General features: G+C 61.4%; 39 protein-coding genes (2 of these 39 cut by a window edge). 6 read left to right on the top strand and 33 right to left on the bottom strand.

Annotation, left to right across the window (positions count from 1 at the left end; translation table 11 throughout):
- Both ACFFSY_RS09150 and ACFFSY_RS09155 read left to right on the top strand, forming a co-directional pair.
- On the top strand, positions 1–271 hold the 3' portion of the coding sequence (locus ACFFSY_RS09150) for a ribonuclease domain-containing protein (RefSeq protein ID WP_377493025.1). Its footprint begins 167 nt before the window's first position; the window shows 271 of its 438 coding nt (coding positions 168–438); its start codon lies beyond the left edge, outside the window; the stop codon is at positions 269–271.
- Between the two features lie 76 nt (positions 272–347).
- Positions 348–638: a barstar family protein gene (locus ACFFSY_RS09155; protein ID WP_377493027.1), complete on the top strand. Its 291-nt coding sequence runs from the start codon at positions 348–350 to the stop codon at positions 636–638.
- A gap of 122 nt (positions 639–760) precedes the next feature.
- Here ACFFSY_RS09155 and ACFFSY_RS09160 read toward each other — a convergent pair whose 3' ends face one another.
- Entirely contained in the window at positions 761–1627 is an 867-nt protein-coding gene (locus ACFFSY_RS09160; RefSeq protein ID WP_377493029.1) for a helix-turn-helix transcriptional regulator, read from the bottom strand.
- Positions 1628–1790: 163 nt separating this feature from the next.
- Positions 1791–3299 (bottom strand): sulfatase family protein, encoded by a 1509-nt coding sequence (locus ACFFSY_RS09165; protein ID WP_377493031.1) that lies wholly within the window; start codon positions 3297–3299, stop codon positions 1791–1793.
- Positions 3300–3541: 242 nt separating this feature from the next.
- Between ACFFSY_RS09165 and ACFFSY_RS09170 the strand changes: the two genes are divergently transcribed.
- Complete coding sequence (locus ACFFSY_RS09170) at positions 3542–3850, top strand: hypothetical protein (protein WP_377493033.1); 309 nt, start codon at positions 3542–3544, stop codon at positions 3848–3850.
- A gap of 208 nt (positions 3851–4058) precedes the next feature.
- Here the strand turns inward: ACFFSY_RS09170 and ACFFSY_RS09175 are convergent, their stop codons facing one another.
- The 13 genes from ACFFSY_RS09175 to ACFFSY_RS09235 form a co-directional block, all read right to left on the bottom strand.
- Positions 4059–4631, bottom strand: coding sequence for a CBO0543 family protein (locus tag ACFFSY_RS09175; protein WP_377493035.1), 573 nt, complete (start codon positions 4629–4631; stop codon positions 4059–4061).
- Positions 4632–4790: 159 nt separating this feature from the next.
- Entirely contained in the window at positions 4791–4952 is a 162-nt protein-coding gene (locus ACFFSY_RS09180; RefSeq protein ID WP_377493037.1) for a hypothetical protein, read from the bottom strand.
- A gap of 127 nt (positions 4953–5079) precedes the next feature.
- Positions 5080–6585 (bottom strand): MocR-like pyridoxine biosynthesis transcription factor PdxR, encoded by a 1506-nt coding sequence (gene pdxR, locus ACFFSY_RS09185; RefSeq protein ID WP_377493670.1) that lies wholly within the window; start codon positions 6583–6585, stop codon positions 5080–5082.
- A gap of 160 nt (positions 6586–6745) precedes the next feature.
- On the bottom strand, positions 6746–7960 hold the full coding sequence (gene trpB / locus ACFFSY_RS09190; protein WP_377493039.1) for a tryptophan synthase subunit beta: 1215 nt from the start codon (positions 7958–7960) through the stop codon (positions 6746–6748).
- A 14-nt stretch (positions 7961–7974) separates the two neighbouring features.
- Entirely contained in the window at positions 7975–9420 is a 1446-nt protein-coding gene (locus ACFFSY_RS09195; protein WP_377493041.1) for a UbiD family decarboxylase, read from the bottom strand.
- 6 nt (positions 9421–9426) lie between these two features.
- Positions 9427–9750: a chorismate mutase gene (locus ACFFSY_RS09200; RefSeq protein WP_377493043.1), complete on the bottom strand. Its 324-nt coding sequence runs from the start codon at positions 9748–9750 to the stop codon at positions 9427–9429.
- Positions 9747–10343, bottom strand: a complete 597-nt coding sequence (locus tag ACFFSY_RS09205; RefSeq protein WP_377493045.1) for an anthranilate synthase component II — start codon at positions 10341–10343, stop codon at positions 9747–9749. The genes ACFFSY_RS09200 and ACFFSY_RS09205 overlap by 4 nt, the downstream gene beginning before the upstream one ends.
- Positions 10324–11832 (bottom strand): anthranilate synthase component I family protein, encoded by a 1509-nt coding sequence (locus tag ACFFSY_RS09210; protein ID WP_377493047.1) that lies wholly within the window; start codon positions 11830–11832, stop codon positions 10324–10326. Before ACFFSY_RS09210 ends, ACFFSY_RS09205 begins: the two co-directional genes overlap by 20 nt.
- A gap of 32 nt (positions 11833–11864) precedes the next feature.
- Positions 11865–12209 (bottom strand): cupin domain-containing protein, encoded by a 345-nt coding sequence (locus ACFFSY_RS09215; protein ID WP_377493049.1) that lies wholly within the window; start codon positions 12207–12209, stop codon positions 11865–11867.
- Positions 12210–12247: 38 nt separating this feature from the next.
- The gene (locus tag ACFFSY_RS09220; protein WP_377493051.1) at positions 12248–12931 is read right to left on the bottom strand and encodes a flavodoxin family protein; all 684 of its coding nucleotides are present in this window, start codon (positions 12929–12931) and stop codon (positions 12248–12250) included.
- Positions 12932–12959: 28 nt separating this feature from the next.
- Entirely contained in the window at positions 12960–13271 is a 312-nt protein-coding gene (locus ACFFSY_RS09225) for an AzlD domain-containing protein (RefSeq protein ID WP_377493053.1), read from the bottom strand.
- Positions 13268–14041, bottom strand: coding sequence for an AzlC family ABC transporter permease (locus ACFFSY_RS09230; RefSeq protein WP_377493055.1), 774 nt, complete (start codon positions 14039–14041; stop codon positions 13268–13270). Before ACFFSY_RS09230 ends, ACFFSY_RS09225 begins: the two co-directional genes overlap by 4 nt.
- On the bottom strand, positions 13992–14825 hold the full coding sequence (locus ACFFSY_RS09235; protein ID WP_377493058.1) for a B3/B4 domain-containing protein: 834 nt from the start codon (positions 14823–14825) through the stop codon (positions 13992–13994). The genes ACFFSY_RS09230 and ACFFSY_RS09235 overlap by 50 nt, the downstream gene beginning before the upstream one ends.
- 310 nt (positions 14826–15135) lie before the next feature.
- Between ACFFSY_RS09235 and ACFFSY_RS09240 the strand changes: the two genes are divergently transcribed.
- Positions 15136–15957 (top strand): helix-turn-helix domain-containing protein, encoded by an 822-nt coding sequence (locus ACFFSY_RS09240; RefSeq protein ID WP_377493060.1) that lies wholly within the window; start codon positions 15136–15138, stop codon positions 15955–15957.
- 119 nt (positions 15958–16076) lie between these two features.
- On the opposite strand, the gene ACFFSY_RS09245 is transcribed toward ACFFSY_RS09240, so the two are convergent.
- The 5 genes from ACFFSY_RS09245 to ACFFSY_RS09265 form a co-directional block, all read right to left on the bottom strand.
- Positions 16077–17486 carry a HEAT repeat domain-containing protein gene (locus ACFFSY_RS09245; protein WP_377493062.1) on the bottom strand — a complete coding sequence of 470 codons (1410 nt, stop codon included), beginning with the start codon at positions 17484–17486 and terminating at the stop codon, positions 16077–16079.
- Positions 17487–17631: 145 nt separating this feature from the next.
- Positions 17632–18837 carry a Ger(x)C family spore germination protein gene (locus tag ACFFSY_RS09250; RefSeq protein WP_377493064.1) on the bottom strand — a complete coding sequence of 402 codons (1206 nt, stop codon included), beginning with the start codon at positions 18835–18837 and terminating at the stop codon, positions 17632–17634.
- Entirely contained in the window at positions 18834–20258 is a 1425-nt protein-coding gene (locus ACFFSY_RS09255) for a spore germination protein (RefSeq protein WP_377493066.1), read from the bottom strand. Before ACFFSY_RS09255 ends, ACFFSY_RS09250 begins: the two co-directional genes overlap by 4 nt.
- Entirely contained in the window at positions 20255–21349 is a 1095-nt protein-coding gene (locus ACFFSY_RS09260) for a GerAB/ArcD/ProY family transporter (protein WP_377493068.1), read from the bottom strand. The genes ACFFSY_RS09255 and ACFFSY_RS09260 overlap by 4 nt, the downstream gene beginning before the upstream one ends.
- Positions 21346–21594, bottom strand: a complete 249-nt coding sequence (locus tag ACFFSY_RS09265; protein ID WP_377493070.1) for a hypothetical protein — start codon at positions 21592–21594, stop codon at positions 21346–21348. Before ACFFSY_RS09265 ends, ACFFSY_RS09260 begins: the two co-directional genes overlap by 4 nt.
- Positions 21595–21772: 178 nt before the next feature.
- On the opposite strand from ACFFSY_RS09265, the gene ACFFSY_RS09270 reads away from it, so the two are divergent.
- On the top strand, positions 21773–23242 hold the full coding sequence (locus tag ACFFSY_RS09270; RefSeq protein WP_377493072.1) for a glycosyltransferase family 4 protein: 1470 nt from the start codon (positions 21773–21775) through the stop codon (positions 23240–23242).
- A 122-nt stretch (positions 23243–23364) separates the two neighbouring features.
- Here ACFFSY_RS09270 and ACFFSY_RS09275 read toward each other — a convergent pair whose 3' ends face one another.
- The 7 genes from ACFFSY_RS09275 to ACFFSY_RS09305 all read right to left on the bottom strand — a co-directional run bounded on the left by ACFFSY_RS09275 (position 23365) and on the right by ACFFSY_RS09305 (position 30285).
- Positions 23365–24159 (bottom strand): Nif3-like dinuclear metal center hexameric protein, encoded by a 795-nt coding sequence (locus ACFFSY_RS09275; RefSeq protein ID WP_377493074.1) that lies wholly within the window; start codon positions 24157–24159, stop codon positions 23365–23367.
- Between the two features lie 289 nt (positions 24160–24448).
- On the bottom strand, positions 24449–25912 hold the full coding sequence (locus tag ACFFSY_RS09280; RefSeq protein WP_377493076.1) for an S-layer homology domain-containing protein: 1464 nt from the start codon (positions 25910–25912) through the stop codon (positions 24449–24451).
- A 140-nt stretch (positions 25913–26052) separates the two neighbouring features.
- Complete coding sequence (locus tag ACFFSY_RS09285) at positions 26053–26763, bottom strand: response regulator transcription factor (protein ID WP_377493078.1); 711 nt, start codon at positions 26761–26763, stop codon at positions 26053–26055.
- 7 nt (positions 26764–26770) lie between these two features.
- The gene (locus ACFFSY_RS09290) at positions 26771–28249 is read right to left on the bottom strand and encodes a sensor histidine kinase (RefSeq protein ID WP_377493080.1); all 1479 of its coding nucleotides are present in this window, start codon (positions 28247–28249) and stop codon (positions 26771–26773) included.
- A 376-nt stretch (positions 28250–28625) separates the two neighbouring features.
- Positions 28626–29033, bottom strand: a complete 408-nt coding sequence (locus ACFFSY_RS09295) for a DoxX family protein (RefSeq protein WP_377493082.1) — start codon at positions 29031–29033, stop codon at positions 28626–28628.
- A 60-nt stretch (positions 29034–29093) separates the two neighbouring features.
- Positions 29094–29327: a DUF896 domain-containing protein gene (locus tag ACFFSY_RS09300; protein WP_377493084.1), complete on the bottom strand. Its 234-nt coding sequence runs from the start codon at positions 29325–29327 to the stop codon at positions 29094–29096.
- A gap of 19 nt (positions 29328–29346) precedes the next feature.
- Positions 29347–30285 carry a ring-cleaving dioxygenase gene (locus ACFFSY_RS09305; RefSeq protein WP_377493086.1) on the bottom strand — a complete coding sequence of 313 codons (939 nt, stop codon included), beginning with the start codon at positions 30283–30285 and terminating at the stop codon, positions 29347–29349.
- Between the two features lie 295 nt (positions 30286–30580).
- On the opposite strand from ACFFSY_RS09305, the gene ACFFSY_RS09310 reads away from it, so the two are divergent.
- On the top strand, positions 30581–34468 hold the full coding sequence (locus tag ACFFSY_RS09310; RefSeq protein WP_377493088.1) for a BREX system ATP-binding domain-containing protein: 3888 nt from the start codon (positions 30581–30583) through the stop codon (positions 34466–34468).
- Between the two features lie 274 nt (positions 34469–34742).
- Here ACFFSY_RS09310 and ACFFSY_RS09315 read toward each other — a convergent pair whose 3' ends face one another.
- From ACFFSY_RS09315 to ACFFSY_RS09340, 6 genes are all read right to left on the bottom strand, one after another.
- Complete coding sequence (locus ACFFSY_RS09315; protein ID WP_377493090.1) at positions 34743–40172, bottom strand: beta-ketoacyl synthase N-terminal-like domain-containing protein; 5430 nt, start codon at positions 40170–40172, stop codon at positions 34743–34745.
- 60 nt (positions 40173–40232) lie between these two features.
- A complete protein-coding gene (locus ACFFSY_RS09320; protein ID WP_377493092.1) occupies positions 40233–53525 on the bottom strand; it encodes an SDR family NAD(P)-dependent oxidoreductase in 13293 nt (4430 codons plus the stop codon).
- A gap of 23 nt (positions 53526–53548) precedes the next feature.
- Positions 53549–56008, bottom strand: coding sequence for an ACP S-malonyltransferase (gene fabD / locus ACFFSY_RS09325; RefSeq protein WP_377493094.1), 2460 nt, complete (start codon positions 56006–56008; stop codon positions 53549–53551).
- A gap of 57 nt (positions 56009–56065) precedes the next feature.
- Entirely contained in the window at positions 56066–56812 is a 747-nt protein-coding gene (locus tag ACFFSY_RS09330; RefSeq protein WP_377493096.1) for a 4'-phosphopantetheinyl transferase family protein, read from the bottom strand.
- Positions 56813–56988: 176 nt separating this feature from the next.
- A complete protein-coding gene (locus ACFFSY_RS09335) occupies positions 56989–57183 on the bottom strand; it encodes a hypothetical protein (protein WP_377493098.1) in 195 nt (64 codons plus the stop codon).
- 16 nt (positions 57184–57199) lie between these two features.
- Positions 57200–57671 carry the final stretch of a metallophosphoesterase gene (locus tag ACFFSY_RS09340; protein WP_377493100.1) on the bottom strand. The gene runs 629 nt beyond the window's last position, so only the last 472 of its 1101 coding nucleotides appear in the window; the start codon falls outside the window, past its right edge; it ends in the stop codon at positions 57200–57202.

The following is a 57671-nucleotide window of genomic DNA, read 5'->3' on the forward strand; positions in this document are numbered from 1 at the left end:
GCCGGCCAATTTCCTGACGAAAAGCCAAGCGACGGCGCGCGGATGGGTGTCGAGCCAATGCAACCTGGCGACCGTGGCACCGGGCTACAGCATCGGCGGTGACGTGTTCGGTAACCGCGAAGGCTTGCTCCCAGCCAAGTCCGGTCGCGTATACTATGAAGCAGACGCTTATTATGTCTCCGGCTGCCGGGGATCGAAGCGCGTCATCTGGTCGAACGACGGCTTGTATTACACGACAAGCGACCACTACGCAACGTTCACGAAGTGGTAAGACGACGAACGGGACTTGCGCCGGCGGCACAAGTCCCGTTTACTAGAAACATCCACCTATAGGAGTGAAGCGATCCATGACAACATCCGAACTGATACTGGACGGCAGGACGCTGACGACCGTCGGCGACTTCCACGATCTGTTCCAGGCCTGCCTGCACTTCCCCGGTTACTACGGCCGCAATCTCGACGCGCTGTACGACTGCCTGCACGATTACGCCGCGCCGCCTCTGACGATCCGCTGGCTGCATTATGACGAGAGCGTACGGCTGCTCGGCGACCGCGCGCATGGCATTGCGCAGACGCTTCGTGACGCGGCAAGCGAAATTAACGGCTTGGAGCTAATTATTGAAGTCCCCTCGGATTAACTACGATTATGATCTTGACCGCACAGAGACGCCGCGCCGACGTAATAAATCGCCCGGGGTTAACTGCACGAGGCTGCCGCGAGCAGCTCGGTATTGTCCGGAAGATCGCGGCTCGCTATCCGCTACCCACTCTCCGAATTACTCCTCTCCCCCTGCCGGTACGCTGTCGGCGCGATCCCGTGGAACTGTCCGAACGCGCGCGAGAAGCCATACAAGTCCGCGTAGCCGAGCGACAAGGCGATTTCCGTTACGGTTAACGTCCCATGCCGCACCAGCTCGGCCGCCTTCTCCATGCGCAGCTGGATCAAATACCGTTTGGGACTCACACCGTATCGCCGCTGGAAGGCGAGATAGAAGTGCGAGCGATGCACGCCCGCATGCCGTGCCACATCCGCTACCGTGATCGGCTCCATGTAATGATTCTTCATATAAGCCTCGCTGCGCTCCAGCCATCCAGGATCAGCCGCGACGACCAGCCCCGGCGCATCGGGCGGCGCAAGCAGCGAGAACAACCGATACAACGACAGCTGCAGCTCGACCGGCCGGTTCCCTTCCAGCATCCATGCGAACTGCCCGCTCAGCAGTTCAGCCAGCTCCCCGGTCGCCTTGCCGCGCAAATACGGGCTGGCTACGGAGATGCCGATGCGCGCCAGCAGCTCGGCCGCCTGCGGACCGTCGAAGGCGAGCCAATGCAGGCGAAGCGGCGAGTCCGTCGCATACTCGACCGCCCGGTAACTGTGCAGCCGATCCGGGAAGAGGCAGAACAGATCGCCGCGCCGAAGCGTCACGGGCTCTTCCCCCGCTTGCAATTCCACGCTCCCGTTCAGCACGACATGCAGCGAATAACATTCGATCATCCGCGGACCGACCGAATAATTCGCTTTGGCGATGTTATGGCCCGACCGGATGGGCCATACGCCGCCCCGCTTCTCGAAGGCGGAAGGCGCATAATAGCAAAATGCCGCGTACTCGTGCCCGTATTCTTTCATCCTTCTCCTTCCGCCTCCCTATTCGCGAACGAACAAGCGCCGCAAACGCCAAACGCGCTCATCCGCTGCCGTCGATCTTCTCGAATCTCACCTACAGCATACCTCGATTAGCGAAACGAATCGAATGTTTTCTGCAAGCGATCCGCCGCCTGGCTTAGCCTCCTCACGCGTGCCAAATTCTTGGCATCGGCATCGGCTCCTTGCCCAGCTCCGCCCACAGAAACTTCAACAGCAGCTCGGACTTGAGCGCCCCGTAATCCGGATTATCCCACAGATTTCGCGCTTCGCCGGGATCCAGCTCCAGGTCGAACAACTCCCCGTACGGATGATTATAATACACGGTTAATTTGTAGCGCCGCCCGACGTACGTCTTCTGATGAATCGTCGTCGGCTCGTGGCGGAACTCGCAGATGGCGTGGTCGCGCGCCTCCGCTTGCCGTCCGAGCCACACGCCGCTCTGATCGACGCCGGTCATCGACGCCGGAATCTCAAGTCCGCACAGGCTCAGGAAGGTCGGCGCCAGATCGACCAGCGACTGGATCGCCGTCTTCCGTTCGCCTGCCGGCACCTGTCCGGGATAACGCACGAGGAACGGCAGCTTGATCAAGTCTTCGTAATGGAAGCCGCCCTTGTACTGCAGCCCGTGCTGTCCGAAGAAATGGCCATGGTCGGTCGTGAAGACGACGATCGTATCGTCCGCAAGGCCAAGCGCGTCCAGCTTATCCAGAATATTGCCGATATACTTGTCCATCAGGCTGATCATGCCGTAATAGGTTGCCACCAGCTGCTTGCGTTCCCCCTCGGGCAGCAGATGGGACCGGTAGCCGTGGACGGCTTGCCCTGTCTCCTGCAAGCGGCTGAAATCCGGCTGTTCCTCCTGCGTCTGGCCAAAATGCGGCGGATTCGCGGCATGCTCGCCAGGCGTAATGGCCGGAATGGTCAGCTTCTCCGGATCGTACATCGCATCCCAAGGCGAAGGTGCGAGGTAATCCGGATGCGGATCGAAGAAGCTCGACCAGAGGAAGAACGGCTCGCCCTCTTCCTTGTATTGCTCGAGCAGCGCGTTCGTCCGTTCCGCGATCCACGCGTCGTAATGAATCTCCTCGGGAATCGGCCATGTGTGCGCGATCCGCGGGTCCATCGTTCCGGTCGGCGCCAGGAAATACTGCCGCCAATCGGCGAAGCCTTTCTCCTCCATCCAGATCGCATAATGCTGGCCGACATGCGCCTCGTTCGTATGATTGCGCGCGAGTTCCACATGATCGAAGCCATAGAACGGCCCATGGAACGAACGCCAGAAGTCCAAGTCCTGCAAGGTCGGATATGCCTCCAGCGACGGGTAACGATCCGTGCTGCGAAGCGGCTGGAAGTGCGCCTTGCCGATCAGCGCCGTACGGTACCCGGCCTCCGCGAATTCCTCGCCCACCGTCCGGCGATTCTCCAGCAGCTTCGTCCCCAGCGTCCATGCGCCGTGCTGGCTCGGGTATTGTCCGGTAATGATGGAAGCACGCGTAGGCGTGCAGGTTGGATTCGGGCAATAGGCGCGCGTGAACGCGGTGCCCTCCCTAGCCAGACGGTCCAAATTCGGCGTGTGTACCTCGGCGCCGAGCGCGCCGATCGTATCCCAGTGCTGCTGATCGCTCGTGATTAGTAAAATGTTCGGACGTTTCATTGCTGCTCAACCTCCCTTTGTTCAATAGAATCTGTATATGAGAAGCTTATCGCTTGGGATCTGTTCCTGAGAATAGCCGAATGTAGTTGGCAAAATGTTGGCTTGTTTCGAATGGCATGCCTGCGGGTGAATAGCGACTAAAGCATCGCGGCGCTTCTTCGTTCGACCGGCCGTCTCTGTAGCCTAATCGTTCGAAAGCGTTCATACTATGATCATACAGCGATCTCAAGGAGGAATTGCCGATGCGTATTGCCAAGCTTCTCAAATGGCTGACCGGGGCGGCCGAGCTGTTCCTGGCTATCCCGATTCTAGGCGGCACGTTCATCCTAGCGACCGGGTACGTGCCGCTGACGGTCATGTTCATCGCCCATGCCGTTACGCTGGTGTTGTGCCTGAAGGAGCGGTCGTCTATATACGGCTCGGTCGTCGGCCTGCTGACCAGTGTACTGGCCTGGATTCCGTTCCTCGGCTGGTTCATGCACCTGGTTACGGGTATACTCCTGTTCGTCAGCGCAATGCGAGACGAGCGGCAGCGCTACCCGCATCGCTAACACCCCGCTGGGTCGTCTCTTCGAACGAGCGAACCCGCGGCGGTGTGATGCCCAGGCGGCGGTAACGCCAAATAACCTCCACTTCCGCTTCTCGCGGAATTAGAGGTTATTTGGCGTTTATCTATCCAAAATGCCCGCCGGCACCATGATCGCGAAGTCGGTCGTCGCCTGCTTCACGAACGTCAGCTCGGTGAGAGATGAAGCGGCGCTACGATACCCTCGCGCCTCTCTCCGCCCAATGGAACAGATCGGCGACCCATTTGGCCGCCAATCCGCCAGCATAATATAGCGGCAGCAGCTGCCAGTACTCCGTCTTGTATAACCAGAACAAATCCGCCGCGCCTAGCAGCGGCTTGACGACGAACGTAAATCCGGCCGACAGGAACAGCAAATAGAGGTAATAATTTTTTCTCCGGTTGATGGTCCACTGGTACACCAGCATATAGGCTACTGGAATAAGCGATGCCTCCGTGCTGAAGCTCATCGAAGGGAAGGGCGTGGCCCGGAACGGATATTCCCACAATTTGTGTGTCGTGGCGTACAGATCAGAGTAGAACGCGATAATATGAATCGCGAATCCGTAGAAGCCGAGCCGGAACGCCTTGGTACGGTCCATGGCTAACGCCAGCACGATAAGAGGGATCACGAGTATGGCGAGCACGGCCCAGAACTGCCACGTGCCGAGGCCCGAGTATTTCTCCCAATAGAGCGATTCCTTGTACACGACCGAAGATAACGCGTCCGCCAGTTCCTTTACGGTCTGTTCCTGCTTCTCGTCCAAGAGGCAACCCTCGCCTTGCTGTCATAGTAGTCGAAATTATTCTCTCCCGGCAGCCCAATTTTACTCATTGGCATTGAACAATTCCCGAATACTTGCCATCAAAAAAGGCAGCCCCTCCGAATTGGAAGGACCGCCCCATCGCGACAAGGCTGCCGCGTCCTACGGCCGGATTGTAACTTTCTTGACGATCGGTTTGGTGCCGGTATGTGTCACGGCCCCGCCTTGGATGGCTTGCTTCTCTTCGCTTGTCATTTCTTGCGTCAGATCGGACAGGAGCGACTCGTCGGAGACGCGCTCTTGCTTCTTCTCTTGTTCGGACATGCTGGTTTCCCCCTATCGATAAGAATAGAGAAATTATACCATGTCTTCCGAACCAATAGAGCACCTGTCCGATCCATTTCGTTACTTCCGACATACGCCATTTTCCCTTCCTCTCGATCTCGGCCGTTCAATCCGGATATTTCACGCAATCCCGCTCGGCACGCGCGAACTGCTTCATGCCCAGCTTGATCTGCGACTCCGACAAATTCGCATAGCCGAGCAGGAAGGTCGGCCGTCCCGTGCGAATGTCCGAGAAGTAATGACTGGCCGGATAGACCTTGGCGCCGTACTGCAGGCTGCGCTCCGCGATCGCGATCTCCTCCGCGGGCGAATCGAGCTCGATGAGCAGATGCAAGCCCGCCTCGTCGCCGAAATAACGGACCCGCCCCTCGAACTCCTGCTTCAGACATTCGACCAGGCAGGCCCGCCTTCCGGCGTACAGTTTGCCCATCGCGTGGATATGCTTGGCATAGTGTCCCGACTGGATGAAGTCGGCCAGCGCCTCTTGGTCCAGCGTCGGCGACATGCGGTCGGTGATCCATTTGACGGACAAGAACGGGTCGATCAGCGCAGGCGGCAGAATCGCGTAGCCGATGCGCAGCGACGGGAACAGAATTTTGCTGAAGCTCCCGACATAGACCACCTTGCCGCTCGTATCGAGCCCGGCCAAGGCGGACACCTTCTTGCCGACGAACCGGTATTCGCTATCGTAATCGTCCTCGATGATGAATGCCCCGGTGTCGCGCGCCCAGTTCAACAATTCGAGACGCCGGCGGAGCGACATCGTCACGCCCATCGGGAATTGGTGGGAAGGCGTAATATAGAGCAGCTTGGTCCGCTCCGGCAGCCCCTTGTGCTTGGCGATGCTCTCCTTGATGCGGTCGGCGCGCAGTCCGTGCTCGTCGACGGGGACGGGGATGACCTTGCCGCCAGAGAAACTGAAGATCTCGCGCAGCACCGGATGGGTCGGGTCTTCCACGAGCACCTGCTCGCCCCCGCGCACGCACAGCCTGGCCAGAATATCGAGCGCCTGCGTCGCGCCTGAGGTGATGACGATCTGCTCCGGCACCGCCGGAATCGAGCGGGTCGACCGGACGAGGCGCGCGATCTCCTCCCGCAGCGACAGCAGCCCTTCGGCCGGCCCATACGTCAAGGTGCCCGGCGTCGCCCGGCGGCACGCCTTCATCAGCGACTTCTGCCAGCGGTCCATCGGGAACGCGTCCCAAGCCGGCACCCCATGACGGAAATCGCACGGCGCGGAGTCCGTCACGTCCACGAGGCCGGACAACGGCGAATTGACCAGCGATAGGAAGTCCGGGGCGTGCACGATCAGCTCCGCCTCCGTCTCTTCGTCCGGCTCGGGCAGACTCGACTCCTCGCCCGCCGCGTTGTCGGCGATGAACGTGCCCGCGCCTTTACGCATATCCAGATAGCCTTCCGCCTGAAGCTGGCCATAGGCGCCTAGCACGACCGTGCGCGACACTTGAAGCTGCTCGGCAAGCAGTCTGGAGGCTGGGACCGGGTCGCCCTTGCGAAGGGTGCCGCTGACGATCGCGGCTTGGATCTGCTCGTAAATTTGCCGGTTCAGCGGCATTTTGCTCGTTTTATCGATTTCGATCCATGGCTGCTGCACCAATAGGAGCACCCTCCCAATTTTTGTATTTTTGACAGTCTACGTTCTAAAATAACATAAGCCCCCAGCGCGCGACACCCGACTGGAGGCTTACTTTAGGAACCGTTATGAGACATTGGCCTTGCTGTTACGCAGCTTGACGATCGACGGGGCCTTACAGCTACGCTTCTTGAAGCTCGCCTTCGCGCGCGCGAAGCATGTCGTACACTTGCGCCACGTCCTTGTCGCCGCGTCCGGACAAACTGACGATAATGATCTGATCCGGGCTCATGCGAGGCGCGGCTTGCATCGCATAGGCGACGGCATGCGAGCTTTCCAGCGCGGGAATAATGCCTTCGGTTTTGGACAGATGCAGGAACGCCTGCAGCGCCTCCTCGTCTCCGACGGGCACGTAATCCGCGCGGCCGATCGCCTTGTAGTAGCTGTGCTCGGGCCCTACCCCCGGATAGTCCAGCCCGGCCGCGATGGAGTGGCAGTTCTCCGCGTCCTCCATGACGTAGCACTTGAAGCCGTGGATGATGTCCGGCTTGCCCGTGCAGAGCGGAGCCGCATGCACGCCGGAATCCAATCCCTTGCCGGCCGGCTCGACGCCGACGATCCGTACGCCCTCATCGTCCACGAACGGATAGAACAAGCCGATCGCGTTGGAGCCGCCGCCCACGCAAGCCGTGATCAAATCCGGCAGCCGCCCTTCCTTCTCCAGACACTGGGCCTTCGCTTCGCGTCCGATCACCGATTGGAAGTGGCGCACCATGAGCGGGTACGGGTGCGGGCCGACGGCTGAACCTAGCAGATAGAACGTATCCTCGTAATTCGCCGCATAGTCCATCAGCGCCTCGTCCACCGCTTCTTTCAACGTCCGGTTGCCCGATTTCGCCGCGATCACCTCCGCGCCGAGCATGCGCATCCGGAACACGTTCAGCGCCTGGCGCTTCGTATCGACCTCGCCCATGTAGATCGTGCACGGGATATTGAACATGGCGCATACCGTCGCCGTCGCGACGCCGTGCTGCCCCGCTCCCGTCTCGGCGATAATCCGCTTGGCGTTCATTCGTTTGGCCAGCAGCACCTGACCGACGGTGTTGTTGATCTTATGGGCGCCCGTATGGTTCAAGTCTTCGCGCTTCAAATAAATCTTCGCGCCGCCGAGCTCGCGCGTCAGCCTTTCCGCGAAGTAGAGCGGGTTCGGACGGCCGACGTATTCCCGCAAGTAATAGTGGAATTCGCGCTCGAACGCCTCGTCGTCTCTATAATGCGTGAATGCCGCATCCAGCTTGTCGAGCGCCTGCTGGAGCTCCTCGGACACATAGCTGCCGCCGAACTCCGTCTCCCCCGCGCCGAAAATCCCCTTCTCCGAAACTTGAACCATGCTCATGTCACTTGCCTCCCTCAGAATAAATTCGCCGAGAACGACGTTCGCCGGAACGTCTCGCGATATAAATAAGGCACCGTGCAGTCGAACACCGCTTTGGACGTCAGCCCGGGCGCCGTAATGCCCGGGGACAGTCCCGGCTGCTGCGACGGGTCGAGCGGAAATCCTTGCACGCTCGGAATGACGATCATATCCGCATCCGCTTGGAACCGGGTCGCCATCGCCCACCATACGTCCTGCTCGTTGAATAAATCCACATCCTCGTCCACCAGCACAATTTGCTTGACCATGCGAAAGGCGCTGATCACGGCGGCACCGGCCTGCCTTGCGACGCCATCGTCCTGCACGCCGCGCTTGCGCAGCTGGATGAACGCAAGCAGCTGCCCGCCGCCCGCCGTGCTGCAGTACGCGTTCACCGCAATTGGCGCGATGTGCTCGCGGATGAACTTCAGAATCGCCGCCTCCATGCCGAAGGCAAGCAGATTGGACTGCTCGGCGCCAGGGCCGATGACCGTCTGGTAGATCGGATTCGCCCGGTGCGTCACCGCGGTGACGCGAATGACGGGGAGATTCGGGTGCGCCTTGCCGTCGTAGCCCAGAAATTCGGGCATGGAGCAGCCGCCCGGCTCGCCTTCCGGCGCGTATTCGTGCGTAAACAGCCCTTCCAGCACGTACTCCGCGTCCGAGATGCAGTTGGCATCGACGCTTACGCATGCGCCAACGGCGACCGGACGGCCACGCAAACCTCCCGCGATCGCCAGCTCGTCGGTGCCGGGCGGCGCAAGCGCGCCCGTACAACAGGACGCGATATATACGGCCGGATCGAGCCCGATATTAATCGATACGGCCAGCGGACGGCCCAATTCCCGTGCGGCCAGGTGGAAGCGCTCCAGATCCCGACCGGGCACCATCCAGATCGTCAGCTCGTCGATGTCCTTCACCCACATCCGGTGAATCGAGACATTACGCTCGCCCGTCACCGGATGGCTCGCCATCACGAGACCGAGCGTCACGAACGGTCCCGCGTCCGATTCGGTCATCGTCGGAATCGGCAGCTCGTCCAGACGCACGTCCCGCCTTATGATCTCCTGGCATGCCGGCCGCTCGGCCGGCGCCGCCGGGATCGGATGGTTCGCCGCCCTGAGCACCGTCTCCGCCATGCGACGCTCGTCCGTCCCCAGCATGAGCGCGCAGTCCCGCCGGCTTGCGAACAGGCCGACGAGCGCACGCTTGTCCGCCGGCATGATCCGTTCGAACAAGAGCGCGGGACCGATCTGCGCGGGGCCAGCCACCGGCACGCCGGCGCCATGGGCCGCATAGACGGCCGCCAGCTTGCAGCGCGCCTCGATCGGCTCGCTTACGCATATGGGACCCGCGCCGCTTCGCGCAAGCAGCGCCATTGCCGAGCGCAGATCGCGCACGTCCTGCGCGGATCGAACGTGCGCTTCCACTTGCGCTTCCATCGCCGCTTACGCCTTCGGCTCGAGCTCGCGTGCGTGCAGATGCGCAAGCTGCATATCGGTCAGCACCTTAATGATCGTCTCGTAGATCGGCACCGCGATCGTACGCTCCAGCCCGTTCTCTTCGGCCAGCCGGCCGACTTTGTCCAGCACCTGCTGCACGCGGTCGCAAGAGCGGATCTGCTCCTCGTCGGTCTTGAGCACCATGATTTGCTTCACGATGCCGGTCCGCTTCGCGAGCAGGGCGATGATCTCGCGGTCGATAGCGTCGATTTGCGTGCGGTGCGCGGTCAATTGTTCTTGGTTTTCAATCGGGTTCATGGGCTGGTTCATCGGTTTACCTCCAGGGGATGATTGACATAGATTTGAATGAAATTGCGGAATAAGTGCAGACCGTGCTCGGTATAAATGCTCTCCGGGTGAAACTGAATCGATTCGATCGGATGCTCTTTATGGCGCAGCCCCATAATATAGCCGTCATCCTCCGACTCCGCCGTCACCTCCAGACAATCCGGAAGTCCTTCCTTGCCGACGATGAGCGAATGATAACGCGTGGCGCGGAAGGGGCTTGGAATGCCGGCGAAGCAGCCTTCTCCGTCGTGCAGAATCCGGCTCGTCTTGCCGTGCATCAGATGGCTGGCGCATTCGACCCGCGCCCCGAATTCGAGCCCGATGGCCTGGTGACCCAGACATACGCCGAGGATCGGCGTATGTCTGCCGAATCGGCGAATCAGCTCGCCGTAGCGGGCTTCCGAAGGATGACCAGGCCCTGGTCCGAGCACGATGAAGTCCGGCGCAAGCGCCGCCGCGTCCTCCGCCCCAAGGCGGTCGTTGCGCACGACGACGGCTTCTACGTCCAGCTTGAGCAAATATTGATAGATGATATAGACGAAGCTGTCATAAGCATCAACGACTAACGCTTTCATGGAGCACCTCCCGGTCCGTGATCGCCCAGAAGAGCGCCCCCATCTTGTGAAACGTCTCCAGCCACTCGTTCTCCGGCTTGGAATCGGCGACGACGCCAGCGGAAGCCCGGACCGAGTAGCGCCCGTCCGCTGTGTGCACGGCCGTGCGAATGCAAAGCGCCATATTCACGTAGCCGCTGAAGTCGATGAAGCCGAGCGCGCCGGCGTACGGCCCCCTTCGCGTCGTCTCGAGCTCTTCGATGATCTCCATCGCCCTCACCTTCGGCGCGCCGGTCATCGTGCCCGCCGGGAACGTCGCCGCAATAATCTCGTACATGTCCTTCCCTGGATCCCGCTTGCCGACGACGCTGGAGACCAGGTGGTTGAGATGGGAGTACTTCTCCACCGCGAGCAGCTCATCCACTTCCAGCGTGCCGAAGCTGCATACCCGTCCGATGTCGTTGCGGCACAAGTCAACCAGCATAATATGCTCGGCCAGCTCTTTCTCGTCCGCAAGCAGCGCCGCCACCAGCCGCTCGTTCTCGCGTTCGTCCGCGCCGCGCTTGCACGTGCCGGCGATCGGCCGCATCGAGATTTCGCCGCCTGCCAGGCGCAGGAACAGCTCGGGGCTGGCGCCGACGAGCGTCATCTCGCCGAAGGAGGCCAAATACATGTACGGAGAAGGATTCCGCTCGCGCAGACGCTGATAGACGGCAAGCGGCGAGACGTCGCTCTGAATATGGATTTGATTGCCGAGCTGCACCTGATAAATATCGCCCACCGAGATATAGGCAAGCGCTTGACGGACGTTATCCTCATAGCGGGACCGCTCCATCGTGTACGCAATCCCGTGCGGCGCCGGCATCGGCTCCGGCTCTTGCGGCATGGCGGCGTTCATGTCGTCCGCCTCGCCCAGCGCCGCCAAGACCGTCTCGGCCGGCAGATCATCCCAAGCGCCCGGCGCTTGGTTCAACACCAGTCTGGCCGAGCGCTTCACGACGTTGTATTCGATCAGCCCCTGGTAGATCGCGAGCACGATATCCGGCGTCTGGCCAGCGGCTGGAATCCGGTACGGCAAATCTTCGACCGCCCAAGCCGTATCGTAGCCCATGTACCCGAAGAAGCCGAAATGAAACGCCTCGCCCGGGCTTGGCACGTCGACGTTGAATTGCCCTTGGATATGGCGGAGCAGATTCCACAGCTCCTTCCGCCCGCTCAAATGAAAGCCGTCTTCGCGCCGCGCCAGCAAGCCCGCGGCTTCCGCCCGGCCGGCGACCAACTTGATGACGGCCGCCGCTCCCTGGAATGCGACCCGCGTGCCGGACAGCGCGACGGAGAACACCGGTCCGAAGCCGATGAACGTGCTTTGCGCATCCTTGGCCGGCCCTGACAGCGATTCGAGAATGTATAGCTCTTCTTGGCCGAACTTGCGTCGTAGCGCGAGATAAGTGTCGAACGGCTCCCGGTATGGCAGCTCGGCGATTTCCGTTCTGACGTCAATCTTGTTCACGTAATTACTCCCCCTCCCCCTTCTGCCCGCGCTTATGCCAATACCTCGTCGATCACGAATACGACGGTCGGTTCGTCGTTCTTCCCTTGGGAGCGATGCGGGTCTCCGTCGGGAATGACGAATCCCATGCCCGGTTTACAGGCGACGCTGCGGTCTTTGTAAACAATCGTGAATTCACCCTGCAGCACGTAGCCGGCATGACCGCGCAAGCACCAGTTCTCTTCGTTGAACCCCGGAGGCAGCTCCAGCAGACGCACCCGCTTGTTCTGGGTGAAGCACATCTTCACGCGCCCGACGGCGCCGGGCTTGTCCCATGTCGTCCACTCCATCTGCTCGAAATCAATACCGCCGTTCAAAAGCAGTTCGCTCGTCGTCATATCAATCTCATCCTTCCTTACGGATATGGGTTGTTTCGCTAAATCAGCTGTTCTCTCGAGGAGAACAAACGGCCGGTATCCAAGTGGCGCTCGTTGGCCTCCTCGTATCGCAAGAACGGGTGGTCCGTCAATTGCGAGTAGTGCTTCATCGTCTTGACCATGTCGACCATCCGCTCCACCATGCGCCGGACCGAATCGAGCCCTTCCACGTCGTCCCATGCTTCGCTCGGCTTCCCGCCGTGCAGCAGCGCGGGAAAGCCGCTGCCCACGACGATCATCCGGTTCAGGAGCAGGTTGTTCAAGATTTGGGAATGGACGCTGCCGTGGTTGTAGCGACGGCCGGTTATGATCGCCCCGCCGACTTTGTTCGTCAGCGGCCGTTCGAACCGGATATGGCACACCCCGGCGCGCTCAATGAACATTTGCATCAGATGCCCCATCCCGAAGCCGTGCACGGGGACGGCATAGATAATGCCGTCCGCCCGGCGCATCCGCTCGACGATATAAGGCATGTCATCCTTCAGCTCGCAAGGGGTCTCCCGGTAGTTGCAATCCCCGCACGTGCTGCTGGGGGCGAAACGATAATCGCGCAAATTCAATGTCGCAAGGCTCGCGCCCCGCTGGCGGGCGACTTCTGCCGCGAATTGCAGCATCTGGTCCGTATTCCCGCCGGCGCGCGTCGAACCGCAAATCGCCAGCAATTCTACAGCTATGGACTCCATGGGCGTTCTCCCTCTCCCTTGTTTGTTTCTATGGCATAGCAAGGAACTTCACCAAGACGGCGACCAGCACGGAACCGGCGATAAGGCCGAATAACGGAACTTTCTTCGCGAGCGCGAGCAGCGCCGCGGCGATGCCGGCCGCAGCCCCGACCCAAGGCGTCTCCTGGTCGACCTGGAAGACGCCCGGCACGGTCAGCGCGCTGAGCACGGCCAGCGGCAGGTAGGCGAGGAACGGTCTGCGATCCCCCTCTTCGCCGGATTCCCGCCGGGCGATGAGCAGCGGGGCGAAACGAATCGCGAACGTGATCAGCCCCATAAGAGCGATAACCGCTATGGTCAATGCGCCTCGCTCCTTCCGTTGTCCGTGTTAGCGGCAGACGCTCGCCCGCTTGGCGCGCTGCCAGCCCCCGCCTGCGGAATGATCACGCCGACGCCGGCGCCGATGAACATGGCGGCCAGCACGGTCGCGCTGCCAAGCACGTCCTGCAGCAGCCAGGACGCCAACGCGGCCGAGAGGCAGATCGCGGCATTCCGCCGGCTGCCGAGCAATTGCGGCACGATGAGCGCGATCAAGAGCGCGTACAGCGACGTGTTGAGCGCGCCGAGATATTGGGCCGGCACGTAGCCGGCGACGACGATGCCGATCCAGGTGGCCAGCAGCGTCACCGCATACGGCGGCAGCTCAAGCGCGATCAGATACGGCAGCGGCAGCGACGCGCCGCGGCTCCGGTTCGCCTTCGACATCATGCCGATCGCGTACACCTCCTCGGTCAGGCCGAAGCCGACGAGCGCGCGATGCCAGCGCTTGGCGCCCGCATCCAGCTTCTGACGGAAGGACATCCCGATGAAGAAGTAACGCAGATTGACGACCAGCGTCAGCAGCAGCACGACGGGCGCGGCCGTGCCGGCCGCCAGGAGCTTCGCGCCGATGAATTGGCTGGCCCCCGCATAGACGAGCGCCGACAGCAGGAATACCTCCCAGTTGCCAAGCGATAACGTCTTGCCGACGAGACCGAACGTAATGCAAGCGGGGATATACCCCATGACGATCGGGACCGAATCAGCCAGTCCGCTCTTCACTTGCTCCCAATTCCGTAGGGCACCCGTCATGCGTCATGGCTCCTCCCGTTCGATGTAGGCTCAGCCGCTGCATCCGGGCTTCGGCATGGATGAACGCGACGCTGAGCGTCCCCTCATCCGTGAACGGCTGCAGCAGTTCAAGGAGCAGCGAAGTCGTCGCCTCGACGAGCGCCTTGGCGTCCTTATGCACGGCCTCGACCGTGAACAGCAGACGCCGGGATTCGCCCGTCGCCTTGATCGTATCGCTCTGCCGCCAGTTCCAGCGCCTCGAGTGCGCCCGGTTCATGCCATCCGCATAGATCACCTCGCCCTCGGCCGGATATTCCGGCTGATCCGGCTTGCCGATCGGCAAGTACGGTTCGGAGCCCCCTGCCTTGCGGATGGTGAATCGATCTACCTGCGAAATGTCGCAGCAGGCGATCGGCGTCCGGCTTTTCAGCGAGATGGCATTGCATAGGTCGACCATTGTGTTGATGCGCGGGAGGCTGCCGTGCTCCACCACGCGCCGGATCAGCGATTCAGCCGCGCACGGGTAACGAGCAGGCTTGGCGCCGAACGCGCTGTATGCCTTCCGCCAGGCCGAGATGGTCGCCAGCTCGCTGATCTCGTCCGTGCGCAGCCCCGATCCGGCCAGCTCCCGCTCCATGTGGGCGAGCAGCGCCTCCACTTCGGATCGCCGCTCCAGGTTGCGGACCGCCGGCGCCGCGATCAAGCCGACGTAGAGATCGGGTGCCATCTCCAGCACGTCGTCCGCGAACGTCACCTCGAACAAGTCTACGTTGCGTTCCTTTTCGTCTGTTGCTAGTTGCTCCATAAGAAGCCTCCTTAACTGATTGCCTACACAGGAAAGTATATCCAGCCGCTCCCGCTCCAAAAATGACCAATCTTCTACCGGTGCACGATACCAATTCGGGCGGGTTCAACCTGTTACATGTTTGTGGACATTTTGCAAATGAACGAATACAGCGGGCAAGCCGAACAAAAAGCAAGCAAAGCAGGCAAAGAGTAGATGAAGAGTAGACGATGAGTAGGCGAAAAGCGAGCGTTCTCTTCCCCGCCGGCAGATGGAAGGTGGTAGAATAAGAGGGAATCGACAACCCGATCCGAAGACGGAGGATAAGCGCGTGGATAAGGAGAAGCAGACGTTCTGGCGTTCGTATTTGTCCGGACTGCAGCTGAGCGTGGCCGTTGCGGCCTACACGAAGGTGCCGCCGACCTGGCGCGACGACGATTACGTGCCGGACATTAACAAGCTGTATTTCATCGAAGACGGAGAAGGTTACGTTGCGGTCGGCGACGAACGCCACTACCCGAAGCCTGGCAGCCTGTGCCTGCTTCCGGCCGAGCGGCGGCAGTCGTACGGCACGATGGGCGAGCGGACTTTCAGCAAATATTGGTGTCACTTCACGGCCAAGCTCGGCGGCCTCCATCTGTTCCACGCGCTCGAGGCGCCGGTCGTCGTCGCGATCGACGATCTGCCGCGGATGAAAGCGCTGTTCGATCGGCTGCTGGACGCGCATAAGAGTCCGGACTGGACGGCAGGCATGCACGAGCAGGCCGCGCTGCTGGAGATATTGGCCATCTTCATCGAGCAGGCGCGGCCGGCTTCGGCCGTCCCGGCAGACGGCGCGATCCAGAAGATGAATGCCGTGCTGGCTTATATCGAGACGCATCTAGCGGATAACTTAACGGTCGAGGAATTGGCAGGACTGCTCCACTTTCACCCGAACTACTTCAGCCGCGTGTTCAAGCGGACGACCGGCCTGTCGCCGATTCAATACGTCAACCGCAAGCGGATGGACAAAGCGCGGCACCAGCTCGCCTTCTCCGCCACGAGCGTATCGAATATCGCGTTCTCGCTCGGAATGGAGCCGACGTACTTCTCCCGCATGTTCAAGGAGCATACGGGCCTTGCGCCAAGCGAATACCGGGACAGCTTCGCCTAATTCGGCGAAGCTGTCTGTCTATCGCAATAAGGGGTGTCCCAGCCGTCATCATAAGACGATGACAGCCGGGGCACCCCTTGTTCACTCGCGATATATTGCGTTAACGCATCGTTGCAGGCTTACGGATAGAACGTGCTGGCCGGCGTCGTGCTGGCGCACCACCTGGACTTGAACAGCTCCGCGATGAGCAGATCCTTCGCCTCGTCCGAGCCGATATAGCGCAGCGCTTCGATAGCGTGGGCGCGCACGTAGCGATTGTCGTCGGCAAGCGCCTCGGACAGCGCGGGCACGGCCGCGCCGGCGCTTGGTCCGAGCTGCGCGAGCGACAAGCCCGCGGTGAAGCGTACTTGCGTATCCGCATCCCGGAGCGCGCCGGCAAGCGCCGCGACGACTGCCTCATCCGGTGCGCCGATCATGCCAAGCGCTTCGGTCGCCGTTCGGCGCACCGGCGCGGACGGATGCGTCATCAGCGCGATCAGCTCCGGCAGTGCTTCCTTGGCCGCATCCCGCAGCTCGCCGAGCGCGAACGTCGCGTGCCGGACCGTCTCCTCCCGCTCATCCCGAAGCGCTTGCCGAAGTCCCGGCACCGCCGCGGCTCCCGCGACGGACAGACCGTAGGCGGCCAACTTCGACACGGCGGCATTGTCGCCGATCAGCGCCTGCTGCAGCGCCTCTACGCCCGGATTGCCGCAGCGCGCCAGCTCGTAGGCCGCGTTCAGCGCCGCGGGCTCGAACGTGTCGGCCAGCCCCTCCGTCAGTTCCGCGATGCGCGCCGCATCCGCCTCTCGCGTATTGGCCAAGCTGCCGATCTGCCCGTGCAGCCAATTCCAGTTCTCCTCCCACATCGTCTCATGGCGAGCGATCGGCGCGCTCAGAGCAGCCGGCTCTCGCCATTGCGGTTCCTCGCTAGCCCAAGTCGGCGCCGTCGGCGCTTCCGTGCGCATGAATTCGAACTTCAGCATATAACGCGGATTGCCCAGCAAATTCGGCGTCGAGCGGTGCCAGATGTCGTAATGGATGAGCGCGAACGTGCCCGCGCCGCCGCTGGCCACCTGCTCGTCTGGGGTATCGTCGGCCTCGAACGTGCGCGTCTCGTAATTTTGCGTGCCCGGCATGACCCCGGTCGGTCCCAACTCCACCGGCGTGTCCTGCGGGAAATACATGATCATGGCCCACCATTGATGGTGATTGCGGATGCGCGAGTAACCCCAGTAGCTGTCCTTGTGCCAGCCCCCGGCGACCGGCTGCGCGTTGTAATGGCCGTGGCGATGCGCGTGCAGCATATAATTGCGGCCAAGCACGCTCGTCAAGGCGCCTGTAATAACAGGATGATCGAACACCTGCTGGATCTCGCGAACGCGCGGCAGCAGATTATTGCCCGGATTGCCTTCCTCCTTGTAGATGACGTCGAGCTCCTCCGTCAGCTTCCGGTGGAACGATTCCGGGAAATCGGTGCGCAGAATCAGAAATCCTTCCGCGATAAACGTCCTCATTTGCTCATCGGTTAACAATAATGGCGCTTGGCTCATGGCGGCGGCCTCCCTACGGGATGTGGTGTTGTTGCCTTCACCTTGATTATAGGGAGCGCGCGGCCGTCTCGACATAAACGATCCTAAGCGATTGTTGCATAAAATAAACCTCGTTCGCGCCAGCTGCCCGCCTGTGGCCCGAAGCTTACCGTCGTTTGGTGATTCGGCGGTTCTTCAGTTCGGAGCCGGTTACGACGATCGCAACCTCCGCCTCCACCTTGGCCTTGGCGAACAGGGCGTTCCACTCCTTCTTGAGCGGTTGGAATTCGCGATAATGATGACGGTAGAGCTTCTCCCCGAACCCGAATACGTCCACGCCGTAGTCGCGCTGCACGCGGCCGATCGTCTGCAGGACTTGTTCTTGCAGAAAGCCGGACAATGTCCGCTCCAACGTTCGGAACCCTTCCACCTCGTCGATGGGCAAATCGGCATCCAGGCTGTTAAGCTGGCCTTCCCCTCTAATTCGCAATTGAATGAAAGGCACGCCCTTCTTCATCATGACGCGGACGCGGGTATGCGCGCGGTTGATCCGCACGGAAGCATGCCCCCCATGGTCGGGAAGCGGGAACGCCATTCCCGTCTGTTCCAGCTCGCTGCGAATCAGATTCAAGATGCGCGTCTCATAGATCGAGAGAAATCCGATCAATCGATCGTCCCTAAAGACGGCCGATCCCGTAATTTTGACGTTCGACTTGGGGATGGCCGACTGCGAGTTCTGTCCGGCGTCGCTTGCGCTGACATTGCCGACAACCGTGATCGCGCCGAGCGTAAGCTCCCTGCCCTCGACCAAGATCGCCTGCGTGTAGTCGAACAACCGGCTGAGCGGAGCTCCGCCCCACTCCTTGCGGAAATTCTCGACCTGGGACTGAATCTTCCAGCTGGCGTACATGCCTCCCGGCGACTGCACTTTGAGCACATCCGAAGCGGGCACGTCTTTCGCGACAAGGAGCAGCACGTCTTCGCGGACGTACCGCGAGCGCTGAACGAGGTCGATGAACGCATTCAGCCCGCTTCGCGCAATCTTCTCGTCGATCACGATGACCCGCACGTGCGAGGGCATCATCAGCCGCTCGACGTTCTCGTTGATCCTCGATGCGGTATCGGCGATCGAATTCCCTTCCGCGGTATAGAGCACGGTCGGCACGCCGGAGCCTTGCCCTTGGGACGGATTCGCCTCCGCCGCGTTCAACACCTCGAAGGTGACCTTATGCCGGCCTTTCTTCCCGGGCTCCACCGCGACTCCGGTGAGCAGCGCCGACCGGTTCACCTCGGTCAAATCCCAGCAACCGGCCAGCATCGAGCATGCGGCCGCGAGGAGCAGCCACGTCGGCAGCCTCCGAACGCCTCTCATGTCGCCCTCCTGCCCAGCAGCACCGAGAATGGAGATACGTAGGGCACGCCGAAGGTTTCCATGCGCGACAGATGGATCATGAGGACCGCGCAGCCGAGGATAACCCCGTACAAGCCGGTGAACGATGCGAGCACGATCAGTCCGAACCGGAATAGCCGGATGTTCGAGCCGAACGTATAAACCGGCGCGACGTAGCTCGAGATGACGGTGAGCGCGACGACGACGACGTTGATGTTCGATACGATGCCCGCTTGCACCGCCGCTTCGCCCAGCACGAGCGCGCCCGCGATCGAGATCGCCTGTCCGACCAGACGCGGCATCCGGGTGCCGGCTTCCCGCAGGATTTCGAAGGCGGACTCCATAAGCAGAATTTCCACCACCGCCGGGAACGGGATCCCTTCCCGCTGGGCCGCGATGCTCGTCAGCAGAATCGTCGGGATGAGCTCCTGATGATAGCTCGTGATCGCGACGTACAGCGAGGGGACGACCAGCGACAATAGGAACGCGACGAATCGCAGCACCCTGGCGAACAGGCCGACCAGGAACCATTGGTAGTGATCTTCCGGCGACTGGAAGAAATCGCGGAAGACCGCCGGGACGATCAGCACGAACGGACTGCCGTTCACGATGACGGCGATGCGCTTGTCCAGCAGGCAGGAGCAGACCGAGTCCGGCCGCTCGCTATTATAGACGGTCGGGAACAGCCAGAAGCCGCGCGGACGGAACAGCGACTCCAGACTCCCCGAATCGAACAGGCTCACCATCCTGCAAGATCCCACTTGTTCCCGCACCTGCCGCAGCACCTCTTCGTCCGCTTCGTCCTCGATGTAGGCGAGATACACTTCCGTTCGCGTCTTCTCCCCGATTTCGTGCCGCTCGAACCGCAGCTTGTCCGTCATGATGCGTCTTCGGATCAGGCTCATGTTCGTCGCGGCCGATTCCGTGAACCCTTCCTTGGGACCCCGTACGACGTTCTGCGACGTCGGCTCTTCGACGGACCGTGTCGCAAGCTCCTTCACGTCGACGAGCAGGCAGTCGCGCTCCCCTTCCGCGAACAGCGCGGCATAGCCTCGGCCGAGCTTCATCGGCAGGACGTGCAATTGGTCGGACAGCTCGCTGCTCAGCCCGCTTAAGTACCGCTCCTGCAATTCCTTGAGCAGCGCCGAAGCTTGGCCGCCCTTCAGATCGTCTCCGGCTTGCGCGAGCGGCTGGATGACGTAATCCATAATGAACGATGCGCTCGTCAGCGTCGTGAAGTAGCATAGCATGCCTTCTCTGCCGCAGAAGCGGAGCGATACGATCGCCAGATCGTCCGTATTGCCGAACGTCAGCCGCAGCGCGGTTCGAACCGCTTCCAGTGTCGTTCCGCCTCCGGTCTGTCCGGCGGCGAACCGATCGGTCGTGTTGTCGCCGTGGTTCATAATCGTTCTCCTTTGCGATAGCGGACCCGCAGCAGCAATAACGTGACAGCCGGAAGCGCGAGCTGCGCCGGGATATGCAGCCAATAGATGACGTATTTCAACCCTTCCTCGAAATGCTCGGCGTTATTATGCGTCACGAGAATCGAGAAGGCGCCAACCAGAAGCGCGGCAGACAGCGGGAAACGCCGATGCTGCCCGAACGCGCGGTTCGCCCCCAGGACGGCGGCATGCACGAAGACGGCGCATTTGATGAGAACGCCGAAAATGATGATGAGCGCGACCAAGGCGTCCAAACGGGTGATGAAATTATAAATGCTGATCATCCTCGCCGCGTCCAACAGGGGGAAGACCGAGAAGACGATGTCTTCCATCCCGAGCACGCTCGTCTGCAGCAAGTCGGAGAAAGTCAGCAGCAGGCATGCACTGATCATCGCCAGCCAACCGATCCGCCGGAACGAGCGGGCGGTGCCGAAGCTGGACCGGAAGACGAGAAAGACGATCAGCTCTCCGTACGGAAACCAGACCGAGCTTCGCAGCGGAACCGCCAGCACCTTCATCAGACCTTCGGATAGAAACGGAAGCAGCCGCTCGGTATCGACAGAGCCGCTGAATAGAAGAAGAATGGCTAGGGCGAAGAAAAATGAACCTACAATCGCCGCGATCAGCACGGATAAGCGGCCCAGCACCGCCATTCCCCCGGACGAAGCGTAGGCGACGACCAGCACGAACATGAACACGAGCACCGACGTCGGCGTAGCTCGCAAGATCGAGGTCATGACGAGCTCGATCATGTCGCGGACATTGCGCGAAGCGATGTAGAGAAAATAGACCGCGTAACACAAGGTCCACACTCGTCCGATCGTCGATCCCCACGCCTTGTCCAACATGGCGTACAGGCCTCCCCCGTTCCCGGCCGCGACCAGTCCCGCGAAGAGCAGGAAGAGGGCGCCCGCGGGGATGACCGCGATCAGCTCGACGAGCCAGGCGTCGGGCACGAACCGGGGCGGTCCGAAAATAATGGAGGTGCCCAGCAGAAATACAAGCAGCATCGAATACGAATGAACCCCGTGCATTTTCGAGACGGCCGTCAACGCCCTTCACCCCTTTCGTTCCCTCTCCGACTCGTTCGCAATCGGCGCAGGATTCGCTGCCCCATGTCGCCCCATGCCGCCAGCAGCACCGCCGCTCCGATCATGACGAAGGCGGGGGCGTGCGTGTAGTCGAACAACAAGTGCCGATAAGCCTTGATCAGACTCTCCCGATACACGAGCATATCCAGCCCAGCGAGAAGGCCTACGCCCATAAATGCGATGATCCCAACGCCAATCGCAGTCACCCGCCCGCCCCCTCCTAAGCATCTATACATGGTAAATTGCGCTTGCCGGGCCTTATTTATGTATGCCGCTCACGGAGGGCGTTTCTCCCTTAAGGCGAACGCCCTCGACAACAGGAACGGATGTACATAAGATATTGGGAGACTTGAAAACGGATAGAAGATAGGAAGGAGAACGCCCGTGGCACGCAAACGAATCCGCAAGCCGGCTGCCAGGCGCAAAATTACCGTACCAGCAGCAAGGCGCAAAGGAATAACGGCCGGACGCCGGCGATTGGGCCGAAGACGCGGACCGGTCTTGAAACGTACCAAACCTGTGCGGCGGCATGCTCAGATCGTGACATCCGCTTTGCCTGTGCCTGCACTGAACTTGCCCGACGTTCCGCATTTCGCACCAGCTCCGCCTAGCGAACGCCAACTGTCCGGGACCAAACTGTCCATTCTGTATCTCGTTCATTGCTTCTTCCCCGAATCTTATACCGGCACGGAGAAATTCGTGCTGAACATGGCCAAGGACATGCAGCGGCGTGGCCACCGCGTCAAGGTCGCCACCTACAGCGGCCTCGTACCGGACGATGCTCCGCTCGCGTTTGGCGACGTGCTGGCCTATGAATACGAATTCGAAGGCATCCCCGTGCTCGCCTATCGTCACCGCCGGCATGATCCCGCGCAAGCCGCCGGGATCGGCGACCATTCGCTCTTGGCGCTGGCCGAAGTCATTCTTACCCGCGAACAGCCGAACCTTCTGCACGTCGGCCACGCGATGCGCGGCATGGAATTCGTGCAGGCTGCCCGGAATTTGGGCATTCCTTACGTCATGACGTTAACCGATTTCTGGTTCGCTTGCCCGCGGTCCAATCTGCTTCGGGTCGACAAGCAGTTGTGCGCCGGACCGGAGGGGGGAGCGGCCTGCATGATGCACTGCCAGATCCCTTATGCAGCCGATCGATTGAACGTCCAGTTGCCGCTCCTGCTCGGCGCAAGCCGGATTCTATCGCCTTCGGTCTTCCTTGCTTCCTTCGTCAAGCAGGCGCTGCCGGACCTTGCGATCGAAGTGCTGCCGCACGGTATTCGCCCAGAGACGGTCGCCCCCAACACGAAGAGCTATGGCAAAGGCAGTTCGATCACGATTGTCTACGGCGGCTCGCTGAACGAGCATAAAGGGGTGCACGTGCTCATCGCCGCCATGGCGAAGATTCGCGCTCGCCGGCTGCAGCTGCACATTTATGGGTCTGGCGAGCCCGAATATGCCAACAAGCTGTATAAAGCGGCTGCCCGCGACGCGCGCATCTCGTTCCGCGGTCCCTATGCCGAAGGCGATCTGCCCCGCATCTATCAAGAAGCCGATCTGGCCGCCGTCCCGTCGGTCTGGTACGAGAACTACCCGCTGGCGCTGCACGAGGCGCTCGCCGCCCATGTCCCGGTGCTGGCGTCGAACATCGGCGGCATGGCGGAGAAAATCGTCGACGGGCTGAACGGCTATACGTTCCGGGCCGGAGACGCGAGCCATCTGGCGGAACGCATCAGCATGGTCGCGCGCGATCCTTCGCTGCTGAACGGCTTGAAGGACCATATTCGCGCCATGCCGCTTCCGACCGTCGGCGTCGAAGCGGACGCGTACGAATCGATCTACTTTACCTATGCGAGATAACGGCGAAAGCCCTCGGCCGCGCTCCTTGAGAGGAGACGCTGCCGAGGGCTTCGCGTTGCGAGGCATGCCGCGCCGCGCGCTAGTCGCGAGGCATGGCGTATCGGTTGGAGAAGTCGTTGCGGCTAGATCCGTTGGACGGCCGGCGGCCCGGCGATGACGTCCACCAGCAGCTCCGGGAGTTGCGCTCGCAGCATTTCCGCCACGGTAGCCATGCCCGCTTCCTCGCTTTTCTGATGGCCCGTGACGAGCAGCGCCTTGGCGAACCCCATATCGACCGCATCGCGGACGTATTCGTTCGTCTCCCATTCGTTCGTCTCGCCCGCGATCAGCAGATCAATGCCGCCCGTGCGCAGGACATCCATCTGAAGCCGTCCGCCCGGCGCCCCGGGGAGGAACCCGATCCGGCTGACGGCCATATCGGGATCGCCGGCCAACAGGAGGCTGTCCATCCCGAGCCGCCGCTTCAGGTACGCTGCTAGGTCGCCGACCGTGCCCGCTTCGTCCGGCGGCAGCGTCAGCAGGAGCTGATTATCGGGATCGGCATACGCCTCCCACCCGAGCGCATGCAGCATACCAGAGAGGATGCCGTCCGGTTCGTACTCGTGAATGTAATCGTGCAGCCGGAATATGGCGATGCCCGACGATTCGATCAGCTCGCGTTTCTTCTCGTAGACCGGGTCCCCCTCGAGCCAGTTCGTCTCGTCCAGATGGTTGTAGTACGTCGGCTCGTGCGCGATGATGAGGTCGGCGCCTGTATCAACCGCCTGCTTGATGATCGCGTACGTCGCCGTCATCACGACCGCGACTTTGCGGACCGGCTTGTCCGGACTGCCGGACTTCAGCGTGTCGACCGTCTGCTCAAGCAGCCCGACCGGCGCGATAAGACGGTCGATAATCGTTTGAACGGTGATGCTCAAAATAGTGCCTCCTTTGATGTTAGACTGAATTCAGCGGAACTGCTCGCACATCACGCGCGCATACAACTCCAAGCCGTTCCCTTCGGGTTCTTCCCATCACGGCCAGCTCGATTAACGCTTGATCCGCGTGCTGAAAACGGGACATCCGCAACTCACCCTCAATCTCCTATGGTCTACCATTTACAAATCCTAGCATAACACGGAAACTGGCCGCTGAGCTCTTGTTTCTCGAGAAGAAAAACAAAAAACCAGCTCATACAACGAGCCGGTTTGCTTGCCTTTATTAACCTTACTTCACGTCCAGCACGATTTCGCTTGCCGTCGCCCAAGCGCCGACCGGCGTCACCTCGTACGTCATGCCGGCAGCCAGCTTGCCGCCGTTCTGAATATCGAAGATGCCAACCTCGCCTTTGCGCGTCTGCACCCGGTATTGGGCCGTCAGCACCGAGCCGTCCTTGCCCTTCAGCTGCACGGAGCGATAAGCGAACAACTCGTCGCCTGGATCGGCCGTGAGCGATACGGCGATCGAAGCGCCATCGATATTGGCTGCGGACGCGATGGCGAGCGGCTCGATCTGCCGGGCGGTGAACGTCTTGTTCGCAAGCTCGAACCAATCGGAAGTCACGGTGTACGTCACGCCAGGCTGGAGCGAGGTGCCGGCCGGCAGTCGGAACTTCGGCTCCTGCTTGCCGTCGGTCGATTGCGTGAAGCCGACGTAGTTGACCGTAATCGGCGCGCCGTTCTCCGGCGTGAGCACCGCTTGACGAGAGGCCAAGGAAGAGATGATCTGGAGCGGCTTGCCCTGGAACGTGTTGTCCGCTTCAAGCACGATGGCATTGGCGCCGCGGCCGCCCGCATAAGCGGAGATCACATAGCCGTAATCGATGACGCCATCCTCGCGCAGGGAGCTGACCTCGAACGTATCGTTGGTCACTTGGCGGACGTCCTTGAGTTTGATCGTTTCTTCGCCGCCGGTGACGTTGAATGTCTGTTTGCCTTTATAGGTAAGCGAGAAGCTCTCGCCTGGTTTCATCGTTTGGACGGGCACGATATAAGTCGCGATCGAGCCGGTCTTGAGTCTTGGCTGGTTCACGAGCTTCAAGCCGTTGCCGAACGTAAAGTTCGCTTGAGCTGCGGCCGTCGTTTCGTCCTCCGGCGTCATCGGCCGGTCGAATACGACTTCCAGCGTGATTTTATTCAGCGATTTGACCGAGACGATCGAAGCTTGTTCGCCGCGAACCGCTTGTTGAGCAAGCAGGAGCAGCTGTGCTGCTTCGCCGCGTGTTAGGGTAGTTTGGCCGATCTTCAGGGAGTCCATCCAGTATTGCACCGATTTGGCGTCGCGCTGCAGCGCTTTGGCGATTATGCCCGCGATGTCGGCCGCCGCGATCGGTTTGTTCGGCTGGAATTGCGCGTCTTTCGCCAACAGTCCGCCGGTCACCGCGGCGTTCACGTACACGTCGTACCATTTGGCCTGCGGCAAGACCGATGCAGCCTCTACGTTCAAGCCCAGCGCAAGGACGGCCATCTTGATGAATTCCGCGTTCGTCAGGTGCCGCTCCGCGTGCAGTTTCCCGTCGCCCGCGCCCTTCAGGACGCCTTGCTCCGCCAGCTTGGCCATCGCCTGCTCGACGCTCGCTGCCGCGCTGCTTGCGCCTGCCGCCGATACCGGCGTTTGGAATGGCAGCAGGGCGCCTCCTCCGATCATCATGGCAATCGCGATCATCGCTGCTTGTTGGTTTCGCTTCTTCATCTATCCATCTTCCTCTCGGCTCTGATTTAGTGGTGTTTCCCTTTGACAACTTCATCATAAAGGACGACCCTAAACCGGCTTCTAAGGAGATCTAAACAATTTATAAACGAGGCCGAAACATTATGCGAACCGAGGTGTCGCTACACGGTGAACCGATAACCTGCACCCCAGACCGTCCCGATGAACTGCGGGTTCGACGGGTCGGCTTCGATCTTCTCGCGGATGCGCGAAATGTGGACGGTGACTGTCGCGATCTCGCCGCTGGATTCGAGGCCCCATATGCGTTCGAACAGCTCCTCTTTGCTGAACACACGGTTCGGATGCTCGGCCAGAAAGAGCAGCACTTCGAATTCTTTCGCCGTCAGCGCCACCTCCCGCTCATGCACGAAGACACGGTAAGCTGCCTTATGAATCGCCAATTCCCGCACCTGGATGACGTCCGCATTCGGCTCCTCCCGCGTTTTAGGTCCTCGATCCCGGGCTGCGAACCGCTCGTACCGGGCCAAATGCGCCTTCGCCCGCGCCACCAGCTCGCTCGGACTGAACGGCTTGGTCACGAAATCGTCGGCGCCGAGTCCGAACCCTCTTATTTTGTCCACTTCCTCGTTCTTGGCCGACACGATAAGCACGGGAATATCCAGCTTCTCCCGCACCTGCTTGCAAATATCGAAGCCGCTTGCGCCCGGCAGCTGCAAATCGAGAATGAGCAGATCGAATCCGCCTTCAAGCGCGCGCGCAAGCCCCTCGCCGCCATCGTGGCAAATCTCCGCTTCGATATCGTGCAGGCCGAAATAGTCCTTCTGCAGCTCCGCGATATAAGGATCGTCTTCAATAATCAATATTCGTTTCATGTTCGCATCACCGGCGTTTCTGTAAAATTGGAAGCGTAAAATAAATGGAGGTGCCTTGGCCCTCTTCGCTGCGCGCTGCGATCGTCCCGCCGTGCCCCTCGACGATCTGCTTGGCGATCGCCAGACCCAGCCCGCTTCCGCCGGTACCCGGCGTGCGGGAATCGTCCGCCCGGTAGAACCGGTCGAATACGAGCGGCAGCGCTTCCGCCTTGATGCCCGGTCCGTTGTCCGCGATCATGACGGTCACCTGGCCATGCGGCTCGTCCACGCGGATGCCGACGGCGATCCGCTTCGGCTCGTTCACCATGAATTTGATGCTGTTGCCGAGCAGGTTCCGGACGACGCGCTTTAATTTCTCCCGGTCGGCCCGTACGATGACCAGCTGCTCCGGCAGCGGCTCCCACGCGATCTCGATGCCCGCCCGCTCGAAGTCGATGGCGTGCTCGTCCACGAATCCGCGCACCAGCGCCGCGATATCGGTATCCTCGAACGTGAACGGCTCCTTGTTGAGATCCAGCTTCGAGTAATAGAACAGCTCTTCGACCATGCGCTCCATGTCCGAGGCGCGCGTATGGATGGCGTTCGCATATTGCTCCAGCTTCTCCGGCGTACGCGCCACGCCGTCCCGGATGCCCTCCGCGTAGCCTTTGATCGTCGTAATCGGCGTACGCAGATCATGCGAGATGTTCGAGAGCAGCCCTTTGCGATTGTCTTCGTACTGCAGCTGCAGCCGGATCGATTCCTGCAGGCGCCGCCTCATATCTTCGAAGCTTGCGATGAGCTGACCGACCTCGTCCTTGGTCGTCGCCCGCAGCTCCTCGGTCAGATCGCCTTCCTTGATCCGTTCGGCGGACTTGCGCAGCCCCTCGAGCGGCAGGACGATTTTGCGCGTGACGTACCGGTACAGCACGATGCCCGTCAACAGCACGATGAGCGCGAACAAGCCGACGAGGACGGGCAGCATTTTGCGGACGACTTCCGCGAACGGACTCCGCTCCCGGATGACGAAGATGCTCCCCTTCTCCGTCTGCGCCGCATCGAAGTAGAAATCGAATTTGGCGTACGCGAAGAAACGGCTGCCGACGTTCATCGTCTCCCGGATCCGATAATTCCCCATCTCATAGGCCGGCAGAGCCCGTGCGAAATCGGCCTCCTTCATGTTCGGGGTCGCATAGAGCAGATCGTCGTTCTTGCGGACGAGCAGCCCGGCCTGCACCATTTTGAGCTGAAAATCATAGTCCTGCAGCAGCGCCGGATCGGTTAGCTTGGCCGGATCGTGCTTGGCCAAATATTTCAGATCGAGAAAGATGCTCTCCTCCTCCTCCGACAGCGGGTGAAGCGAATAATGAATCGTATAAAAACTGCGCACGCTCCGGTAATCGCCGGTCGCCGCAACGGATAACAGGTATGCCGCCAGCATGAACAGCGTCACCGACACGATGACGACCGACGTGAGCGAGAATAGCAGCCGAAAGCGAATCGACACGCATACGCCCTCCTTCCTTGATGTCTAATGAATTCACTTAGGGAGCAACCGCTCACAATCATGGCTCGATCCCTCCCATTCTATCATAAGGTCGCCGCCCGCATGCAAAAAGGACCAAGCGCCTCGTCGCTTGATCCTCTTCCGTTCCATTAGCCTTATGCTCTCTTGCCCAACACTTGATATCCGTTCTTCCTTCGCATCGATAATATAAGCGGGTCTGATGGTTGAGATGTAACGGGGAGATTGTCTGTTCGTAATCTTACAACCCGAACGACGATTCGAGGCGCCGCAGCGCCAAAAGAAGGAGCGCGACAGCTCCTTCTTTCGTCCTTGCAGCAGATACGTTCAACCCGCTATAAGCGCCGCATTCCCCAAGTTATTCGAACAGTCCGAGCACGGCATCCAGCGAATACTCGCCTGCGCCGGTCAGCGCGGCGCCGATCACGACGGCGAGCAGAACAAGCGGGTACTCGTAGCCGTTTGCTGTCGACCATAAGCCGTTGCGCCAGTGCACTTTGACGATCGCGCCGATCATCGTAAGCGCGATGAACGCCGCGGCAACCGGCGTGAACAGGCCGGCCGCGAACAACGCCCCGCCGGCCAGCTCCAGCAAACCGGCGAATACCGCCATGACGACGCCTGGTTTAATGCCGACCGATTCCATCCACCCGCCCGTGCCTTTCGGACCGTATCCGCCGAACAAGCCGAACAGCTTCTGCGCCCCATGCCCGACGAACAGTACCCCAATTACTACGCGAACGATCAACAATCCAAGATCCATCATGTGAACCCATCTCCTTTTATTTTAATTTAATAATCTTTACTTTAAGATAAATGGCGCGATTTAGTTTTGGTCGTTGTGCGCGTATTTTTCGGCGGCGAGTTTCAACGGCGTGACGTCTTTGCCGCGCTCATCCATGACGGATACGCTGCGCATCATCGTTTTTACCTGTCCGCGGATGTATCCCAAATATTCTTGGCGCAGGCTTGCTTGCTCGCTCCGTTCTTCTTCCGTCAGTCCGCCCTCGCGCTGCATGCGGCTCAATTCGTTAATACGATCCAAAATCGGTATCATCATTATGGTCACTCTCCTCGAATTAATAAGGCGCTACGGCCGAAACGGGCAGCAGGTTCGCTTCAATCTCGGTCCGTTGTCCCTCGAACCATTCCGGAAGCATCAGCTTCTCGCCCAAATGCGCTGGCTCTTCATCCCGAGCGAAGCCCGGAGGATCGGTCGCGATCTCGAACAAGATGCCGCCGTTCTCCCTGAAATACAGCGCCTTGAAGTAGTTGCGGTCCATGATCGGCGTCGCCTTGAATCCATATTCGATCGCCTTGTTCCGCCATTGCTCGTGATCTTGATCGTCCTTGGCGCGCCATGCAATATGGTGGACGGTGCCAGCGCCGCTTGCGCCCCACTCCATGTCGCGAAGCGGAACATCGACGCGATTGCCTAGGTCGGCCGTCGATTGGAATCTGGCGTAGTTCGCGTCCTCGCCAACTTTCACGAACCCGAGCACCTGCTCCAGCGTGCGCATCGTCGACGCGTAATCCACGCTGTACAACACGGCGCCGCCGAATCCTTTGATCGCACTCTCTGCCGGGATGCCGCCCGGGGCTGCCGTCGCTACCGCGCCTTCGGCGCGTTCTACGAGCTCCAGTCTTAAGCCATCCGGGTCGGAGAACTGCAAATACGTCTCGCCCAACCGCTCTGTATTCGTCGCGTTCACGCCCAACAGCGCGAGCCGCTCTTCCCAGTAGGTCATTGCCCCTTGCGGGATTACGAACGTCGTAACGCCGACCTGCCCGCCGCCGACGCGTCCCTGCCGGGCATGCGGATAAGGGAAGAACGTGATGATCGTGCCCGGCGTGCCGGCTTGATCGCCGAAGTACAGATGATACGTGTGCGGATTATCGAAATTGACCGTCTTCTTGATCAAACGAAGTCCGAGTACGCCTGAGTAGAAATCAACGTTCTCCTGCGGGTTTCTTGCGAAAGCCGTAATGTGGTGAATGCCTGCCGTCCGGTTTGCCATGATAATTCACTCCCTTGTTATCGTTTGGTTGATGGTTTGCTTCAATTGTATCGTCGTGTTCGTTCGTCGTTGTCTTTGCTTTAATTATCTTGAATTAAAGATACTTTAGTTTGAACTAAATGTCAACAGTCTTTTTAGATTTATCGTTCTGGCCGCACTCACGCCTCATCTTTCCCAAGGCCATTTCTTTTTATGCTCTCGCTTCTTTCTTTTTCTTATTGCCCCCTCCCGCTTTATGTCGATTGATGTCATAATAGAACTATCTATTAACCTACCGGGGAGTCGTGGCTACAAAATGAGCCTAAATCACGAGATCGAGCATTCTTCTTCATGGATCGAGCCGCGCAGCATGCAGTTCCCGGGTGCCGCGCTGTTCATCGATATATACGGTTTCACCGCGTTAAGCAAGCAGCTTACCGCGCAGGGTGCAGCCGGCATTGAACAAATTTCGATTCTGCTTAATACATATTTCGACCGCATGCTCTCGGTTATCTACCGCATGGGTGGCGAAGTCGTGCAATTCGCCGGCGACGCCCTCCTTGCCGTATGGTCGGTCGACCCCGACGAGCAGGCGCTAGAGGATGCCGTCCTCGCGGCTGCCCGGTGCGGATTGCTGCTGCAGCGCCAGCTCCATGACCGGGAGATGCTCCCGGGGCTGCTCCTCTCCCTGCGGATGAGCATCGGAGCAGGCGATATCGAAAGCGCGCTCATCGGCGGACTGGACAACGAATGGGAGCTTGCGATGGCCGGCGAGGCGCTCTCCCAGATTCACGCTTGCAGCGCCTCCGCCCAAGCAGGCCGGGTCCTTCTGTCCCCTGAAGCCCATGCGCTTATTAAGAAGCATTACCCGGCAGAAGCAACCGAAGCGGGAAGCGCCTTTTTCACCGAGGCGGAACAAGAAGGGCGGGATACCGATGCCGAAGATGAAACCGACATCGCTCCCGCAGACCCTGCCCAAGTAAGCCAGGTGGACTGGTCGGCAGAGCTGCGGCTTATCACCGTGCTCTTCCTGAAGTTCAGCCATCCTGCCCAGAAGCTGAACGTTGGGCAGCTGCAGCCCGCGACGCTAGCCATCCAGCAGGCGATGAAACTTCACGGCGGTACGATCCATAAAATCAGCCACGACGACAAAGGCAGCGCCGTAATTGCCGCGCTTGGACTTCCCGCCCACACCCATGAGAACGACGCGTTCCGCGCTGTTCGCGCCGCGCTGGCGATTCAGGAGCGTCTCAAGGAACTCGGCTTAGGTCATCGCATCGGAATTTCCACCGGTCTCGTGTTCTACGGTTCGATCGGCAACGCGGTCAAGCTGGAATACACAATGATCGGCGACGCCATGAACTTGGCGGCGCGCCTCATGCAGCATGCCCCGGAGCACGAGATCCGGTGCGACGCCGCGACGCGCGAAGCGGCCGGTAACGGCGTGTGGTTCCGGGATGAAGCGCCCGTCATGCTTAAGGGGCTGAAGGAACCGCAGCCGCTGTTCACGCCGCTCGGCTTAACGGGAGAGGCCCGGACCAACGGACATGCGCTCGTTGGCCGGGAGCGAGAGATCGCCGAGCTCAGACAGAAGCTCGACCTGCTTGCGCAAGGAAGCGGCGGCTACGTCAGCCTCATCGGCGAAGCCGGTATCGGCAAGTCCCACCTGCTCCAATTCGTCCAGCGCGAAGCGGCCGCCCGGGAAATGACCGTCCTTCGGGGCGCCGCGGACGGCGCCGAGCAGTTAACTCCCTATTATCCGTGGCGGAGTATTTTCCATGCGCTGCTGCGTCTGGACTCGCTTCCCGAAGATGAAGGGGCCAAGCAGGCGGCCGTGCTGGATACGATTCGCCAAGCCGCTCCCGATCTGGAACATCTGGGTCCATTGTTGACGCCGGTGCTGCCGTTCGCCATCGCGGACAATGCGTGGACCAAGCCGATGACCGGTCAAATCCGCGCCGACAATACGCATGCCTTGATGGTGCGGCTACTCGGTCGCTTCGCCCTGGAACGGCACGCCGTGATCATCCTCGATGACGGACACTGGGCGGATTCTTCTTCCTGGTCGCTGCTCCTACAGGCTGCTAGCGCGCTGCCTCAGGCGCTGCTAATCGTCGCTTCCCGGCCGGAGAGCGAGCTCGTGGAGGCCGGCGAGCAAGCCAGCCATCAGCTGCCCTCCGCCCTTACCCTTCGCCTTCAAGAGCTGTCCCGGGACGCATCGCTCGCTCTGATTGCGGACCGTCTGGGCGTCGAGCGGTTGCCGGATGCGGTGGGCGCGTTTATTTTGAGCAAATCGGAAGGCCATCCGTTCTTCAGCGAAGAGCTCGCCTACGCGATGCGCGACAGCGGCGTGCTTGATATTCGGGACGGGCAGTGCCATGTGCTGCGCAATCTGGACGAATTGACCGATGTGCATTTCCCGACGACGATTCAAGGGATCGTCCGCAGCCGCATCGACCGTCTGCCCCAGGAAGAGCAGCTTGTCCTGAAGGTCGCGAGCGTCATCGGCCGCATCTTCACCTATGCGGCGCTGGACGGCACGATGCCGGTTGCAAGCGGCGGCGAGAAGCTGCTTGCCCTGCTGGAGACGCTGACGGAAGCCAACCTCACCCTTCGCGAGCCGTCCGAGACGGAATTGACGTACTTGTTCAAGCACGTCATCACGCAAGAGGTCAGCTACAACCTGCTCCTCCATTCCCAGCGCAAACAGCTGCACCGCACGCTCGCAAGCTGGTATGAAGCGCAGTACTCCGACCTGTCGCCGTATTACGGTCTGCTCGCCTACCATTGGTCGAAGGCGGAGGATACGGACAAGACCGCTTACTACCTGGAGCGCGTCGGCCTGCAAGCTCAGCGGACCGGTGCTTATCAAGAGGCGGTCGGCGCGTTCTCCGCGCTCGTCGGCGGGGAAGCATTCACCGAATCTGCCGCCTCGATGGCGAAGTGGCGGCGAATGCTCGGCGAAGCGTACATGGGCATCGGAGACATGGCGAACGCCTCGGAGCAGCTGTGCGCAGCACTGGCGCTATATGGCCGCCCAGTCGCTTCGACGCCCGGCAAGTTCAAGCGCGATATTGCCCGTGAGGCGGCGCGCCAGCTGCTGCATCGCGTCCTCCCGGAGCGTCTGGTCGACCGCTTCTCGCGCAGCCGAAGCGAGCTGCTGCTGGAGCAGGCGCGCTGCTACTGGCGGCTGGCAGAGATCGCATTCTTCGTGAACAAGCCAGGCGACAATCTGTACCATACGCTGCATGGCCTGAACTTGGCCGAACGCGCCGGCACCTCGCCGGAGCTGGCCCAGATCTCCAGCAATATGTGCGTCACGACGGGCATCATGTCTTTACATACGCTGGCCAAAGCCTACATTAACCTCTCCCTTCGGGCGATGGGGCAAATCGAGGAGCTGTCTGCCGAAGCCTGGGTGCGCATGAACATATCGCTCTACTATATCGGCACCGCCCAGTGGAAGGCCTCTACGGACTATTCGAGCCGCGCGATGGACATCTATGAGAAAATGGGCAACCGTCGCTATTGGGAAGCTTCCTCGTACCTGATGGTCAAGGCGCTTGCCTACCATAAAGCGGACTTCCCCGCAAGCACGGCGCTCGCGGCCAAAATCTACGAATCCGGCCGGCTCAGCGGCAACGCGCAGGCCAAATCCTGGGGGCTGCTGGCCCAGGCGGAGAACGCGCTCTACAACGACAAGCTCCCGGAAGCGCTCCGCCTGCTGGCGGAGGCCGAATCGCTCATTCCGATTCATATCGGACTGACGGAAGAAATCCGCCTGCACAATCTGCTCGCGCTCGTCCATCTGCGCACGGGCAGCATTCGGGAGGCCGAGCGTTACGCCCGGCAAGGACTGACGCTGACCAAACAATTCGCGCCGACGACGTATTATTCATTCGATGGCTATGCCGCGCTTGCGGAGGCACTGCTCGACCTATGGCAGCGGGAGAGCGGCGATCGGACCGAGAGCCGCTCCGCGTTGGATGAAGCGATCGGCATCCTGCGCCGGTTCGCCAAGACATTCCCGATCGCGCTCCCGCGTCTCCACGCTTACGAAGGGTCGATCGCCTGGCACGAAGGGGATCGCGAACGCGCGCGCAAGCTGTGGAAGCGAAGCCTGCAGCATGCCCGCAAGCTCGACATGCCGTACGAAGCGTCGCGGACGGAAGCTGTTATGTGGCAACTGGATAGCCGTTCGTAAGATTCAAGGACAAGACTCAACAGGCAAAACGGAAAAGCAGCGGCAACCGAGGACCGGGAAGTCCTCGAGCTGCCGCTGCTTTTATTTATGTTATAGCTGACCAGGGCATTCCGGACATCTCAGATCCAAGCGGCCTGCTGCTTCCACACGACAGGAGCAGCCTGAGAGTTGTATCACGACGTCAATAGCAAGCGCATAAAAAAGGCCTGAGCAAGCCGCCCGAAAGGGCAGCCGACTCAGGCCTTGCTCCGTATGATGGAATTGCATGCGAAAGCTATACGCCGCGCGCTGCCGTCATGACCGGGGTTGTTTCAGCCGTCCAGTCGCGCTCACCATTGCCGAACGGATAGGTCGGCAGCGAGAGGCGATACGGCCTTCCAGCGCCGCCCCCATACATTCGGGCCCAGTCGACTTCGAGTCCCTGAACCCAGAGCGGGAGCAGCCGGGCGAATTTGCGCTTGCTCAGCCACTGCCGGATGAGCTCGCCGCAATCCTCGTCGTCCGTCGCCAACAGGCCGATCGCCTCGTTGTCTGGATTGACGCGGCCGACATAGACGCCGTCTTCGTCAGGCATGCCGGACAAGTAAGCGCCGAGCTTGACCTGAAGCTCGCGGAAAGATCCGGCTACCACCGCCAAGCGCGCTTCCATCGCATTCCTGCCCGTCTGGAGCGTGAATGCCGCGTCGTCGATCTTCTCTTCCGGAAGCTTCGAGACGGCGGCGAGCAGCTCGGCCGTCTGCTGTTTGAGCGTGAACTCGTCCTTCGCCGACAGCAAGAAAACACCCGGTTGCTCTGGTGCAATGATGCGCGCTCTTGGCTCCCGCTGTCTCGGCGTGTATTCTTCCACCACGACATGGGCGTTCACCCCGCCGCGGCCGAAAGCCGTTATACCCGCTAAGCGCGGCTGCACCTCACCGTTCTCTTCCCTGATCACCTGCACCGGTAACCCTCGGTGATCCGCCTCGAGCGCACGCGTCGCGGATTCGGTAACGGAATGGTTGCTCTCCGCGGTCTGCCGCTGCCTCAGCAATTGAAGCGCGCTCATGACGCTTGCCATCCCAGCGGCATGACCCGCCAGACTAGATAAGCCGACACTGAACGGCAGCTCCTGCCGCGCAGTCTCCCCTGCCGTTAGGCAGGCTTGACCGAACACGGCTGCCAGCTCTTCCCCCGCTTCCGGATTTGCCGGGCCGAAGTCAGCGGCGTCCAGCTCCATGTGCGTAACGGCGCCAAGCTCGACGTCGGCTTGGCCGTAGGCGGCCGCAAGCAGCCTGGACAGCGCGCTTGCGCTCGGCTCCCCGGAAGCAGAGGATCGGCCGCTATGGCCCACGGCCGATGCCCGAATCACCGCATGGATGGCATCTCCGTCGCGTTCCGCCGCGCTTAGCTTCTTAAGCAGCAGCACTCCGACGCTCTCGCCTTCATTTTCAACCTTCTCCTGCTGCTCATTACCGATTGCGCTCGGACGTCCAATACCCGTGCCTTCTATTGCCGCAGCCGCCTCTAACAGGCCGAGGGGGACAGCTGCGACAGCGGCGCCTGTGCTGACGCCGCCGACCAGCGCCGCTTCGCAGTCGCCCGACCGAATGGCCGATACCGCGCGGTTAATGGCGACGAGCGCGCTCGAACCGGCCGTATCGGTCGTCTCGCTCGGACCGTGAAGATCAAGCATCCAGCTGATTCCATTCGCTCCGGTACCCAGAGTTGCAGCCGAACCTGGAAGGATAGGGCTTGCCGAGCTTGAGCGGCCGTTAAAGCTTGCGCCGTCCACGCCAACGAAGACCGCCATTCGGCTTCCGGCCATCGAGCTAGGGGCGTACCCGGCATCCTCGATCGCTTTCCAGCCGTGCATAAGCACCAACCGGTGATGCCGCTCCATAGACGCCGCCTGCTCCGGCGATAGGCCGAATACGCGCGGATCGAATCGTGCCGGATCGGCGATATTTAGGTCGCCCGCACCCGGCAGGGACCGGTGTACATCCTCATGCTGGCTTAGCGGGAAAACGCCGCTCATGCCGACTACCGCGATCGGTTCAGACTTAGAATCCACCACGGCTACACCTTGCGCCGCATCTTGCTTCGGCTCGCGTTTCGGTACCCAATACCGCTCTCTAGCCAGCGGATAGCCAGGCAGCGGCACGCGGCAATAGCGCCCGTCACGGAACAATTCCCCGTAAGGCAGCGGGCAGCCTTCGGCGAAGAGACGCGCGAGCGTTCGAACAGGCTCCTCGCAATCTTCGCCAGCAGATGCCGCCGCGCAGCGGCTCAAGCATTCTTGGCCCAGACGGAGAACAGGTTCGTCTTGGGTGCCGGTTCGGACAGCCCTTGCGGATGCGTAGACATCCTCGCTCTGTCCCGCGGTCAACCAACGCTCAAGACGGTGCAGCAGCTCGATTGACGAACGCGCGGCACACGCCAGACGATGTCCGTAATGCTTTCTCCCCGTCAGAAGCGTAAAGCTGATGTCTGCCAAGCTCTCCGGGCGATTTCGCCGAATAAATTCGATCAGTCGCTCGACCTGCAGGCGCAGCTGGTCCGCCGTTCTCGCCGACAACGCGATGAGCCGGCTGCGGCCGTCCGCCATCGGCTGCGGCCGATAAGGCGCTTCCTCCACCACAAGGTGCGCATTCGTGCCGTTCAGACCGAAGGCGCTGAGCGCCGCGCGGCGCTTCGCTCCATTGGGCGCTTCCCATGGCGTCAGACGTGTATTCACATAGAACGGGCTTTGCCCGAAATCGATGTTCGCGTTCCCGTTCTCATAATGGAGGGTCGGCGGCATCTGGCGCTTCTGCATCGATAATAAAATCTTGATTAAGCCCGCTACGCCGGAAGCGGTCGCCGTATGGCCGATATTGGATTTCAGCGACCCAACGGCGCAAAAACCGATCGCTTGCGTGGACGAGCGGAATACTCGCGTCAATGCCTCGATCTCGATCGCATCTCCGAGCTGCGTGCCCGACCCGTGCGCCTCCACCAGTTGAATCGTAGTCGGATCGATGCCGAAGTTATCGTATACCCCGCGGACGAGCCGCTCCTGGGACTTGGCGCTCGGAGCTGTAATCCCGTTCGTCCTGCCGTCCTGATTCATGCCAGAGCCCTGTATGACGCCGTAAATATGGTCGCCGTCCGCGATTGCGTCCGCGAGCCGCTTCAACACGACGGCGCCCGCGCCTTCCCCCAGCACGAATCCGTCTGCGCGGTCGTCGAACGAGAAGCAGCGTCCGCGGGCGGACAGCAAGCCAGCTGCGTTCCCTGTCTCGTGGAAATCAGGCGAGATCCGCACTGATACGCCGCCGGCGAGCGCCATCTCCGTCTCGCCGGTCCACAAGCCTTGGCAGGCCAGATGGATCGCCACGAGCGAACTCGAGCACGCCGTATCCACGGCGATCGCCGGCCCGTGCAGATCGAGGTAATAGGCAATGCGCGACGGAATAAGCGAGGGGGACATTCCCCATAACGCTTGCGACGGCGCGCCCTCTCCGTAGAGCTGATGGTATTCGCCGTTCTGGCAGCCGACATAGACGCCGCAGCGCCGGCCTTCCATCGCTTCGCCTGCATAGCCTGCATCCTCCAACGCTTTCCACGCTTCCTCCAGGAAAATCCGCTGTTGCGGGTCCATATAATCCGCCTCATGGCTCGGAATATTGAAGAACGAGGCGTCGAACTCGTCGATCCGATCCAGGAACCCCCCTTGAATCGCGAACGGCTCACGGTTCGGGAAAGCCTGCCGAAGATCCCACCTGGTTGCTTCCTTTACCAAATCGTCGCCAGCTGCCAGATGCGCCCACAGTTGGCTCACATCCTCCGCGGTGGCGAACCGGCCGCTAAGCCCGATAACGGCGATCGGCCCCATGCCCGCTGTGCGAGGAGCAGCGCCATCTTCACTGCCGCGGCCATGCGTGCCTCCAACGGCTTGGGCCGACTGCTCGGCAGCGTACGTCCGAGTAGCTGTCTCGCGGTGCGGCACGCCTCCCTCGCTGCCGCGGCCATATGCGCCTGCGGCGGCTTGGGCCGACTGCTCGGCAGCGTACGTCCGGTTAGCTGCGGCGGCTTGGGTGGACTGTTCGGCCACAGCAATCGGATAGTCCGCCGTGGCGACCTCTCGCTCATACTGCTCGCCACGAACCGGGATGGCTGGTTCGCTCGCCTCCGCCCGTTCAGCATGCCCCGCAATCCTCGGCGGTCTAATGTCGGACCCGTATCGGTCGACGAGATGGCTGGCCAATTGCCGTACGGAGCTATGGTCGAATAGATCCGCGATCGACAGTTTGCAGCCGAGCGTCTGGTTTAGCCCCTTGACCAGCTGGATGCCGGTAATCGAATCTAAACCATAATCGGAGAAGGCGTCGTCGTCGTCGATCATGTCGCCTGTCAGCTGAAGGGACTGCTCCAGCTGGGTGCGGATCGTTGTCCGGACGTAGCCACGGACTTCGTCGGGACTGGCTTCCTCGTGCCGCCTCACGCCGGTCTGGGAAGCATGCATTGCCGTCACTGCTGCCTGCTTCGTCTCCCCGGCAGATTCCGACTGGAACGACGCGGTCGCAGCCGGCCGTTCAGGCGGTACGGATTGTTCCGCCGGGCCCGGTCTCCCGGATGGCATCGCCGCTTCCATCTTCGCGAACGCTGCCGGCTGCCGAATGATGCCGTCGCTCTCGCTCACGATAATCTGCTGCCCCTTGCTGCCGTCGGCCGCGAACAGCACGGAGCGGAAGCCCTCGTCCTCCAACGCCCGCTTCCACTCGGCTTCGTCCAAGCATGGCGAGCCCGGTATCCGCACCGCATCGTCTTCGTACAGCCACCATCCATCCAACAGTCCGAACGTCACATGGGCGAATACCGTATTGGACGTGATTTCGTTCAGCAGCAGCAGGCCGTTGCGCTTCAACGCCCCCTTGCAGTTGCGCAGCGTTCGGCGGATATTGGCGGTCGCATGCAGCACGTTCGCCGCGATGACCAGATCGTAGACGCCGCATTCCAGCCCCTGCTCCCCGTACGGAAGCTCCGCATTCAGGATTCGAACGGTCAAATAGGGGTTCTCGTTCCCGTACGCCCGCTGCGCATGCGCCAGGAACGCCTTCGACATATCCGTATAACAATATTCCCGCACGTGCTCTCGATAAGGACGCAGCCGGCGCAGCACCTCGGCGCTCGTCCCTCCCGTTCCCGCACCTATCTCGAGAATGCGAATGCCGGGCTTGGAGGAGCCGCCAGGCGCCCGCCGCTCCTCCGAGATCTCTTCCATATAAGCTTCGACCATGTCGCCCAACACGCCGTTATAGTAATCTGCGGTCCGGTTGTGCTTATAGATGCCTTCCACAAGCTCCATCGTGCCCCCGGGAAAAAGGACTTCCGTCGCTTTGACCCGTCCGGCCAAAATATCCGGCAGCGCGCGCAGCGTTCGCTCGGCAAGACGCGCCTGCGCCGCCAAGTCCGGATTCGCAAGCCAATCTCCGCTTAACCGTTCCCACTGCGCCCACAGCTCCGTCACATCCGGCAGAGCCGTCTCCGCCTCGGCATAGCCATTGCCCGACCGGACAAGGAAGCCGGCGCGCGTCAACACCTCCAGACTTTCTCGCATCCATCTTCGGTGAGGCGTCCGCAAGGCTTCCACCTGCTCCATGAGCGAGCGGGAATCACGTCCCCGCCCGAAAAAGCCGGCCGCATGAAGCTGTCCCCACAGCATTCGGTTCAACATCTGTTCCATGAGCTCCATGCATCCTTTCTTGAAAGTTCCGTAAGCCGCTGCGAATGCAAGCCCCTCGCGCTAGAGGCGATGACGCTCGCCAAGCGCGATCGCGGCTTCCCGGAAGGTTAATCGAACATCGGACGGCAGCGCGGTTAACGATTCGCCTAGCCCATCGCTCAACTGGCTTAACATCCGCGCCCAGGCGATCGGGTTGATCCCCTGCTCCGCGAGCGAAGCATCCGCGTCCATCGCCGCGCCGTCGACGTCCATGCCGGCCGCGGCCAGCTCCAGCATCGCGGCTTCCAATTGCGCGACAATGCGGCTATCCGGATACGGCGCCGCTTCCGGCTGTACCCATCCGTTCGGCAGCTGTGCTTTGCCCGCTTTGCGGCGAAGAGCCTCCATTCGCGAGACATCCGCAGCCTGGGTATGCGAAATCCGCGCGCCTCGGTCGATCAGGTCGAATTCGAAGCGCATATTGCAAGACATGAACGCGGTCTGGCAATGCGGTCCGCTCAGCAGCTCCTCCAGCGCCTGCATCCCTTCCTCCGGCGCAACGGACCCCAGTCCGGCTTGAGCCAGCCGATCGCGGTAGGCGTCCGAGGCGACGATGCCAACCGTGCCCCAATACCCCCAGTTCATGACTTTCACCCGGCATGTCCACTCGCGGCCAAGCGCGCGTGCGAACATATCTTTGAATAGGCAGCCCGCGACATAGTTGCTTTGTCCCGGCGCCCGCATGAACGAGTTGACCGAGGAGAAGAACAGGACGAAATCGAGCTTCTCCGCTCCGAATACTTGCGCCAATCGAACGCTTACGTCGATCTTGGCGGTAAGCGCGGAACGGAAGCGCTCCTCCTCCATCCGCATTAATCCTTGATCCAACATGACGATAGCGGAGTGCACGATGCCGTTGATCGCGCCGAAGCGCTCGTTGACCTTTCGGCGGACGCCCTCCAGCGCTTCGCGGTCAGCCGCGTCGGCGGCGATGTAGCACGGCGCCGGGCCGAATCTGGATAACTCCCGGATTTTGAGCCGGATCGCTTCATCCTCCGCCCTTCGCCCAACCCAGACGATCTGCGCCCGATAACGGCGAATCATATATTCGGTCCAGGCTTCGCCGATGCCGCCTGCCCCGCCGATGACGACATAGACGCCGCCTTGGCGGTAGACGCTGTCCGGCGATTGCCCAACCCCCTGTTCCCGCGGGATCAAGAGCTGCTTGTACCACTGATTTCCGCGCCGGGCATAGCACCCTTGGCTGCCTCCGAAGGCAGGCAAGCCAGTCAGATCCGGCGCCTTGTCCAGCTCGAGATCAAGCGAGACGACGCGCCAGAACGGATACTCCTTCGCCATAACCCCAGCCAAGCCGTGAATTCCCGCATGATGCGGCAATACCGGCTCGTCCGGTCGAACCTGCTGCGATTGCCAGGTCAAGAAGATCCATGCCAGCTCCTTGGTTCCGTAGCCGAGCTCCAGCATCGCCTTGACGACGCGGAAGGCGGCAAGCGTTCCCTCCTCCTGGGCTTGAATCAACCGCTCGTCGGATGCGGAACCATGCCATTCTTCAGGAGCTGCCCAGATCACGCATTCAATCGAAGCGAGTTCGGCCAGCTTATCGATCAGCTGCTCAATGGTTACGCGCGGCTCGACGTCCAGGAAGATCGTGTCCGCGTGATGCCGACATACTGCCTCTCTAAGCGAATCGTTCCCGCCAATCATAACCGTGATGCCGGGACGCTGAGCCGTGCCCGCTGGCCTCTCCTCGTCCCCCGATTCCGATACGGTCTCCCATACCGGAATTAACGTAAGATTCTCGGTGTCCAGACCCGGATCCTGAGCATCCCCCGCCGGATCCAACTCAGGTGGCGAAACCGGGTGCGACGGTGATTGCGCGGGCATGCGCTCTATCGCGTCCATTACGGCGTGAGAAGCAACCATCCGCGCCGGATTAGACGACACTTGGTCTTGCCCGCGCCAAATCGGATATCGCTGCCCGCCGAATGGATACGTCGGCAGGCTCATCCTGCGCGGACGGCCGTCTTCATAGAGCAGACTCCATTCTACGGCGAAGCCCCGCGCCCATAGCGCGGCGAGCTTGTGGACATTCCGGCTTCCGGCCATCGACCGGACGACGTCGCGGAGTGCCTCTTCGTCCTGGAGCAGCGCGAGTAGCTCTTTGTTCTGCTTCGCTTGACCCCGGTGGAGATGCTGGCGCTCCCCTGCCAAATAATCGGTAAGTCGGCTTTCCAGCTCGGTGACGCTGCCTGCCACGCAAGCCATCCGCTCCTCCATCGGCTCCCGCCCGACCTGAAGGGTGTAGGCGGCATTCCGTAAGTTCTCGTCCGTAATTTTGCCTTGCCTGATTGCTTGAAGCAGTCGTCTTGCCTGTTCTTGAAGCTGTTCTTCGCTTCTCGCGGACAAGGCAATCACGTACAGCCCATCAAGGGCCCCCGCTCCAGCGCCGCCGGTCTCATTCGCCGCATATTCGCTAATGACGACGTGAGCGTTCGAGCCGCCTGCGCCGAAGGAGGAGATGCCGGCAATGCGGAGGCCATGCCCGTTCCCGCCCGATCTGCCCTCCGCCGGCCGCTTCCACTCCGCCAGCTCGCGCTGCACGCGGAATGGCGTCGACGGGAAGTCGATGGCCGGGTTTAGCGTCTCGCTATGCAGGGATGGCGCCAGCTGGCCATGCTTCATTTGCATCAGCACCTTCGTCAGCCCGGCAATGCCGGCCGCGCTCTCCCCGTGGCCGATGTTGGTCTTCACGGATCCAATCGCGCAGTACTGCGTCTTGTCCGTATGCTGGCGGAATGCGAGGGTCAGCCCTCTCACTTCGATCGGATCGCCAAGCGCGGTTCCCGTGCCATGGGCTTCGATATAAGACACCTCGTCCGCCTTGACGCCAGCCACTTCCAGCGCGCCCTCGATCACTTTGGCGTGCGCCGTCGGATTCGGCACGGTGTAGCCGTTCGTCCGGCCGCCTGCATTGATCATGCTCCCTTTGACGACTCCATAGATATGGTCGCCGTCGGCAATCGCCCGATCGAGCGGCTTCAACAGTACGGCGCCCGCACCCTCGCCGTCGACGAACCCGTCGGCGCCATCTCCGAACGCTCTGCACGCCGGACCTTCCGACAGCATCGTAAACTCGGACAACACGATCAAATGATCCGGCTTGATGATCAAATTCACCCCGCCGGCGATCGCGCAGTCGCTCGATCCGCTGCGCAGACTATCGCAAGCCAGATGCAGCGCCGTGAGCGAAGACGAGCAGGCGGTATCGACGGCCAGGCTCGGACCTTTCAAGTCGAATGCGTAGGACACCCGATTGGCGACAGAATAATTGCGGCTTCCGCGACCGGATGCGCCGTGCGTGACGCCGACGAATACACCTACTTTGCCATTCGCGCCTATGGACGACGGGGCGTAGCCGGCATCCTCCAAGCATTCGTAAGCCACCTCAAGGAACGCCCGTTCATGCGGATCCATCTCGGCCGCTTCCGCTGGAGAGATTTGGAACAGCAGCGAATCGAACCGCTCCAGGCCGTCGATGAAGCCGGCCCATTTGGTATAGGCGACGCCCTTCTGCCCCTTGCCCGGCGCGTAATGCGCCCGCCAATCCCAACGGTTTGCGGGGACCTCGGTTATCGCGCTGCGTCCTTCTTTCAATAGCGACCAGAATTCGTCCGCGTTCCCGGCGCCGGGATACCGGCCCGCCAAGCCGATTATGGCAATGTCGCCTTGATTCGTCGCGTAAGAAGGCGCAGCGTGTGCAGCAGGTCTGGAGGTGACAGGCAGGAAGCGCTTCTTGACAGGCGATCCGCCAGCCGTCGATAGGGACGCGCCATGACCGCTAATCGACGCCAAGCCGATTGTCTCCGCCCCCGCCTTCGCTGGCGCAGCCGAAGCTGCCGGCGCTCCCGGAGTAGAGGTGAGCCCAAAGTAAGTTCGCAGCGCCTCGGCTCTCGACTGGACAAAATACTCGGTAAGCTCGTTGATCGTCCGGTGCTCGAACAGCAGCGTCTTGCCGACATGGCCGAACGCTTTTTCCAATTTGTTGCTAACTTGGACGATCAGAATCGAATCAATACCGTACCGCTCCATCGGATCGGCCGGATCGATCTTGCCGATAGGCAGGCGCACCGCTTCGGCGATCGTCTGCACGATGAAGGCGGTGCAATGCTCCCTCAGCTGCCGGTCCATGGCCGCATCGCCACGCTCGGTCGGCGGTGACGCCACCGTGTTCTGCACAGCGGACGCAGGAACCGACGCCGGCCGATGGACCGACTGCGTCTCCATTACGCCCTCGTGCCGCAGCACGCCGTCACTCTCGGACCAGATAATCTGCTGTCCGCCCCGATCGTTGGCAGCATACCCGACGTTGCGGTAGCCCTCGTCTTCGAGCGCGCGCGTCCACTGCTCGGCCGAAAGGCAAGGCGAGCCCGGAAGTCGGATATGCTCCTCCTCGTATAACCACCAGCCGTCCAGCAGGCCGAACGTAACGTGCGCGAATACCGATTTCTCCGTTAGCTCGTTCAGGATGATTAACCCGCCCGGCTTGAGCGCGCTTTTGCAATGGCGAAGCGTCCGGCGAACGTTGCGCGTCGCATGCAGGACGTTGGTGGCCAGCACGAGGTCGTACGCCCCGCAATCTAGCCCCTGTTCCTCGAAAGGCTGCTCCGCATTCAAGATCCGGTACGTCAAATACGGATTCTCCGCGCCGTATTCCCGCTCGGCGTGAATCAAGAACGCCCGGGATAAATCCGTGTAGCCATATTCCGCCACCTGCGTTCTATAACGCCGCAGCCGGCGCAGCACCTCGGCACTCGTCCCTCCCGTGCCTGCCCCTACCTCGAGAATCCGGACTGGCGGCATGCCAGCTTCGGCGCTATTCCGAACGAATGCTTCCACCACATCCGCCACGACCGCGTTATAATAATCGGCCGTCGAATTATGCTTATAGATGCCTTCGACCAGTTCCATGGACCCGCCAGGGAATAGAATCTCCGTCGGCTTGACCGCCCCGGCCAGAATGTCAGGCAGCGCCAGCAGCGCCGCCTCGGCCAGCCTTACGCGCGCCGCCAGATCCGGATCGGCCAGCCAGCGCGCCTTGCGCGTCCGCCACTGCTCCCACAGCGATGCGGCATCCGGACCACCGCCCTGCGCGATCGCGTATGCATCGCCGTAAGGAACGAGATAGCCGGCGCGCGCCAGCACCGCGAGACTTTCGCGCATCCACTTATCGTACGGCGCCCGGAGACGAACCGTTTTGTTCATCAAGTCCGCAGGCGCAAAGCCTGGTTCGATAAAGCCCGCGGCGTGCAGCTGTCCCCATAGCAGGCCGGCGAACGTCCGCTCCGTGTCTGCGAGCGTCTCCAGGCTGGCTTCGTCCCACGGTACGCTGCGCATGGGTTTGGCTTGCTGCGCGGCGTTAACGCAAGCGGCCAGCGTAACCGCAGCCTCCTGGACGTTCAATTGCAGGGAATCCGGAGCGGCTGCAGGCAGAACCGTTTCCACCGCATCCGTCCCTTCGTTGGCGCCGGCACGATCCACCGCCTTCATAAACACCAGCTCCCTCACGTAGACAAGCACACTCCCCCGCTCATCGCATAGCTTGACGTCGAACCGGTCGACCGCGCCTTCCCGAAGGCGAACATGCGCCCATTCGACGTCAGCTGTATCCGCGTACGCCTCGACCGCTGCCGCCGTGAACGGCAGGAACGGATGCGGCTCCTTGCTCAGCTTCTCGGCCAGCAGGCCGACACACGCTTGGATGGCGGTGTCCATCATGCCTGGATGGAGCGCGAAGCCCTCTTCCGTGCCGGATACCGTCTCTTGGCGCAGCGACAGCTTAGCGAGCGCTTCTTGATCGCCAATATAGAGCGTATCGATTCCGCGGAAAGTCGGGCCATACTGCAAAGCCGACGCGTCGAACAGCCGATAGCATGCCTCTCCATTCATCGTCCGGCCGCCGCTGCGGCGGATAATACCGTTCATATCTAGCGCTGCGGGGCGCAGACGTTCGTCAGGCTCCTCGGCGATCGCGACCGCCTGCGCGTGGAGGAGTTCCTCCCCCTCGTCGGACATGCTGAACATCTCGCATGCGATCCTTCCCCGTTCATCCGGCTGAAGCCGGATATGTAGATCGCGCGGTCCTCCTTCTACGTAGAATGGCCGAATCCATACTGCATCTTCGATGCGAACTGCGCGCGCCCCGGAAGCCAGCGATGCTGCCGCCCGCGCCATCTCTAAGTAGCCGACGCCCGGAAGCAGCCTCCTGCCGGCCACGCGATGGTCGCGCAGATAGAATTCGCCGCCGCCGAACGTCGAGCTGTACCGCTGCTCCGCAAAGGTGGACGTATTGCGCTGAACAAGCGGGTGAAGCGCGCCGGTTGAATTCGTGCCGCCGCTTGCACCTGCCGTCACCCCATTAGGCTGCGGATCAACCCAGCAGCGCTCCCGCGCGAACGGATACGTCGGCAGCGGGATTCGGACCGGACGGCGGTTCGCTTCGTAAAGACTAGCCCAGTCCGCTTCTATTCCGCGGACCCATGATGCGGCGAGAAGCGCCAGATCGGCCGACGCGACCGACGTCCGCTCGCTTGCCGACTGCAGCTGACCGCCTCGACGCGCGCTTCCCCGGTAGATGCCATCGACTTCAAGCTTCCCATCCAGATAAAGGGACAGCCCTCGCGCCAGCTCCGATGCGGAACCGGCCACGATTGCCAGCCGTTCTTCCATCGCTTCGCGTCCCGTCTGCAGCGTGTAGGCGACATCGGCCAACCGGTCTTGCGGCAGATCGTTCAGTGCCGCGAGCAGCTGCTCCGCCTGTTCGCGCAGACGATCCTCTTCCTTGGCCGAGAGCACGAACACACCTGGACGGTCCGGAGCAATTCGCGGTACGTCCGCATCCCTGCGGGACATCGGCACATATTCCTCCAGCACCAGATGGGCGTTCGCGCCGCCGAAGCCGAAGCTGCTGACGCCGGCACGGCGCGGAATCGGCAGCCCGTCGTCATCGGTCAACGCCTCCCATTCCTCTGTCTGGCGAACGATGTAGAACGGACTGCCATCTAGCTGGATATATGGATTAATCGTCTCGCAGTGCAGACTCTTGACCCGCTTCTTGTGCTTCATCTGCAGCAGCACTTTGACGACGCCCGCGACGCCAGCCGCGAGCTCCAGGTGCCCGACATTGCTCTTGACTGCGCCCAATCCGCATGTCGCTATCGCCACGTCCGATGCGCCATTTCGCGCGTACAGCTCGCGGAACGCCGATTTCAGTCCGTTGATCTCGATCGGGTCGCCCAATTCGGTGCCCGTTCCGTGCGTCTCGATATACGTCACCGTACGCGGATCGATGCCCGATTGCGCGTAAGCGGCGACGAGCAGGTCGGCCTGCGCCCTCGGGTTCGGCGCGGTCAGCGAGCTTGCGCGGCCGCCATGGTTGACGGCAGCACCCCGGATGACGGCGTACACATGGTCGCCATCGCGTTCCGCAGCGCTCAGCTTCTTCAGGACGAGCATCGCCGCCCCTTCGCTGCGCACGTAACCATCGGCTTTGTCAGAGAACGTCTTGCATCGCCCGTCCGGACTCAGCATCCCCGCCTTGATGAAGCTTTCGTAGTAATCCGGCGAGATCAGCGTATTCACGCCGCCAGCAAGCGCCATGTCGCAGGCACCGCCTTGGATCGCCTGAATGGCCCGGTAAATCGCTACTAGCGAGCTCGAGCAGGCAGTCTCGACCGGCTCGCTCGGGCCGTGGATGTTCAGGAAGTAGCTCAGCCGGTTGGGCCCGACGGAAGCCATCGTGCCGGATGCGTAATGGCCGTCGATCGGGTGGCCGGACTTCGCGATCAGCTCGTTATAGCCGTTGCTCATCATGCCGGCGAATACGGCCGTGTTGCCGCCCGAGAGCGTACGTGGATTGCAGCCCGCATCCTCGAGCGCCTTCCACGCCTGCATAAGAAGAAGACGCTGCTGCGGGTCCATCAGCTCTGCTTCCTTCGGCGAGATGCCGAAAAACAGCGGGTCGAACAGGTCGATGTCTTCGACGAAGCCGCCCCATCGCACTGCGCGACCGGCCGCTTCCGCCGAATCGCCGCCCGTCTTGAACCACGCTTCCCGGTTCTCCGGCAGCTCGCCAATGCAATCCTTCCCTTCCAGCAAGTTACGCCAAAACTCATGGACGTCCTTCGCCATCGGGAAGACGCCGCTCATGCCGACGATCGCAACCGGCTCCTGCTTAGTCTGACCTGATCGTGTCTCTTGCGACTCCGAAGCGCTTATGCGCGTTGCCTCGCGAAGCACGGGTCCATCGTAGTGTACGGCGTCCGTCGAGCAAGAAGGCTGCGTTAAGCACGCTTCTGTCCCGATTGGCGGAGGTCCGGCCGATGCCGACCGCGCTTCGGCCGACAGTCGACGGGCTAACGTCTCTCCGCCTTGCGCGGCCAGATAAGACGCCAACCGTCCAAGCGTCGAGTAGGTAAAGAAATCGGCCGGGGTCAGGCCAAAATCGAATGCCCCGTTCAGCTGTCTGGACAGCTGCAAGTAGAGGATGGAGTCAAAGCCGTACTCTCCGAGCTCCGTGTCGCCGTCCAGCGTGGTCAGTTCCGCATTAAGCAGCTCGGCTGTCGTCTCAAGCAATACGTCCAGCATCCGCTCTTCCGTTGGGCGTTCGGGCTCCTTCACCGGAGAAGAGGCGAACGCCGCCGCTCTCAGTTCGCCGACATGTCCGGCATGAGCGCCACCTTGACCCGTCTGAGCGTCGGCTTGACCCAACTGGGCACCAGCTTGGACTGTCTGCGCAACGGCTTGACCCGTTTGAGCACCAGCGTGACTTGTCTGGGCACCGGCTTGACCCGTCTGAGTACCACCTTGCCCGGTCACGCGAATCAGCTGCGACACCGTCTTCGGCAACCAATATCGCTCCTTGGCGAACGGATAAGCCGGCGGCCGTACGCCGCGCCAGGCGATTCCGCCGTACAGCGGAGCCAGTACCGAGCGGGCGTCGCTGCCCGCTTCATATAGATCGCGCAACCAATCCAAGCCGCTCAGGTAGACAGCCTCGTCGACGGCCGCTTCCGCCAGCCTTGCCGCGAGTCCGGCTCCTTCTTGCTCCCGCTCCGTGGTCAAGCCTTCCGAGTCTTGGGCTGCGCGCGTGGTTATCGCCCCCACATTCAAATCCCGCTCAAGCATGCCACGCAGCGCCTCCAGATCGTCCGCGACATACGCCTTCCTTGCCTGGAAATGCTCCCGGCCCATGGCAAGCGCCGCGCTGACCTGAGCTGGCGACCATCGCCCTGCTTCGCGCCGCAGCCATCCGAGAAGATCGCGTACCCGCCGCTCCAACGCTTCCGGCGTTCGGGCCGATAGCGTAAACAGATAAGCAGGTCTCGGCTGATCATGCGCCGTGGCAATCTCGAGATGCTCCCGCAGCACGACATGGGCGTTCGTGCCGCCCGACCCGAAGCTGCTGACCCCCGCATAACGAAGCTGCCGTCCGCCAGCCAATCGCCACTCCCGCGCGCGGTCCACGACATAGAACGGACTGCCGGTCAAATCGATCTCCCGATTGAGCGCGGCGAAATGCGCGTTCGCGGGCAGCGTGCGGCGGCGGATCGCCAGCACGGCCTTGAGCAAGCCGGCGATGCCCGCCGCCGCCTCCAGATGGCCGATATTCGTCTTGATCGAGCCAATGCCGCAATAAGGCGCGGCGAATGGCTCCGCTGCGCCGTCCGCGAACGCTTCGGTCAGCCCGCTCACTTCAATCGGATCGCCAAGCGGCGTTCCCGTGCCATGCGCCTCTACGTACCCGATCATCTCCGGCGCTACCCGGGCATCGCGCAGCGCGTCCTTGACCAAGGCTGCCTGCTGCGACGGGTTCGGCACCGTCAAGCCGCTCGCGTGGCCGCCGTGGTTCACGGCCGTCCCTTCGATGACGCCCAGAATCGAGTCGCCGTCCGCGAGGGCGCGGGCAAGCGGCTTCAACAGCAGCATCGCGGCGCCTTCCCCGCGCGCGTAGCCGTCCGCGGATTGATCGAACGTTCGGCAGGCTCCTGTTGGGGACAGCATGCCCGCTTTGTAATAAGACACCGTATTCGACGAATCGCACATGAGATGAACCGCGCCGACCAATGCTTGGTCGCAATCGCCTCGCCGGATCGCGTGAACCGCCTCGTGAACGGCAACGAGCGAGCTCGAGCACGCGGTATCGATCAACAAGCTCGGGCCAAGCAGGTCATAGTAGTAGGAGATGCGATTCGGGAGCATCGACATCGAGCTGCCCAGGCCGAAGCGCGCATCCACTTCCTCCGCCGAGCGGCCGAGCAGCAGATGATAGTCCGAGCCGCTCGCCCCGATGTAGACGCCCGTGCGCGTGCCAGCCAACGCGCTGGGCGGATAACCTGCATGCTCGAGGCACTCCCAACTCAGCTCCATTAGCATCCGCTGCTGCGGATCCGTCCACTCCGCCGTGCTGGCCGGCATGCGGAAGAACGCCGGATCGAACTCGTCGATCCGCTCCAGGAATCCGCCGCGGTCGATGCCCTTGTGTTCCCCCGCAGGGTCGATCGAAGACGGCCATTGCCAGCGGCCGGACATGACGGATATCGCATCGCGTCCTTCCAGCAGCAGCTCCCACAGCGACTCCAAATCCCGAATGCCGCCAGGCAACCGGCAGGCTGCGCCGACCAGCGCGATGCCGCCGGCATCCCGGGCCGCGCCGGCATCCGAAAGCGGCGCTTCTGCGTTCCCGATATCGGCAGGCTGCGCCGATTGGGCGGCCGCGCCGCCTTGACCGGAATCAATGCCCGTCCCTGTCGCCGTCTCGTACTCGCCGCTGCCACCGCCGGGAAGCGGCATCTCTGGCGCCGCCTGATCAGCTCCCGCTTCATGCTGGCGAGCTTCCGCCCCATCCTCGTTCACGGGGGCAAGCTCGCTTAGATAGTTCGCCATTTTGTCGACCGTGCCGTATTTGAAGAAGAACGTCGTGCCAAGCGCCACGCCGTATTTGGCGTTAATATGCTCGCTTAATTCCAGCAGATCAGCCGAATCGAGTCCCATGTCCATGAGCGGCGTCTTGGCGTCGTAGCCGGCGGGATCGCCCAGCATCAGCTTGATCGTCGCCTCCAGAAATCTTTGATACGGCATCGTATCCCGCGCTTTGACTTGCCGGGAAGCCCGCGAATCGACGGCCGACTGCCCGGCATTTGCCGCATGTCCGCGCTCGAACCGCCGTCTCGTCCGAAGTTCGTACCGAACCAGGACGCCGTTCCCTTCGTTCGCGGCATCCAGCGGCCGGTACCCGCTTACGATCTCAGAGACGCGCGCGCCATGCATCTCGTGGAAGCGGAGCGTGGCGTCCTTCGGCAGCCCGAGCGAATTACGCGCCGCGACGTACTGTGCGTAGGTCAGCTCGGTTTGTCTGGCATAATCCCGGCAACGGGACACCCCGGCTACTTCGCTTACCCCGCCCGTTACGCTGCACAGTTGAAGCGCGAATTCGAGCAATTGGTCGCCGATCCCCTCGTTCTGAACGCCCGGAAGCACCTGAATGCCTAGCAGTTGAACGACGCTCGTCCCCGGTTGATGCAGCGACTCTACGTCGTCGATGCGCGCGCGCAGCAGCTGGCTTGCGCTTGCGATCCGCTGGCTGTAGATCGACCCGACGATCCGCCCTTCCTTCACGACGACTAATTGCCCCATCGGATGACGGGCGATTCGACCGGCCAGCGTCGCTCTGGAGGTACGAATAGCCGGATCCCAGCACTGCCGCTCCAGCTCTTCGAGCGCGTCCAGATCCGCGGGCGATGCCGTCCGCACGATATAACCGCGCGGTTCGAAGTTGTTCAGCGTAATACGGGCATAGTCGAGCGTTTTCGGATATTTGCGCGAATATTTCTCGTGCGGGAACAAGCCGGCCGCGGCGGCAGCGAGCAGAAATTGATCCGCCTCGACGAGGAGTTGCTGCGAGAACCGGTGGAACGCGTCAAAATGAAAACTTTCGCTCTTGTCGATCTGCCCGCGCAGCGCCGCCGGCTTCAGATTATGTACTTCCAGAACCAGCAAGCCGTGCGCCGAGACGACGCTCGCCCATTTGCGCAAATGCTCGACCAGGCTTCGGAGCGCATCTCCAGCCGGCAGCTCCCGCCCGTCGGCCGCGACGAAGATCCCCTCGTCCACGCCATGCAGCCCTGCGTCGATCCCGTTATCTGCGGCCGGCGGCAAATAGATCCGGTCGTGATCGAGGAACGAACGCACGTGGAGAATTCGCTCCGGCTGGTCTACGCCGAGCGCCGCCAAGTCCGCCATCAGCTTCGCCGGGTTGCCGATGTCCCCTGTCAGCGTCAGCGGGTTCAGCCCTTTCAGCGTCTCCCGCGTCGCTTCGAGCGCTTTCTCGTTGTAGTCGATGCCGATCAGCCGCAGCGGATAGCGGTCCAGATGCTTGCCCCGCAGCGACTTGGCGCACACCATCTCGTGGAGACGGTACAGCAGCGTGCCGTCGCCGCAGCCCATGTCGGCGATATAATCCGGCTGGCTTTCGAGCGGCTCCCGGTCGAAGACCGCCAAGACGGCCGCTTCCATGTCCGCGAAATATTTCTCATGCTGAAACCCGCTTCCTGTCACGTTCAACGTCCGGTCGATATGCGACTCGTGGCCGTCCTCGCCGCGCTGGAATACCGCCTGGCAATCGCCGAAGATGACCTGGCCCATTTGTCTTAGCATCGGCTTGTAGGAGTAGAGAATCGCGGTGTTATACATGCGGTCGATCAGGAAGCGTCCGAGCTCGGTCAGCTCATCGCCATGCGCTTGGCGCTTCAGCCAGCCCTTGGCCCGAAGCAGCCCGGCGACCTCGTCTTGGACGCGGCCGGACAGTCCGTCCAGCAGTGCGCCGGGATCAGACGCGCCGCGGCTGTCCAGGTCGGCGCGGCCTTTCAGCTGCGTGATCAGCGGAACGAACAGCATCCCGTCCAACATTTCGGCCAGCAGCGGATCGTCTATCCCCCAGCCCGCCGCGGCGCGCGACGTCCAGTCCGCCAGTGAAAGCGAAGGGTCTGCGCCTTCGATGTAAGCTTGTATCGGGAAATCGAGCAGCTCGGCCATATCGCCCGGAATAAGCCGCTGCCGCGTCATATCCGCCATGCCCATGTAGCGGTCTTCTTCATCCCGCTGCGCCCAACCGAGCGATTCGAGCATGGCGAGAGCCGTTCGCAAATGGCCGGCGTTCGCGCCGAGCCGGTCCGTGAGCGTGCCGAATGGAACCGCCTGTCCGGTGCCGAGCAGCTCGAACAAGCCGTGCTTCCTGCATGCCAGTAGAACCGGAACGGCAATCAGGCCGTTCGCGTAATTGTGCAAAATGCTTAACAATCGTTTTCCCTCCCATTCCTTCTCTATCTATAGCCAGCCATCGCCTCGAAACGGCGGTTCAGCCAAGCCGCCGCTTCCCGCATGAGCAGCATCCCCAGCTCGTCGGCATGCCGGCTTCTCCATCCTTCGAGCCCGGTTCCTTTCGCCCATTGATTGAACGCCCCGAGCGCGGGACCGCAAAAAATTTGATAGTCCGTCCGCCAATCCGGATCGCCCTGGAGCGCTTTGTCCGCGGACAAGTCCAAATACCGTTTGAAGACGAGCGCCATCCTCGCCTTCGGGTCGCGTTCCGCTCTGCCGATCTCCTCGCGCGTCGCTGCCGCCTTCGCGGCCTCGTACGCCTCCTCGAAGCTTTGTCTCAAGTATTTCGACTGAATCGCTTCCCGGGTCTGCTCGTCCAGCGCGTCGAGCGATTCATGCATCGCATAGAGCTTGGCCAGCTTATCCGCCCGATACGGGAAGAACGTCCCACGTCCGGCGACCTGTACCTTCGCGCCGATCTCGAAGCCCGCGGCCGACGGCGCGTAAGCCATATCCTGCACCTGCGCGCGCGCCAGCAGCTCCTTGACGGCATCGCTCGTGCCGGCTTCCGCCGTGCACTGATTGATCGAGCCCGTCGCGATGAAGTCCGCGCCCAGCATGAACGCGGCCGCAGCCGCTTCGGGCGTGCCGATGCCGCCGCCCGCCCCGACGCGAATACGCTTGGCGTAGCCGTGCCGCCGCACGAGCTCGTCTCTCATGCGCGCAATCGCTGGCAGCAGGACGGCCATCGCGCCTTGGTCCGTATGGCCGCCGGCGTCCGACAATGCGATCACGTCGTCCGCTACGGGGAGCCCCCGCAGCCATTGCGCTTCCTCTGCCGCGATAAGCCCTTCGCGCAGCAGATCCCGCACGATCAGTTCGGGTGCCGGACTCATGAACGCTTCGGCTACCTCGGGTCTCGTGACCTTGACCATGATCTTATGCCTTCCGGCTATGCGTCCGTTCTCATCCATATACAAGCCTCTCGCTTTGTACCAAACCAGGGCCCGGGTGACCGTCAAGTACGACGACGCTTCGACGACGCCCACCCCGCGATCCGCATACAACCGGACGAGCGCCTCCTCCAGCGCGGGATCGTCTGGCCGATGAAGCAAATTCATGCCGTAGGGCTCGCCGCTCTCAAGCTCGGCTTGAATCTCCGCGATCGCCTGATCAATCTCATCCAAGCGAAGGCCTCCCGAGCCGAAAATGCCGAGCAAACCGGCGCGGCCGCACTTGACGACCAGCGGCACGGAAGAGATGCCTTTGTACATGGCGCCAGCAACGTAGGCGTACTTCAACCGGTAGTCCGCTTTGAAGTCCGCATCCCCCAGCGATTGTGCCGTAATGAGGGACGCATCCGCCTCTTGAGGGCGGGCGACGAGCAGCTGATTCTCGTGCTCGTTCACCATACGGAGCGGGAAGTTATCGCCTGGGTAGTCTTCGCGCTTAAGCTGAGTCTCGCTGGCCCGCAATTCCGGCGCTTGCTCCGTGCCTGATGGGACTTCCGGCTCCCGCTCGTCCAGGACGCGGGCGGCGGCGGTCTCCAATCTCGCCGCGTATGCCGGGTGTTCTGCGTGGACGCCTTGCGCCTGCTGCAGCCGATCCGCATCGAACTCCGCGCGGATCGCCCGGACAAGCTTCGCCAGCACATTCCCGGGCCCGATCTCTTCCAAGTCCGCCTCGCCATCCTTCCCGAGCAAATAGCGGATGGTATCCGTCCATCGGACCGGACTCGTCATCTGATCGGCAAGTCCCGCCTTCAGCCGATCCTCCTGGTAAGGCCGCGCCTCCACATTCGAGATGACCGTGATCGACGGCTTGCGGAAGGCAAACGGCCTCATGAATTGCTCGAAGCTCTCCCGCGCCTCCCGCATGTACCGGGAATGGAAAGGCCCGCTCACGTTCAACGGGATGTACAAGCTCGCCCCGGCTGTCTCGAACAAGGACTGAGCACGGGCGATATCGGCCTTCGGTCCTGATATGACGGTCTGAGTCGGAGAATTGTAATTCGCAATGTCGATGCCATCCAGCCCGCCGCGGTCCAGCAGGTCGTGGATGCTTTCGGCCGACAGACCAATCACGGCAGCCATAGCGCCCTCGGGCGCCGCCGCCATCAGCGCGCCGCGACGCTGGACGAGCCGCAATCCTGTGCCGAAATCGAACGCGCCCGCCGCGAACAGAGCCGAATACTCGCCTAGGCTGTGTCCCGCGGCATAAGCGGGCTGGCGCTCCGCGGATTCGAGCCTGCTCAGGTAAGTCAATGCATTCACGACGTACAACGCGGGCTGCGTATAAGCCGTATTCGCCAACAGCCCGCGCGGATCGCGCAGGCACAGTTCCTCGATCGAATAGCCCAATATCGCGTCGGCCTCTTCGGTCAGCGCCTTGAATCGCCCGAACAGCTCGCCGCCCATCCCTTTATGCTGCGAGCCTTGCCCGGGAAACAAATATACGAGCATTGTACTCCTCTCCCTTATGACGCTTTAATGGCCGGACTCCTTGCTTATCAACCAACCTTATTCCATCCAGCCGGGCTCCAGCAGCCTATACAGATCCGGCGGTTCGTGCGAATAGATACTGGGCAGCACGATCGACAACACCGCCCCCTTGAACAGCCACGAGAATGCGCGGTATTGAGGAAATTTCGCGAAACTGCTGACAACCCAGCGCCCGGTGACGTCCGCGCGACCGATCTCATAGACCGACAGCGGCGTGGTCAAGCCGGTGCGCAAACATTTGGAAAGCGACTCCTTCGCCGTCCAAAGCAGCGTAGCGGCTTCCCGGAAGGATAGCCCTGCCTTCATCGCCAGCTCGAGCTCCCCGGGTACAAAGTACGATTGCGCAAGCCCCGCCCGCTCCTCGGTCAGCAGTTCCTCGATATCGATGCCGGCCGGGACGGACTCGGGGAAAGCAAGGCATGCCGCGAGCCGTTCCGTATGCGAGATAGTGACCTGCCTATTCGCCAATTCCGGATGAATGAGCACCGGCTGCCCGAACAGACCGGGCCGAATAAGAATGTCCGCCGTCGGAATATCCGGAGCTATGCTGCATGCGGCCTGCTTGGCGGCATGCCTGCCGAGCACGTAGGACATTTTCCGCTTCTCGACCTTCAACTGCTCCCAATAGCGCCGCTCCTCCGGGTGCAAACACGACAGCGGCATTTCGGCCTCCGGCCACGGTCCCGCCTTGGTCAAGCATAGGCCGACGGCATTCCCGGCGCCGAACGAGAATAAACGGGTATAAGACGATATATTGTCAATCAATGCAATGCCTCTCCACTCTTGTCTATCATTCCGGTCCATCCTATCCGCCCATCGCGTAAAGTAAAGCGGGTCTATCGATTTAAGCCGAATCTCCTTGCTAGGAAGGACATACTACCAATAGTACCAATTATAACTGAACGATAGACGGGCATCTATACAGAACCATGCAGGTTTGGTTACAAACGGGAGCGGTTGCGACGGCATGCGCTTTTTTTCTCTTTTTGGTTATCTTCCATATATTCGCAGTTTGAACGATTTTTCCTTTTTTCGACAGTAAAACGTGATGCCGATTGTGACACCTCCCGGGCAAATGAGCCGCAAGACGATGAAAACGACAAAAAAACCGCTCCCGGCGCCGCTACGGCAGCCAAGAACGGCTCTTCCTCCTTATTCGAATTGCACCCGAATGTTGACAACTTCCGAACGCGTGCCGATCCGGATCGGCGGACCCCAGAAGCCGAAGCCGCTCGTGACGATGGATTGCAGCTGCTCCTTCTTCACATAGCCCCAATCGTTCTCGTAGATCGCGTCCGTGATCAGATTGCCCGGGAACACCTGCCCGCGGTGCGTATGCCCGGACACCATGAGCCCGACACCCGTCTGCTGGGCAATATCCAGCTCATAGGGCTGATGCTCGAGCAGGATGACAGGCTTCGTCTTGTCGACGCCCTCCATCAATTCCGCTAGCGGCTTGCGCTCATGGTCGCTGCGGTCTTTGCGCCCGACCAGCGTGAGCTGTCCTTCGACGACCGCGGTCTCGTCATAGAGAACGCGAATGCCGCTAGCCTCGAGCGTCCCGATCAGCTCCTCCATCGTGCCGTCGTGCTTGTCGTGGTTGCCGAGCGTGGCGTACACGCCA

Origin of the sequence: Paenibacillus aurantiacus (assembly GCF_042431225.1) — a bacterium.
GTDB lineage: Bacteria > Bacillota > Bacilli > Paenibacillales > Paenibacillaceae > Paenibacillus_Z > Paenibacillus_Z aurantiacus.

Coding starts and splice junctions, on each gene's coding strand:
- ACFFSY_RS09155 (WP_377493027.1), top strand. CDS start 348: ATGACAACATCCGAACTGATACTGGACGGCAGGACGCTGACGACCGTC.
- ACFFSY_RS09160 (WP_377493029.1), bottom strand. CDS start 1,627: ATGAAAGAATACGGGCACGAGTACGCGGCATTTTGCTATTATGCGCCT.
- ACFFSY_RS09165 (WP_377493031.1), bottom strand. CDS start 3,299: ATGAAACGTCCGAACATTTTACTAATCACGAGCGATCAGCAGCACTGG.
- ACFFSY_RS09170 (WP_377493033.1), top strand. CDS start 3,542: ATGCGTATTGCCAAGCTTCTCAAATGGCTGACCGGGGCGGCCGAGCTG.
- ACFFSY_RS09180 (WP_377493037.1), bottom strand. CDS start 4,952: ATGTCCGAACAAGAGAAGAAGCAAGAGCGCGTCTCCGACGAGTCGCTC.
- trpB (WP_377493039.1), bottom strand. CDS start 7,960: ATGAGCATGGTTCAAGTTTCGGAGAAGGGGATTTTCGGCGCGGGGGAG.
- ACFFSY_RS09195 (WP_377493041.1), bottom strand. CDS start 9,420: ATGGAAGCGCAAGTGGAAGCGCACGTTCGATCCGCGCAGGACGTGCGC.
- ACFFSY_RS09200 (WP_377493043.1), bottom strand. CDS start 9,750: ATGAACCAGCCCATGAACCCGATTGAAAACCAAGAACAATTGACCGCG.
- ACFFSY_RS09205 (WP_377493045.1), bottom strand. CDS start 10,343: ATGAAAGCGTTAGTCGTTGATGCTTATGACAGCTTCGTCTATATCATC.
- ACFFSY_RS09215 (WP_377493049.1), bottom strand. CDS start 12,209: ATGACGACGAGCGAACTGCTTTTGAACGGCGGTATTGATTTCGAGCAG.
- ACFFSY_RS09220 (WP_377493051.1), bottom strand. CDS start 12,931: ATGGAGTCCATAGCTGTAGAATTGCTGGCGATTTGCGGTTCGACGCGC.
- ACFFSY_RS09230 (WP_377493055.1), bottom strand. CDS start 14,041: ATGACGGGTGCCCTACGGAATTGGGAGCAAGTGAAGAGCGGACTGGCT.
- ACFFSY_RS09235 (WP_377493058.1), bottom strand. CDS start 14,825: ATGGAGCAACTAGCAACAGACGAAAAGGAACGCAACGTAGACTTGTTC.
- ACFFSY_RS09245 (WP_377493062.1), bottom strand. CDS start 17,486: ATGAGCCAAGCGCCATTATTGTTAACCGATGAGCAAATGAGGACGTTT.
- ACFFSY_RS09250 (WP_377493064.1), bottom strand. CDS start 18,837: ATGAGAGGCGTTCGGAGGCTGCCGACGTGGCTGCTCCTCGCGGCCGCA.
- ACFFSY_RS09255 (WP_377493066.1), bottom strand. CDS start 20,258: ATGAACCACGGCGACAACACGACCGATCGGTTCGCCGCCGGACAGACC.
- ACFFSY_RS09280 (WP_377493076.1), bottom strand. CDS start 25,912: ATGAAGAAGCGAAACCAACAAGCAGCGATGATCGCGATTGCCATGATG.
- ACFFSY_RS09285 (WP_377493078.1), bottom strand. CDS start 26,763: ATGAAACGAATATTGATTATTGAAGACGATCCTTATATCGCGGAGCTG.
- ACFFSY_RS09295 (WP_377493082.1), bottom strand. CDS start 29,033: ATGATGGATCTTGGATTGTTGATCGTTCGCGTAGTAATTGGGGTACTG.
- ACFFSY_RS09300 (WP_377493084.1), bottom strand. CDS start 29,327: ATGATGATACCGATTTTGGATCGTATTAACGAATTGAGCCGCATGCAG.
- ACFFSY_RS09305 (WP_377493086.1), bottom strand. CDS start 30,285: ATGGCAAACCGGACGGCAGGCATTCACCACATTACGGCTTTCGCAAGA.
- ACFFSY_RS09310 (WP_377493088.1), top strand. CDS start 30,581: ATGAGCCTAAATCACGAGATCGAGCATTCTTCTTCATGGATCGAGCCG.
- ACFFSY_RS09315 (WP_377493090.1), bottom strand. CDS start 40,172: ATGGAACAGATGTTGAACCGAATGCTGTGGGGACAGCTTCATGCGGCC.
- fabD (WP_377493094.1), bottom strand. CDS start 56,008: ATGCTCGTATATTTGTTTCCCGGGCAAGGCTCGCAGCATAAAGGGATG.